Source organism: Rhodanobacter sp. FW104-R8 (genome assembly GCF_001617365.1).
Lineage (GTDB): Bacteria > Pseudomonadota > Gammaproteobacteria > Xanthomonadales > Rhodanobacteraceae > Rhodanobacter.
Window position 1 is genome coordinate 1 of the sequence record NZ_LVJR01000009.1, and the last position, 54673, is coordinate 54673.

The 54673-nt window shown below is 69.2% G+C and carries 53 protein-coding genes (1 of these 53 cut by a window edge); 29 read left to right on the forward strand and 24 right to left on the reverse strand.

Annotated features, from left to right (window positions below; genetic code table 11):
* Positions 1-19: 19 nt before the first annotated feature.
* Positions 20-511, reverse strand: a complete 492-nt coding sequence (locus tag RHOFW104R8_RS01800) for a GAF domain-containing protein (RefSeq protein ID WP_068092307.1) — start codon at positions 509-511, stop codon at positions 20-22.
* 113 nt (positions 512-624) lie between these two features.
* Between RHOFW104R8_RS01800 and bioD the strand changes: the two genes are divergently transcribed.
* The 5 genes from bioD (at position 625) to RHOFW104R8_RS01825 (ending at position 7199) form a co-directional block, all read left to right on the forward strand.
* Positions 625-1305: a dethiobiotin synthase gene (gene bioD / locus RHOFW104R8_RS01805; RefSeq protein WP_068092304.1), complete on the forward strand. Its 681-nt coding sequence runs from the start codon at positions 625-627 to the stop codon at positions 1303-1305.
* A gap of 52 nt (positions 1306-1357) precedes the next feature.
* Positions 1358-1705 carry a hypothetical protein gene (locus RHOFW104R8_RS01810; protein ID WP_068092301.1) on the forward strand — a complete coding sequence of 116 codons (348 nt, stop codon included), beginning with the start codon at positions 1358-1360 and terminating at the stop codon, positions 1703-1705.
* A gap of 103 nt (positions 1706-1808) precedes the next feature.
* Positions 1809-4004, forward strand: a complete 2196-nt coding sequence (dcp, locus tag RHOFW104R8_RS01815) for a peptidyl-dipeptidase Dcp (RefSeq protein ID WP_068092298.1) — start codon at positions 1809-1811, stop codon at positions 4002-4004.
* Between the two features lie 149 nt (positions 4005-4153).
* A complete protein-coding gene (locus tag RHOFW104R8_RS01820; RefSeq protein ID WP_068092294.1) occupies positions 4154-5986 on the forward strand; it encodes a monovalent cation:proton antiporter-2 (CPA2) family protein in 1833 nt (610 codons plus the stop codon).
* Positions 5987-6098: 112 nt separating this feature from the next.
* Positions 6099-7199 carry a glycosyltransferase family 9 protein gene (locus tag RHOFW104R8_RS01825; protein ID WP_235604234.1) on the forward strand — a complete coding sequence of 367 codons (1101 nt, stop codon included), beginning with the start codon at positions 6099-6101 and terminating at the stop codon, positions 7197-7199.
* Here the strand turns inward: RHOFW104R8_RS01825 and RHOFW104R8_RS01830 are convergent.
* A complete protein-coding gene (locus RHOFW104R8_RS01830) occupies positions 7175-10615 on the reverse strand; it encodes an ankyrin repeat domain-containing protein (RefSeq protein WP_068092291.1) in 3441 nt (1146 codons plus the stop codon). The genes RHOFW104R8_RS01825 and RHOFW104R8_RS01830 overlap by 25 nt on opposite strands.
* A gap of 97 nt (positions 10616-10712) precedes the next feature.
* Positions 10713-11006 carry a YcgL domain-containing protein gene (locus tag RHOFW104R8_RS01835; protein ID WP_068092289.1) on the reverse strand — a complete coding sequence of 98 codons (294 nt, stop codon included), beginning with the start codon at positions 11004-11006 and terminating at the stop codon, positions 10713-10715.
* A 257-nt stretch (positions 11007-11263) separates the two neighbouring features.
* Between RHOFW104R8_RS01835 and RHOFW104R8_RS01840 the strand changes: the two genes are divergently transcribed.
* Positions 11264-12763, forward strand: coding sequence for an OmpP1/FadL family transporter (locus RHOFW104R8_RS01840; RefSeq protein WP_068092340.1), 1500 nt, complete (start codon positions 11264-11266; stop codon positions 12761-12763).
* Positions 12764-12835: 72 nt separating this feature from the next.
* Here the strand turns inward: RHOFW104R8_RS01840 and RHOFW104R8_RS01845 are convergent, their stop codons facing one another.
* From RHOFW104R8_RS01845 to putA, 3 genes are all read right to left on the reverse strand, one after another.
* Positions 12836-14251 (reverse strand): coniferyl aldehyde dehydrogenase, encoded by a 1416-nt coding sequence (locus RHOFW104R8_RS01845; RefSeq protein ID WP_068092280.1) that lies wholly within the window; start codon positions 14249-14251, stop codon positions 12836-12838.
* A 10-nt stretch (positions 14252-14261) separates the two neighbouring features.
* On the reverse strand, positions 14262-15137 hold the full coding sequence (locus RHOFW104R8_RS01850; protein ID WP_068092277.1) for a restriction endonuclease: 876 nt from the start codon (positions 15135-15137) through the stop codon (positions 14262-14264).
* A gap of 136 nt (positions 15138-15273) precedes the next feature.
* A complete protein-coding gene (gene putA / locus RHOFW104R8_RS01855) occupies positions 15274-18462 on the reverse strand; it encodes a bifunctional proline dehydrogenase/L-glutamate gamma-semialdehyde dehydrogenase PutA (protein ID WP_068092338.1) in 3189 nt (1062 codons plus the stop codon).
* Positions 18463-18732: 270 nt separating this feature from the next.
* Here putA and RHOFW104R8_RS01860 point away from each other — a divergent pair, with 270 nt between their 5' ends.
* From RHOFW104R8_RS01860 to RHOFW104R8_RS01875, 5 genes are all read left to right on the forward strand, one after another.
* The gene (locus RHOFW104R8_RS01860) at positions 18733-19197 is read left to right on the forward strand and encodes a DUF2244 domain-containing protein (RefSeq protein WP_068092273.1); all 465 of its coding nucleotides are present in this window, start codon (positions 18733-18735) and stop codon (positions 19195-19197) included.
* Complete coding sequence (gene coxB / locus RHOFW104R8_RS01865) at positions 19194-20105, forward strand: cytochrome c oxidase subunit II (protein WP_068092266.1); 912 nt, start codon at positions 19194-19196, stop codon at positions 20103-20105. The genes RHOFW104R8_RS01860 and coxB overlap by 4 nt, the downstream gene beginning before the upstream one ends.
* Before the next feature lie 64 nt (positions 20106-20169).
* Positions 20170-21786, forward strand: a complete 1617-nt coding sequence (gene ctaD / locus RHOFW104R8_RS01870) for a cytochrome c oxidase subunit I (RefSeq protein ID WP_068092263.1) — start codon at positions 20170-20172, stop codon at positions 21784-21786.
* A 57-nt stretch (positions 21787-21843) separates the two neighbouring features.
* The gene (locus tag RHOFW104R8_RS17665; protein WP_162840139.1) at positions 21844-21987 is read left to right on the forward strand and encodes a hypothetical protein; all 144 of its coding nucleotides are present in this window, start codon (positions 21844-21846) and stop codon (positions 21985-21987) included.
* Between the two features lie 115 nt (positions 21988-22102).
* Positions 22103-22990, forward strand: a complete 888-nt coding sequence (locus RHOFW104R8_RS01875) for a cytochrome c oxidase subunit 3 (RefSeq protein WP_068092261.1) — start codon at positions 22103-22105, stop codon at positions 22988-22990.
* 58 nt (positions 22991-23048) lie between these two features.
* On the opposite strand, the gene RHOFW104R8_RS17550 is transcribed toward RHOFW104R8_RS01875, so the two are convergent.
* Both RHOFW104R8_RS17550 and RHOFW104R8_RS01880 read right to left on the reverse strand, forming a co-directional pair.
* Complete coding sequence (locus tag RHOFW104R8_RS17550; RefSeq protein WP_161487733.1) at positions 23049-23222, reverse strand: hypothetical protein; 174 nt, start codon at positions 23220-23222, stop codon at positions 23049-23051.
* Positions 23223-23273: 51 nt separating this feature from the next.
* Positions 23274-23489 (reverse strand): twin transmembrane helix small protein, encoded by a 216-nt coding sequence (locus RHOFW104R8_RS01880; protein WP_068092259.1) that lies wholly within the window; start codon positions 23487-23489, stop codon positions 23274-23276.
* Between the two features lie 59 nt (positions 23490-23548).
* Between RHOFW104R8_RS01880 and RHOFW104R8_RS01885 the strand changes: the two genes are divergently transcribed.
* The 6 genes from RHOFW104R8_RS01885 to mgtA all read left to right on the forward strand — a co-directional run bounded on the left by RHOFW104R8_RS01885 (position 23549) and on the right by mgtA (position 30329).
* Entirely contained in the window at positions 23549-24280 is a 732-nt protein-coding gene (locus tag RHOFW104R8_RS01885) for an SURF1 family protein (RefSeq protein WP_068092256.1), read from the forward strand.
* A gap of 23 nt (positions 24281-24303) precedes the next feature.
* The gene (locus RHOFW104R8_RS01890) at positions 24304-24876 is read left to right on the forward strand and encodes a hypothetical protein (RefSeq protein ID WP_068092253.1); all 573 of its coding nucleotides are present in this window, start codon (positions 24304-24306) and stop codon (positions 24874-24876) included.
* The gene (locus tag RHOFW104R8_RS01895) at positions 24876-26051 is read left to right on the forward strand and encodes a heme A synthase (protein ID WP_068092250.1); all 1176 of its coding nucleotides are present in this window, start codon (positions 24876-24878) and stop codon (positions 26049-26051) included. Before RHOFW104R8_RS01890 ends, RHOFW104R8_RS01895 begins: the two co-directional genes overlap by 1 nt.
* A gap of 2 nt (positions 26052-26053) precedes the next feature.
* Positions 26054-26956, forward strand: a complete 903-nt coding sequence (gene cyoE, locus RHOFW104R8_RS01900; RefSeq protein WP_068092247.1) for a heme o synthase — start codon at positions 26054-26056, stop codon at positions 26954-26956.
* Between the two features lie 319 nt (positions 26957-27275).
* A complete protein-coding gene (locus RHOFW104R8_RS01905) occupies positions 27276-27518 on the forward strand; it encodes a hypothetical protein (protein WP_068092243.1) in 243 nt (80 codons plus the stop codon).
* Positions 27519-27674: 156 nt separating this feature from the next.
* Complete coding sequence (gene mgtA, locus RHOFW104R8_RS01910; RefSeq protein WP_068092237.1) at positions 27675-30329, forward strand: magnesium-translocating P-type ATPase; 2655 nt, start codon at positions 27675-27677, stop codon at positions 30327-30329.
* Between the two features lie 64 nt (positions 30330-30393).
* Here the strand turns inward: mgtA and RHOFW104R8_RS01915 are convergent, their stop codons facing one another.
* From RHOFW104R8_RS01915 to RHOFW104R8_RS16835, 4 genes are all read right to left on the reverse strand, one after another.
* Positions 30394-31395, reverse strand: a complete 1002-nt coding sequence (locus tag RHOFW104R8_RS01915; RefSeq protein WP_068092234.1) for a bile acid:sodium symporter family protein — start codon at positions 31393-31395, stop codon at positions 30394-30396.
* Between the two features lie 9 nt (positions 31396-31404).
* The gene (locus RHOFW104R8_RS01920) at positions 31405-32025 is read right to left on the reverse strand and encodes a DedA family protein (protein WP_068092231.1); all 621 of its coding nucleotides are present in this window, start codon (positions 32023-32025) and stop codon (positions 31405-31407) included.
* 130 nt (positions 32026-32155) lie between these two features.
* Positions 32156-33943 (reverse strand): DNA primase, encoded by a 1788-nt coding sequence (gene dnaG, locus RHOFW104R8_RS01925; protein ID WP_068092228.1) that lies wholly within the window; start codon positions 33941-33943, stop codon positions 32156-32158.
* 193 nt (positions 33944-34136) lie between these two features.
* Positions 34137-34307, reverse strand: a complete 171-nt coding sequence (locus tag RHOFW104R8_RS16835; RefSeq protein ID WP_082823488.1) for a DUF1328 domain-containing protein — start codon at positions 34305-34307, stop codon at positions 34137-34139.
* 154 nt (positions 34308-34461) lie between these two features.
* On the opposite strand from RHOFW104R8_RS16835, the gene RHOFW104R8_RS01930 reads away from it, so the two are divergent.
* Positions 34462-34776 (forward strand): hypothetical protein, encoded by a 315-nt coding sequence (locus RHOFW104R8_RS01930; protein ID WP_068092225.1) that lies wholly within the window; start codon positions 34462-34464, stop codon positions 34774-34776.
* Here RHOFW104R8_RS01930 and RHOFW104R8_RS01935 read toward each other — a convergent pair.
* Together RHOFW104R8_RS01935 and rpsU are read right to left on the reverse strand one after the other, a co-directional pair.
* The gene (locus RHOFW104R8_RS01935; RefSeq protein ID WP_068092222.1) at positions 34754-35200 is read right to left on the reverse strand and encodes a GatB/YqeY domain-containing protein; all 447 of its coding nucleotides are present in this window, start codon (positions 35198-35200) and stop codon (positions 34754-34756) included. The two genes, RHOFW104R8_RS01930 and RHOFW104R8_RS01935, sit on opposite strands and share 23 nt — an antisense overlap.
* A 190-nt stretch (positions 35201-35390) precedes the next feature.
* Positions 35391-35606: a 30S ribosomal protein S21 gene (gene rpsU / locus RHOFW104R8_RS01940; protein WP_007081639.1), complete on the reverse strand. Its 216-nt coding sequence runs from the start codon at positions 35604-35606 to the stop codon at positions 35391-35393.
* A gap of 68 nt (positions 35607-35674) precedes the next feature.
* On the opposite strand from rpsU, the gene tsaD reads away from it, so the two are divergent.
* On the forward strand, positions 35675-36736 hold the full coding sequence (gene tsaD, locus RHOFW104R8_RS01945; RefSeq protein WP_235604236.1) for a tRNA (adenosine(37)-N6)-threonylcarbamoyltransferase complex transferase subunit TsaD: 1062 nt from the start codon (positions 35675-35677) through the stop codon (positions 36734-36736).
* 112 nt (positions 36737-36848) lie between these two features.
* Here the strand turns inward: tsaD and RHOFW104R8_RS01950 are convergent, their stop codons facing one another.
* The 3 genes from RHOFW104R8_RS01950 to RHOFW104R8_RS01960 form a co-directional block, all read right to left on the reverse strand.
* On the reverse strand, positions 36849-37568 hold the full coding sequence (locus RHOFW104R8_RS01950; RefSeq protein WP_068092219.1) for a pseudouridine synthase: 720 nt from the start codon (positions 37566-37568) through the stop codon (positions 36849-36851).
* A gap of 94 nt (positions 37569-37662) precedes the next feature.
* Complete coding sequence (locus RHOFW104R8_RS01955) at positions 37663-38442, reverse strand: ABC transporter permease (protein WP_068092217.1); 780 nt, start codon at positions 38440-38442, stop codon at positions 37663-37665.
* Entirely contained in the window at positions 38439-39404 is a 966-nt protein-coding gene (locus RHOFW104R8_RS01960; protein ID WP_068092216.1) for an ABC transporter ATP-binding protein, read from the reverse strand. The genes RHOFW104R8_RS01955 and RHOFW104R8_RS01960 overlap by 4 nt, the downstream gene beginning before the upstream one ends.
* Positions 39405-39496: 92 nt before the next feature.
* Between RHOFW104R8_RS01960 and RHOFW104R8_RS01965 the strand changes: the two genes are divergently transcribed.
* Positions 39497-40243 (forward strand): FAD-binding oxidoreductase, encoded by a 747-nt coding sequence (locus RHOFW104R8_RS01965; protein WP_068092215.1) that lies wholly within the window; start codon positions 39497-39499, stop codon positions 40241-40243.
* Between the two features lie 321 nt (positions 40244-40564).
* Positions 40565-40870 (forward strand): hypothetical protein, encoded by a 306-nt coding sequence (locus RHOFW104R8_RS17225; RefSeq protein ID WP_153021672.1) that lies wholly within the window; start codon positions 40565-40567, stop codon positions 40868-40870.
* 33 nt (positions 40871-40903) lie between these two features.
* Here the strand turns inward: RHOFW104R8_RS17225 and RHOFW104R8_RS01970 are convergent, their stop codons facing one another.
* The 4 genes from RHOFW104R8_RS01970 to RHOFW104R8_RS01985 all read right to left on the reverse strand — a co-directional run bounded on the left by RHOFW104R8_RS01970 (position 40904) and on the right by RHOFW104R8_RS01985 (position 46014).
* Positions 40904-41875, reverse strand: coding sequence for a fimbrial protein (locus RHOFW104R8_RS01970; protein WP_068205420.1), 972 nt, complete (start codon positions 41873-41875; stop codon positions 40904-40906).
* The gene (locus RHOFW104R8_RS01975) at positions 41872-44655 is read right to left on the reverse strand and encodes a fimbria/pilus outer membrane usher protein (protein WP_068092211.1); all 2784 of its coding nucleotides are present in this window, start codon (positions 44653-44655) and stop codon (positions 41872-41874) included. Before RHOFW104R8_RS01975 ends, RHOFW104R8_RS01970 begins: the two co-directional genes overlap by 4 nt.
* Positions 44652-45395 carry a molecular chaperone gene (locus RHOFW104R8_RS01980; protein WP_068092335.1) on the reverse strand — a complete coding sequence of 248 codons (744 nt, stop codon included), beginning with the start codon at positions 45393-45395 and terminating at the stop codon, positions 44652-44654. Before RHOFW104R8_RS01980 ends, RHOFW104R8_RS01975 begins: the two co-directional genes overlap by 4 nt.
* A 64-nt stretch (positions 45396-45459) precedes the next feature.
* Positions 45460-46014: a fimbrial protein gene (locus tag RHOFW104R8_RS01985; protein ID WP_068092208.1), complete on the reverse strand. Its 555-nt coding sequence runs from the start codon at positions 46012-46014 to the stop codon at positions 45460-45462.
* A 471-nt stretch (positions 46015-46485) separates the two neighbouring features.
* Between RHOFW104R8_RS01985 and RHOFW104R8_RS01990 the strand changes: the two genes are divergently transcribed.
* Genes RHOFW104R8_RS01990 through RHOFW104R8_RS02015 form a run of 7 tightly spaced genes read left to right on the forward strand, consistent with a single transcriptional unit; the run spans position 46486 to position 51389 of the window.
* Positions 46486-47109 carry a hypothetical protein gene (locus RHOFW104R8_RS01990; RefSeq protein ID WP_082823489.1) on the forward strand — a complete coding sequence of 208 codons (624 nt, stop codon included), beginning with the start codon at positions 46486-46488 and terminating at the stop codon, positions 47107-47109.
* Positions 47106-47513, forward strand: a complete 408-nt coding sequence (locus tag RHOFW104R8_RS01995; RefSeq protein ID WP_068092206.1) for a hypothetical protein — start codon at positions 47106-47108, stop codon at positions 47511-47513. Before RHOFW104R8_RS01990 ends, RHOFW104R8_RS01995 begins: the two co-directional genes overlap by 4 nt.
* On the forward strand, positions 47510-47707 hold the full coding sequence (locus tag RHOFW104R8_RS02000) for a helix-turn-helix transcriptional regulator (RefSeq protein WP_201028673.1): 198 nt from the start codon (positions 47510-47512) through the stop codon (positions 47705-47707). The genes RHOFW104R8_RS01995 and RHOFW104R8_RS02000 overlap by 4 nt, the downstream gene beginning before the upstream one ends.
* Positions 47708-47711: 4 nt before the next feature.
* Positions 47712-49289: an alpha/beta hydrolase gene (locus RHOFW104R8_RS02005; protein ID WP_068092202.1), complete on the forward strand. Its 1578-nt coding sequence runs from the start codon at positions 47712-47714 to the stop codon at positions 49287-49289.
* Complete coding sequence (locus tag RHOFW104R8_RS17555) at positions 49286-49459, forward strand: hypothetical protein (protein ID WP_161487734.1); 174 nt, start codon at positions 49286-49288, stop codon at positions 49457-49459. Before RHOFW104R8_RS02005 ends, RHOFW104R8_RS17555 begins: the two co-directional genes overlap by 4 nt.
* The gene (locus RHOFW104R8_RS02010; RefSeq protein ID WP_068092199.1) at positions 49456-50190 is read left to right on the forward strand and encodes an ATP-binding cassette domain-containing protein; all 735 of its coding nucleotides are present in this window, start codon (positions 49456-49458) and stop codon (positions 50188-50190) included. Before RHOFW104R8_RS17555 ends, RHOFW104R8_RS02010 begins: the two co-directional genes overlap by 4 nt.
* Positions 50187-51389, forward strand: a complete 1203-nt coding sequence (locus tag RHOFW104R8_RS02015) for an ABC transporter permease (RefSeq protein WP_068092196.1) — start codon at positions 50187-50189, stop codon at positions 51387-51389. Before RHOFW104R8_RS02010 ends, RHOFW104R8_RS02015 begins: the two co-directional genes overlap by 4 nt.
* A 182-nt stretch (positions 51390-51571) precedes the next feature.
* On the opposite strand, the gene RHOFW104R8_RS02020 is transcribed toward RHOFW104R8_RS02015, so the two are convergent.
* The 3 genes from RHOFW104R8_RS02020 to RHOFW104R8_RS02030 all read right to left on the reverse strand — a co-directional run bounded on the left by RHOFW104R8_RS02020 (position 51572) and on the right by RHOFW104R8_RS02030 (position 54025).
* Positions 51572-51904: an EF-hand domain-containing protein gene (locus RHOFW104R8_RS02020; protein ID WP_068092328.1), complete on the reverse strand. Its 333-nt coding sequence runs from the start codon at positions 51902-51904 to the stop codon at positions 51572-51574.
* Positions 51901-52503: a GTP cyclohydrolase I FolE gene (folE, locus tag RHOFW104R8_RS02025; RefSeq protein WP_068092193.1), complete on the reverse strand. Its 603-nt coding sequence runs from the start codon at positions 52501-52503 to the stop codon at positions 51901-51903. The genes RHOFW104R8_RS02020 and folE overlap by 4 nt, the downstream gene beginning before the upstream one ends.
* A 79-nt stretch (positions 52504-52582) precedes the next feature.
* Entirely contained in the window at positions 52583-54025 is a 1443-nt protein-coding gene (locus tag RHOFW104R8_RS02030; RefSeq protein WP_068092190.1) for a DNA recombination protein RmuC, read from the reverse strand.
* 123 nt (positions 54026-54148) lie between these two features.
* Here RHOFW104R8_RS02030 and RHOFW104R8_RS02035 point away from each other — a divergent pair, with 123 nt between their 5' ends.
* Positions 54149-54673 carry the beginning of an NAD(P)/FAD-dependent oxidoreductase gene (locus RHOFW104R8_RS02035; protein ID WP_068092187.1) on the forward strand. It continues 669 nt past the right edge of the window, so 525 of the gene's 1194 nt are visible here — the first part of the coding sequence; the start codon lies at positions 54149-54151; its stop codon lies beyond the right edge, outside the window.

Below are 54673 nucleotides of genomic sequence, written 5' to 3' on the forward strand. Positions count from 1 at the left end.
GCCCGCTCGCGAAGGGCGGTCAGCGGCATGTGGCCTCCATGAACACCGCGCACAGCGCTTCCATCCCGGCGCGGTCGTCCTCGTCGAAGCGGTCGGTGACCGGGCTGTCGACGTCCCATACGCCGAGCAGGCTGCCGTCGGGCTTCACCAGCGGCACCACGATCTCCGACTGCGAGGCGGCGTCGCAGGCGATATGCCCGGCGAACGCGTTGACGTCGCGCACCAGTTGGGTCTGCCGGGTCTGCGCGGCGGTGCCGCAGACGCCGCGGCCCAGCGCGATGCGGATGCACGCCGGCTTGCCCTGGAACGGGCCGACCACCAGCTCGTGGCCGTCGTACAGGTAGAAGCCGGCCCAGTTCACCTGCGGCAGGCTGTGGTAGACCAGCGCGCCGAAGTTCGCCGCGTTTGCGACCAGGTCGCGTTCGCCGGCGAGGATGCCGCGCGCCTGCCGCAGCAGGTCGTCGTAGTGCTCGCGCTTGCTGGCGTAGGCATGGGTTTTCAGTTCGAACATGCGATGGGTCCGGCGCCAAAGCCCGTATTATGCGCGCAGCCATCGACAGGGAGACGCCACGTGAACTTGACCGGAGCACGCCGGAGCGCCGTCGCCGTGCGGTGCGTGCAGGCATGAGCCGCGCGGTGTTCGTCGCCGGCACCGACACCGGCATCGGCAAGACCCACGCAGCGTGCACGCTGCTGCACGCGTTGCGCGCGGCGGGCCGCGGCGCCTGCGGCATGAAGCCGGTGGCCAGCGGCTGCATGGAAACACCGGAGGGCCTGCGTAGTGACGACGCGCTGGCGCTGCTGGCGGCCGGCGGCGACGCGAGCCTGCCGTACGCGCTGGTCAACCCGGTGGCGCTGCGCGAGCCGCTGTCGCCGCACCTGGCGGCGGCGCACGACGGCGTGGCGATTTCTCTCGCACCGCTGCGCGCGGCATTCGATCAATTGAGCGCCGGCCATCAATGCGTGGTGGTCGAGGGCGTCGGCGGCTGGCTGGTGCCGCTGGCGCCGGGGTTGCTGGCAGCGGACATCGCGAAGCAGTGGCGGTTGCCGGTGATCCTGGTGGTGGGCATGCGGCTGGGCTGTCTCAACCACGCCCTGCTCAGCGCGCGGGCGATCGTGGCCGACGGCTGCCGGCTGCTCGGCTGGATTGGCAACCGCGTCGACCCGGCGATGGACGCGCCGGAGGAAAACCTGGCCACCCTGCGCGAACTGCTGCCGGCGCCGTGCCTGGGCGTGCTGCCGCACGGCGTGGCGCCGGCGCAGGCGGCCGACCGGCTGCGTGCTGCCGTGGCGGCGTTGGACTGAACTTCACATCCGGCATGCTGGGATAACCGCCTGCCCGAACACCGGAGACGCCATGGCCCGCAACCACTACTACCTCTCGATCGCCGACCTGGCCCACGCGCGCGGCGGCGATCCGCGCTTTGCCTACGACGGCGCCGGCCCGAACGACTTCGCTGCGGCACTGCAGCAGGCCTTGCGCGACGATGCCCTGTTCCAGCGCTGGCGCGCGGCGCAGCCCGATCCGGATGCGGTGGACGGCAGCCTCGGCGCCACCGATCCGGCGGCACAGGCGAGTGCGCGGGTCGCCGACCTGCGCACCGACGTGGACCTGGTCACCGACCTGCCGATGAGCGTGGTGCGCCACCGGCTGTACCTGCTGATCGGCGCGGCGTGGCAGCTGCGCGACCTGCGCGCCGCCTGATACGCCGCGCCGCGCCCGGTTTGGAAAGTGCCCGCGCTGTCGGTACAGTCGACAGCCTCGACTACCCGCGCCCGGCGAAGGGCACGCCACCCAGGGATCTCCGATGTTCCGTTTGCGCACGATTGTGATCGCCACCACGATGGCTCTGGCCGCCTGCTCGCAGCAGCCGAACGGAGCCGCCAACTCGCCCGCGCCGGCCGCCTCGGCGGCCAGCGCCGGCACCACCGCCCCGGCCGCCCCCGCGATGACCAGCAACCCGTTCTACAGTGCCAGCACGCTGCCGTTCCAGGCGCCGCCGTTCGACCGGATCAAGGATGCCGACTACCAGCCCGCGATCGAGGAGGGCATGCGGCAGCACCTGGCCGAGATCGAGAAGATCGCCAACGACCCGGCGGCGCCCACGTTCGAGAACACCTTCGTGGCGATGGAGAAATCCGGCGCCATGCTGAATCGCGTGATGGCGGTGTTCGGCGCGGTCACCGGCGCCAATACCGACGACGCACTGCAGAAGGTGCAGGAAGACGAGGCGCCGAGGCTGGCCGCGCACCAGGATGCGATCCACCTCAACGGCAAGCTGTTCCAGCGCGTCGAGGCGATCTACAACCAGCGCGACACGCTCAGGCTCGATCCGGAATCCGCCCGGCTGGTCGAGGTGGTCTACAAGAACTTCGTGCATGCCGGCGCCAAGCTGTCCGATGCCGACAAGGCGAAGCTGAAGGACCTCAACAAGGAAGAGTCCACGCTGAGCACCGCGTTCACCAACAAGCTGCTGGCCGCCACCCGGGACGCCGCGCCGGTGGTCGCCGACAGGGCGAAGCTGGCCGGCCTGTCCGACGCCGAACTGGCTGCCGCCGCGCAGGCCGGCAAGGACCGCAAGCAGGACGGCAAGTACGTGCTGACCCTGCAGAACACCACCCAGCAGCCCGGGTTGCAGGACCTCACCGACCGCGACACCCGCCAGGCGCTGTTCGAGGCGTCGTGGAACCGCGCCGAAAAGGGCGACGCCAGCGACACCCGCAAGACGATCGAGCGGCTGGCGCAGATCCGCGCCGAGCAGGCGAAGCTGCTCGGCTATCCCGACTACGCCGCGTGGAAGCTGGACGACCAGATGGCGAAGACGCCGGAGACGGCGCTGAAGTTCATGCAGAACCTGGTGCCCGCGGTCACCGCCCGCGCGCAGGCCGAGGCGGGCGACATCCAGGCGCTGATCGACAAGCAGCACGGCGGCTTCAAGCTGGCGCCGTGGGACTGGAACTTCTACGCCGAGCAGGTGCGCAAGGCGAAGTACGACCTCGACGCCAGCCAGATCAAGCCGTACTTCGAGCTGGACAACGTGCTGCAGAACGGCGTGTTCTACGCCGCCAACCAGTTGTACGGGCTGACCTTCAAGGAACGCCACGACATCCCGGTGTACCAGCCGGACGTGCGCGTGTTCGAGGTGTTCGACAAGGACGGCAGCTCGCTGGCGCTGTTCTATTGCGACTACTTCAAGCGCGACAACAAGAACGGCGGCGCCTGGATGGACAACTTCGTGCAGCAGTCGAAGCTGCTCGGCACCAGGCCGGTGATCTTCAACGTGGCCAACTTCGCCAAGCCGGCCGCGGGCCAGCCGGCGCTGCTCTCGTTCGACGACGTGGTCACCATGTTCCACGAGTTCGGCCATGCGCTGCACGGCATCTTCGCCGACGAGCAGTACCCGACCCTGTCCGGCACCGCCACCGCGCGCGACTTCGTCGAGTTCCCGTCGCAGTTCAACGAGCACTGGGCTACCGACCCGAAGATATTCGCCAACTACGCCAAGCACTACCAGACCGGCGCGCCGATGCCGCAGGCGCTGGTCGACAAGGTGAAGAAGGCCGGCAAGTTCAACAAGGGCTACGACATGACCGAGCTGGTCGCCGCCGCCCTGCTCGACATGAACTGGCACATGCTCGGCGCCGACGCGCCGCTGCAGGACGCCGACCGGTTCGAGGCCGCCGCGCTGAAGAAGGACGGCATCGACCTCGGCTACGTGCCGCCGCGTTACCGCTCCAGCTACTTCCAGCACATCTGGGGCAACGGCTACGCGGCCGGCTACTACGCCTACCTGTGGACGCAGATGCTGGCCGACGACGCGTTCGTGGGCTTCAAGGAGCACGGCGGCCTGACCCGCGGGAACGGCGACCGCTTCCGCGCGATGGTGCTCTCGCGCGGCAACACCGAGGAGCTGGCGAAGATGTACCGCGACTGGCGCGGCCAGGATCCGCAGATCGAGCCGATGCTGGAAAACCGCGGGCTGAAGGACGCGCCGAAGCCGTAAGCGGCACGTTGCGCCTGCATGCAGATCGGGCCCGCCGCGCGCGGGCCCGATCTTTTTCGGCAACCCCGTCGTGGAAACGCGGCGTGGTTGCCGTGGGTGCGTCCGCGGCGTGGAATAATCGGCCATACCCCGACCGGAGCGGCCCGCGCGTGGACAGCCATCATTTCCTGCAGACCGCGGTGGTGTTCCTGCTCGCCACGGTGATCGCGGTGCCGCTGACCAAGCGTTTCCGGCTCGGCGCGGTGCTCGGCTACCTGATCGCCGGCGTGGCGATCGGCCCGCAGCTGCTGGGCCTGGTCAGCGATACCGCGGGGGTCGCCGCGATCTCCGAGTTCGGCGTGGTGCTGATGCTGTTCGTGATCGGCATGGAGCTGTCGCCGCAGCGCCTGTGGGTGATGCGCCGCGCGGTGTTCGGCATGGGTCTGCTGCAGGTGCTCAGCTGCAGCGTGGCGATCGGTGCGGCGGCGTATTTCCTGTTCGGCCTGCCCGGCAAGGGCGCGGCGGTGGTCGGCGGCAGCCTGGCGCTGTCGTCCACCGCGTTCGGCCTGCAGATCCTGGCCGAGCGCAAGGAGGCCGGTTCGGCCTACGGCCGCCAGGTGTTCGCGATCCTGCTGTTCCAGGACCTGGCGGCGATTCCGCTGATCGCCGCGGTGCCGCTGCTGGCGTCGGCGGCGGGGGCGCAGAGTTTCGACCTGGTCGCGCTGCTGCGCACCACCGGCGTGATCGTGGCGGTGGTGGTCGGCGGCCGCTACCTGTTGCGGCCGGTGTTCCGCTTCGTGGCGCGCGCGGATTCGGTGGAGGTGTTCACCGCCACCGCGCTGCTGGTGGTGATGGGCGTGGCCCTGCTGATGGAGATGGCCGGGGTTTCCGCCACGCTGGGCGCGTTCCTCGCCGGCGTGCTGCTGGCCGATTCGGAGTACCGGCACGAGATCGAATCCAACATCGAGCCGTTCAAGGGCCTGCTGCTGGGGCTGTTCTTCATCAGCGTCGGCATGTCGATGGACATCTCGCTGCTGTTGCACCGGCCGGGCCTGCTGCTGGGGCTGGTGGCGGCGCTGCTGCTGCTGAAGAGCGTGCTGCTGTGGCCGCTGGGACGGCTGCTGGGCGGGCTCAACCGTTCGGACACGCTGCGCCTGGTGGTGCTGCTGGCCTGCGGCGGCGAGTTCGCCTTCGTGGTGCTCAAGCAGGCGGCCGAACAGCGCCTGGTCGGCACGGCCCAGCACGATGTGCTGGTGCTGGCGCTCACCCTCACGATGGCGCTGACCCCGCTGCTGGTGGTGCTGGCGGCGAAGGCGCTGAACGTGAAGCCGAAGAAGCCGGTGCGCGAGTTCGACACGATCGAGGCCGACACACCGCGGGTGATCATCGCCGGCTTCGGCCGGGTCGGCCAGATCATCGCCCGGGTGCTGCGCGCGCAGGGCATCCCGTTCGTGGCGCTGGAGCATTCGGCCGAGCAGGTGGACCAGTCGCGCCGCTTCGGCAACATCAACCTGTTCTTCGGCGACCCGGCGCGGCCAGAGCTGCTGCGCGCAGCGCAGGCCGAGAGGGCCGAGGTGTTCGTGCTGGCCACCGACGATCCGGAGGCGAACCTGCGCACCGCCCGGCTGGTGCGGCGGCAGTACCCGCACCTGAAGATCATCGCCCGCGCGCGCAACCGCCAGCACGTGTTCCGGCTGATGGACATGGGCGTGGAGGAGCCGATCCGCGAGACCTTCCACTCCAGCCTCAAGATGACCCGCAAGACGCTGGAGGCGCTGGGCCTGCCGCACGAGCTGGCGGCCGACCGGGTCGAGCGCTTCCGCCGCTACGACGAGGACCTGCTGAAGAAGCAGGCGCTGGTCTACGACGACGAGACCAAGCTGATGCAGAGCACCCGCGAGGCGATGATCGACCTGCAGCGGCTGTTCGAGGCGGATGCCGAGCGCAGCGCGGAACGCGAGCGCCAGCGCGACGCCGGAGTGCCGCTGGCCGACGGCGACTGAGCGGGATCGTCCGCGTCGCGGAGGGCAAGGGCGCCGGGCGTGTGTCAACCGGTCGCCGGCTCCGGCGTTGCCCGGCAGCATGCTCCCCGATAACCGACCTGCTGCAGGCCCCGTGGTGATCCGCTTCGGCCGGCTTGGCGACACCGTCCTGCTGCAGCCGTTGCTGCACAAACTGCATTTGCGCTACGGCCGGCCGTGCCGGCTGCTGGCGCTGGGGGACTGGCCGCCCGTGCTGTATTCGGCGGCGCCCGAGGTGGCCGGGTGCATTCCCCTGGACTCGCAGTACGGGCCGCTGTGGATGCGCCCGCGGCGCTGGCGCGCGGCGCTGGCGCTGCGGCGCCTGCGCGGCGCGCCGCTGTACATCAGCGAACCGCTGGAGCGCACGCGGACCAAGGTGCGCCCGATGCTGGCGCTGGCCGGGGTGAGCGCCGGCCATTGCACGTTCATCGAGGACATGCCGGAGATCGCGGACGAGCACTGGGTCGACATGCTGCTGCGTTTCGGCGACACCACGCCGCCGGCGTTCCGCGCCTCCTGTGCGCCGCTGGCGACGCCGGTGCCGGCCGCGCCGCAGCTGCGGGCCAGCGCGGCCGAGCGCGCCGATGGCGATGCGTGGCTGCGGGCGCACGGCCTGGCGGGCCGCCCGCTGGTGCTGCTGCAGCCCGCCAACAAGCGCACGATGCGCTGGAACGGGGTGCGTGCCGCCGGGGATGACGACAAGTCGTGGCCGGCGTCGTGCTGGGCGGCGCTGGCGCGCGCCATCGGACGCCAGCTGCCTCACGCGCAGGTGCTGTTCTGCGGCTCGCCGGCCGAGGCGAGCTACCTCGATGCGCTGATGTCGACCGTGGGCCGGGGGCTGCCCCGGATCGCTGCCGCGGCGCTGCCGCTCGGCCGCCTCAAGGCCCTGCTCGAGGTCGCGCACAGCATGGTCTCGGTGGATACCGGGCCGGGACACCTGGCCGCGGCCATGGGCTGCCCGCTGGTGGTGCTGATGGGCTCCCGCTCGCCGCGGCTGTGGACGCCGCGCAGCGGCGCGGGCAGCGACGTGGTGGTGCTGGGCGGCCTGCCGGTGGTGCGGCGCGTGGACGAGATCGCCACGTCGCAGGTGCTGGATGCGTGGCGCTCGCTGCGCTGGCGCCACGCCGCGGCGACGGCTGCGGCGGCGGAGGATGACGCCGTGGCGGAAGCCTATTCGGCCGGCTGGGCCGGCTGACGCAGGGTCTGCCGCACGCTGGGGATCGCGTTGCTGCGCGTGGACAGCTCGTGCGCGATGTCGACGTAGCCCAGGTGCCGCGCCACTTCGGCGGCAGTGCGGCCGAACGCGTCCACCGCGCCGCGGTCGGCGCCGCGCGACAGCAGCACGCGCGCCGGCGGCAGCAGCGCGTGCATCGCGCAGGCGTGCAGCGCGGTGACGCCGCGCTGGTCGGCGTGGCCGACCTTGGCGCCGGCCTCCAGCAGCGGCGGCACCAGCGCGCCGATATGCGTGGCGTCGCAGGCGCTGCCGGGGCGCAGCTGCGCGCCCAGCAGCAGCAGCAGCGGGGTCTTGCCTTCGCTGTCGGCGTGGTTGATGTCGGCGCCGTGCTTGAGCAGGCTGTCGAACAGGCGGCGTGCGCGCAGGCTGTCGTTGTGCTCGAAGCCGAACTGCGCGGCGGCGTGCAGCGCGCTGCGGCCGGCGCCGTCGGCCGCATTGACGTCGGCGCCGGCGTCGAGCAACTGCTCGGCGATTTCCGGGTAGCCCATCGCGGCGGCCACCATCAGCGCGGTGGCTTCGTTCGGCAGGCGCTGGTCGACGGTTACCTGGTGTTGCAGCAGCAATGCCACCAGCGCTTCGCGCCGGGCGGCGACCGCGGCGGCCAGCGGCGTCACACCGCTGTGCGCGGCCAGCGAGGGATCGGCGCCGGCGTCGAGCAGGCAGGCGGCGACCTCGCGGTGCCCGGCACCGCAGGCGCGCAGCAGGGCCGAGGCGCCCTGCTCGTCGCGGGTGTCCACGGCGAAGCCCAGCTCCAGCAGGCGCTGCACCGAGGCGAGGGCGCCGGCCGAGGCCGCGGCCGGCAGGTCGGTGGCGCGCAGCGGGCGGTGCGGCCGCGGCCAGTCGCGCCAGTCCAGCCAGCGCTCCACCGCCGGCAGTTCCAGCGCCAGTCCCAGCGGCGTCTCGCCGTTCGCGTCGGCGGCTTCGGGGTTGGCGCCGTGGGCGATCAGCGCGCGCGCCAGCGGCAGCGCCTGCGCACCGTGTTCCAGCGCGGCGAACAGCGGCGTACGGCCGTCGCGGTCGCGCGTGTTCGGATCGCAGCCGCGCGCCAGCAGGGCCTGCAGCAATGCGGGCTGGGCGTGGGCCGCGGCGAGCTGCAGCGGGGTGCGCCCGCGCGGGTCCGGGCCGAACGGGTCGGCGCCGCGCTCGAGCAGTTGCAGCGGCAAGGCGGTGCCCTGCGCCGCGCCGCCCAACTGGGCCAGCGCCCGCGCCAGCAAGCCGGCGCCGGCCGGGCTGGCGCCGGCTTGCAGCAGATCCTCCAGCGCCTCGGTCGCATCCGGCAATGCCGGCAGCAGGGCGTCGAACAGGCGCTGGCCGAGCGGCGGCAGCGCCGGCGCGTCGGCGGTGTCGGGGTCGTCGGTGCGCGGCGTCTCCAGCCGTGCCTCGGCGTCGAGGCCGTGATCGAGCAGCCAGCGGCGGGCGGCGGCCAGGCCGGGTGCGGCCAGGTCCAGGTAAAGCTGTGCCAGTTGCGGCTGCGGCCATTCGCGCACGCGTTCGGCGAAGCCCGAGACGATCGCCCAGTGGCCGAAGCGCAGCGCGTCGAGCAGGTGGGCGGGCGTGTCGCTGCCCTCGGCCAGCACGTCCTGGCTGAGGCTGGCCGGCAGCGGCGTGTCGGGGTCGAGCAGGGCGACCAGGTCCCAGCGGCCCGCGGCGGCGGCGTGGTCGAGCGCGCTGCGGCCGTCGCCGCCGGCGGCCTTCGGATCGGCACCCAGCGCGAGCAGCGCGCGCACCGTCTCGACATGGGCGTGCGGCGACTGGCAGGCCAGGGTGAGCGCGTCGCGGCCGTGGCTGTCGCGTGCGCTGGCGTCGGCCTCCGCCTCGGCCAGCAGCTGCACGATGCCGCCGGCGCCGGCGCGTGCCGCTTCCATCAGCGCGGTGCTGCCGTGGCGGTCGGCCAGGTTGACGTCGGCGCCGGCGGCGCACAGCGCGCGGACGATCTGTTCGTGGCCCTCGGCGGCGGCGGCGAGCAGCGCGCTGCGCTTGCGCGCGTCCACCGCATTGACCGCGGCGCGCTGCTTGAGCAGCAGCCTGACCCCGTCGGCGTCGTCGTCGGCGATGCCGGCGGCGGCGACCAGTGCCGGCTCGCCGCCGGCGGCCGGCGCCGGCTTGGCGCCGCGCTCGAGCAGGAATTTCACCAGCGGCCAGTTGGCGGCGCGGCAGGCGGTGGCCAGCGGGCTGACGCCGGCCTTGTTCAGCGCATCGATCGGCGCGGCGGCGTCCAGCAGCATCGCCGTCACGCCGGCATCGGCGCTGAGCACGGCGCCGTGCAGCGGGGTGTTGCCTTCGGCGTCGGTGACCAGCGGGCTGGCGCCGTTGGCGAGCAGGGTCAGCACCGCCTCGGCGCGGCCGTGCCAGCTGTCGCGGGTGGCGGCCAGCAGCGGGGTGATGCCGCCGCTGGCACGGTTCACGTCGGCGCCCCTGGCGATCAGCGCGCGCAGCAGGCGGGTATCGGGCAGCAGCGCGGCCAGCATCAGCGCCGGGCGCTGGTCGCGGTCGTCGGCGAGCGGCGCGGTATCCGGGTCGGCGCCGGCCTCGACCAGCGCCAGCGCGCGCTCGACGTCGCCGCCGCGGATCGCGGCCAGCAGCGCGGCGGCCTGCTCGGGCGTGCCGGCGGCGCGTTCCTGCTCGCTCAGCACCGGGCGCGGCGCGGCGGCGCGCGGGTCATGGTCGCCGCGCCGGCGCGGCTGGTGCCGCTCGCACAGCAGGGCGCGCAGGGTGCGGTTGGCGATGACCAGGCAGCCCAGCGGCAGCAGCACCACGCCGTAGATCGCCAGCGCGGCGATGCGCGGCTCCGGCGGCAGCACGCCGTACAGCCCGGTCAGCGCGATCGCGCCGAAGGCCAGCACCAACAGCGCGAACGCGGCCGGCAGGAAGTGGCTGAAGAAGCGTTCCTCGCGCGACAGGTGGCGACCGAACGCGATGCTGCGCAGGGTGGCGGTGAAGATCCACGAGCCGTCGCGCTGGCTCGGATAGGCGTCGTCCCACACGAACACCAGTCCGAACGCCGGCCACAGCCGCCACAGCGCCACCAGCGCCAGCACCATCGCCGCGGCCAGCGCCAGCGCCGCGCTGAGGCTGGCCCCATGGGTCAGCTGCAGCATCGGCCACGCCACCAGCACGAAAACCAGCGCGGTGTAGCCGGTGAACATCACCAGGTGGGCGGCGCCGCGGCGCAGCACGGTGCGACCGAAGCTGGGCTCGGGATCGAAGCCGATCGCGTGGCAGATCGCCGCCATGGTCAGCGCATTGGCCAGCAGCAGCGGGATCAGGGTCAGCGGATGGCTGGCCAGCCCGGCGGCGGCGACCGCGATCAACCCCGGTACGAACCAGGCGAGGGCGTGCAGGAGGGGCGGGCGGCGGCGCGATTTGGGCTGGTTCATGGGGACAGTATAGAAATCGTTGGAGATGCAGGCGGTAACCAAGCGTTAACGCTCGACTTGGCCCCCCCTTGCCGCATGCGGCGGCATGGCGCGCGATTCAATCGTCCCGATCGTCCCGCGGGGAATGGGTATACGCGGGATGGTTGGCGCTGGCGAGGGTCTCCTGCGGCGGCAGTTGCAGGTGCCAGCCCTGCGTGCGCAGGTGCTCGAGCACCTGGAGGGCATCCTCGACCGGCAGCTTGCGCTGCTCGTCCAGCTGCACCTCCATCACGAAGCGCAATTCGCCCAGCAGCAGGGCCAGCGGTTCGGGCAGCGGGTCGAAGCCGTCGCGCTGCGCCAGCCACAGGTAGCTGTCGGCCTTGCGCACGCTGGCATAGACGAAACATTGCATGGTGCGACTCGCTGGGCAGTGGAGGGTGGCGGCGACCGCCGGCGGGGGAGGGTAGCAGTCCCCCTCGCCGCCGGGATCAGTCTGCCCATCCGCATGCAATAGCCGCGTTAGTATTTTGTTGCGACCGCACTTGCAACATCTTGTGCAAGAGGGCTAAGTTCCGCGCAGGTAGTTCAAACGCGTGTATGAATCAGTGCGTCCTACCTGCAGCCACCCGATAACCATCCAAGTCGCACAACAATATGCAGGAGCATGCGATGCACACGTCTCTCCGTTCCCTTTCGGGCGCAACCCGTCCATTGGCGCTCGCCGCGCTGAGCATCGCGGTCGTCGGTGCGCTGGTTGCCCCTGCAAGCGCCGACGCCAGCGCGTTCCAGCTCAAGGAAAACAGCACCAAGGGCATGGGTCGCGCTTACGCCGGTTCGGCGACCGCCGGCGGCGATGCCTCGGTGGTGGTAAACAATCCCGCGGCGATGACCGAACTGGACGGTACCTATTTCCAGGCCGATGTCACCGCCATCAATTTCAGCGCCAAGTTCAACGGCAGCGCGCACGACGTGCTGGGCCGTCCGATCTCCGGCGGCAATGGCGGCGACGCCGGGACCACCCTGCCGGTGCCGGCGCTGTTCCTGTCCAGCAAGGTCTCGGACAAGGTGCACCTGGGCTTCGGCTTCTCGGTCCCGTTCGGTTTCCAGACCGAGTACGACCGCGACTGGGTGGGCCGCTACAACGGCGTCAAGTCCAAGTTCCAGTCGCTCGATGCCACCCTCTCGGCGTCGTACGACGTGACCGACACTTTTGCCCTGGGCGTGAGCGCGATTGCGCAGCGCACCTCGGCCGAGCTGACCAGCGCGATCAACTTCAACGCCGTGGGCCTGGGCATCCAGCAGGGCATCGCGGCGAAGACTGCCGCCGGTGTCGCGCAGATCCAGGCTGCGGCTGCCGCCGGCAAGATTCCGCCGGCGACGGCTGCCGCCATGATCCAGCAGGCCGTGCAGCAGGGCCAGGCCGCCGCGGCCGGCGTGGCGGCGGTGACGCCACAGGGCGTGGATGGCTTCGCCCGCATCAAGGGCGACGATTGGGCCTACGGCTACCAGGTCGGCGCTTTCTGGAAGCTCACGCCGAACGACAAGCTGGCGCTGAACTACCGTTCCAAGATCAGCCATCGCCTCGAGGGCACCGGCAACTTCACCACCACGCCGGGCTACAACCTGCTGCTCGCCAATCCGGCGCTGGCCAGTTCGATCCCGCCGTTCGCCCACACCACCGGCACCGCCGGCTTCACCACGCCGGCCGTGTTCAGCGCGAGCTACTGGCACCAGGCGGAGAAGTTCGGCCTGGGCATCGACTTTGCCTACACCAAGTGGGACGTGTTCAAGGAACTGCGCGTCAAGTACGGCAACCCGGCGCAGCCCGACACATTCGAGACGTTCAACTGGCGCAACACGGTCTACGCTTCGATCGGCGGCGACTACTACCTCAACGACAAGGTCACGCTGCGCGCGGGCATCGCGGTCGACACCACGCCGACCTACAACGCGGTGCGCGACGTGCGCGTGCCGGATTCCACCCGCAAGCTGGCGACGGTGGGCATCGGCTACAAGGCGAGCGACCGTTTCGAGATCAACGCCTCGTATGCGCACATCTTCGTGAACCAGGCGCACATCAACAGCACCAGCTCCACGGGCGACGTGGTCACCGGCAACTTCGACGACTACGGCAACCTGCTCGGCCTGTCGGCGACGTACAAGTTCTGACGCCCGGCGTGTCGTAATCGTGCAAGTGAAACCTCCCCGCTTCGGCGGGGAGGTTTTTTTGTGCAAGGGATTTCAACCGCGGCGCAGCAGCAGGTCGAGCATGCGCCGGAAGCGTGCGCCGTAGGGCGGGTTGAGCAGGCCGGCACCGTTCCAGCGCGCCTGGCGGAACACCGGCTTCAGATGCGAGAAGGTGCGGAAGCCGGCCTCGCCGTGGTAGCCGCCCATGCCGGAGGCGCCGACGCCGCCGATCGGCAGGTTGTGCTGGGCAAAATGGAGCAGCGTGTCGTTGACGGTGACGCCGCCGGCCACGGTGCGCGTCAGCACGTGGTCGACCAGGGCGCTGTCCTGTTCGAACAGATACAGGCCCAGCGGATGCGGGCGGGCCGTCACGTAGGCGATCGCCTCGTCCAGCGAGTCGTACGGCACCAGCGGCAGCAGCGGGCCGAAGATTTCGTCCTGCATCACCGCCATGTGGTCGCCGACCTCGCTCAGCAGCAGCGGCGAAAGCCGGCGGTTCGCCGGGTCGTCGCCGAGCGTGTCCAGCACATGCGCGCGTGCGCCGGCGGCCACGGCGTCGTCGCGCAGCACGACCAGGCGCCGGTACTGGCGGTCGGAAGCGATGCTGGCGTAGGGCGTGCCCGGTGCGGATGGCGGATACATCCGCGCCGCCACGTGCCTGGCTGCATCGATGAACTCGGTCATGCGCGCGCGCGGCAGCAGCACATAGTCCGGCGCGACGCAGGTCTGCCCGGCGTTGACCAGCTTGCCGAGCACGATGCGTTCCACCGCGTGCTCGAAACGTGCGCCGGGGCCGATGATCGCCGGCGACTTGCCGCCCAGTTCCAGCGTCACCGGGGTGAGGTTGGCCGCGGCCGCGCGCATCACGTGGCGGCCCACCGTGGTGGAGCCGGTGAACAGCAGGTGGTCGAACGGCAGGGCGGCGAAGGCCTGGCCCACGGCGGCGTCGCCGTTCACCACCAGTACTTCGTCGGCCGGGAAATGCCACGCCACCAGTTCCGCGAACAGCGCGGAGAAGCGCGGCGTGTACTCGCTCATCTTCAGCATCGCGCGGTTACCGGCGACCAGCGCGTCGACCAGCGGACCGGCCGCCAGGAACAGTGGGTAGTTCCAGGGCACGATGATGCCGACCACGCCGCGTGGTTGCGGTCGCAGTTCGGTGCGCGCGGGCAGGAACGGCCAGTCGGCCAGCCGCCGCCTCGGCTTCATCCAGCGCCGGCCGTGGCGCAGCGCGTGGCGCACCGCCGACAGGCTGGGGAAGATCTCCAGCAGCTCGGTCTCCTCGCGCGGGCGGTTGCCGAAATCGTCGTGGATCGCCGCGGCGATCTCCGCGCGATGGTCGGCGATCAGCGCCCGCAGCGCATGCAGGCGCCGGGCGCGGGTGCGCCAGTCGGGCAGCGGGTCACGCGCCTGGGCTTCGCGCAGGCGTCGCAAGGTGCTGGCGAGGTCGACATTTGGCGCGTCGGTCATGGTGTTTTGCTCAGGATTCGCGACGGAATTCGTCGAAGAAGGGGTGGTCGATCTCGTAGACCGTCTTCGGCTTCACGCCGATCAGCTTGTCCTGGAACAGTTCGACCAGTTGCTCGCCGTCGATCAGCTCGATCGGCACCACGCCATCGCGCGTCGCTTCGACCTCGGCGTCCTGGGTGAAGCGGCCGGTGGTGATGAACACGCCTTTCTCGGCGCGGCCGAGCAGGGCATTGCGGAACTCGCCCACTGCGCTGCGCGTGACGGTGTCCCTGTAGCGCTTGGCCTGGAACGCCACGCGCAGACTCACGAACGGGCTCAGGCGCAGCAGGCCGTAGCCATCGATGCCGCCGTCGCGCGAACGCTGGGTGACCTCGACTTCCTCGAACCCGTGCTCGCGCAGCAGGCGGCCGCAGATCAGCTCGAAGCCGTAAGGCGGCAAGGACTTGAGGATGTCGAGCAAACCGAGATCTTGCGACTCCTCGGGTGGCTCAGTGTCGGTCAGCTCAGGTTCGGCGTGAGGTTCCGTTGTCGCGTGCTTGCGCTCGGCTTGGTAGGTCTTTACCCGGTCGAGGAAGATGGTTCGTGCGGCGTTTTCGTCGAGGCGGGTCTTCCAACCCAGCGGGCTCAACGTCCAGGTGCCGCGTCTACCGTCGTCCAGCAGGCCCTGCCACACCAGATACTGGCGCGCCCACTGCACCTGGTTGTGGAAGCGATTGGCGCCCGACTTGATGGTGGGCTCTGTGATCTCGGGCGGAAGGTGCAGTTCGCGTGCAATCCAGCGGGACACTTCCTGCGGCTTGGCCGAACCGCCGAGCGCGCGCAGGCAATCGAGCAATGGTCCCATCCAGCGGGTGAACTCGGTTTGCCCTTTTCTCTGCTTTGCCATGCCAACGCTCCGTGCAATGGCTCGAAACGTACTCGCTGCGTCGGCGGCATGGCAATGCCGAAGAGCTTTCCCCTCACCCCGGCCTCTCCCCAAGCACAGCTTGGGGAGAGGGAGGCATGCTCTCCCGGATCCGGCCTTACTCCCCGATGGTGAGCAGCGACGCGTTGCCGCCGGCCGCCGTGGTGTTGACGGTGAGCGTGCGTTCGCCGGCGAAGCGCAGCAGGTAGTGCGGGCCGCCGGCCTTGGGGCCGGTGCCGGAGAGGTTCTCGCCGCCGAACGGCTGCACGCCGACCACCGCGCCGATCTGGTTGCGGTTGACGTAGCAGTTGCCCACGCGCGCGTGGCTGGCGATGTAGTCGACGGTGTCGTTGATGCGGCTGTGCACGCCCAGGGTGAGGCCGTAGCCGGTGGCATTGATCTGCTCGACCACCTGGGCCAGCTCGCTGCCCTTCCAGCGGACGACGTGCAGTACCGGGCCGAACACCTCGCGGGTCAGCGTGGCCAGCGAACCGATCTCGTAGGCGCGCGGGGCGAAGAAGGTGCCGTGGCCGGTGGCCGCCGGATCGAGCGCGACCTCGCCGATCTTCTTCGCCTCCTTGTCCATGCGCGCGGCGTGGTCGACCAGGATCTTCTTCGCGTCCTCGTCGATCACCGGGCCCACGTCGGTGGAGAGCTGGCCCGGGTCGCCCACCTTCAGCTCGCCCATCGCGCCGGCCAGCATCGCGGTGACCTTGTCGGCGATGTCCTCCTGCACGAACAGCACCCGCGCGGCCGAGCAGCGCTGGCCGGCGGACTGGAATGCGGAGGCGATCACGTCCTTGACGATCTGCTCGGGCAGCGCGGAGGAGTCGGCGATCATCGCGTTCTGGCCGCCGGTCTCGGCGATCAGCGCGGCGATCGGCGCGTTGCGCGCGGCCAGCGCGCGGTTGATCGCCCAGGCGGTCTCGGTGGAGCCGGTGAACGCGACGCCGGCCACGCGCGGGTCGCGGGTCAGCGCGGCGCCCACGGTGGCGCCGTCGCCGGGCAGGTACTGCAGCACGTCGAGCGGCACGCCGGCCTCGTGCAGCAGCTTCACCGCGGCATGGCCGATCAGCGAAGTCTGCTCGGCCGGCTTGGCGATCACGCTGTTGCCGGCGGCCAGCGCGGCGCTGACCTGGCCGAGGAAGATCGCCAGCGGGAAGTTCCACGGGCTGATACAGACGAACACGCCGCGGCCGTTGAGGAACAGCTGGTTGCTCTCGCCGGTGGGGCCGGGCAGCTGCTCGGGCTGGCCGAACAGGCGGCGTGCCATCGCGGCGTAGTAGCGCAGGAAGTCGGCGGCCTCGCGGATCTCGGCGATCGCGTCGGGCAGGCTCTTGCCGGCCTCGCGCACGCACAGCGCGATGAACTCGCCGCGGCGTGCCTCGAGCTGCTCGGCGGCGTGTTCGAGGATCGCGGCGCGGCTGGCCGCGGGCAGGCGATCCCAGCCGGGCTGGGCGGCGACCGCGTTGGCCAGCGCCTTGTCGACGGTGGCGCCGTCGGCGCTGACGTAGCGGCCGACGGCCTGGCGGCGGTCGGCCGGGTTGGTCACCTGCACGGTCGGGCCGCTGGCGGCGGCGCCCGGCACCAGCGGGCCGGCGGTCCACGGGCCGGCGTTCGCGTTGACCGCGTCGGCCATCGCCTTCAGTTCGTTGTCGTTGGAGAAGTTGACGCCCATGGAATTCTTCCTGGAAACAAAATTCGGATGCTGCGCCAGCGCGGCATTCTCACCGTAGAGATTGACCGGCAGCGGGATGCGCGGGTGGGGAATGGAGGCGAAGCGGCGCACCGTCTCGCACGGGTCGGCGACCAGCTCGCGCACCGGCAGCGTCTCGTCCACCACGCGGTTGACGAAGCTGGTGTTGGCGCCGTTCTCGAGCAGGCGGCGCACCAGGTACGGCAGCAGGTCCTCGTGCGTGCCCACCGGCGCGTACACGCGGCACGGCACGTTGAGGTTGTCCTTGCCGATCACCTCGGCGTACAGATCGGTGCCCATGCCGTGCAGGCGCTGGAACTCGAACGGCCGGCCGTGTGCGATGTGGTGCACGGCGGCGATGGTGTGCGCGTTGTGGGTGGCGAACTGCGGGTAGATGAATTCGCTGCCGGCATCGAACAGCTTGCGCGCGCAGGCGAGGTAGGACACGTCGGTGTTCGGCTTGCGCGTGTATACCGGGTAGCCGGCCAGGCCCTGCTCCTGCGCGCGCTTGATCTCGGCGTCCCAGTAGGCGCCCTTGACCAGGCGCGCGTACCAGCGGCGGCCGCTGCTGCGCGCGGTCTCGATCAACCAGTCGATCACGAACGGGGTGCGCTTGGAGTACGCCTGCACCACGATGCCCAGGCCGTTCCAGCCCGCCAGCGAGGGGTGCATGAAGACGTCGCCGATGATGTCCAGCGACAGTTCGAGGCGGTCGGCCTCCTCGGCGTCGACCGACAGCGCGATGCCGTGCTTCATGGCGAGCTGCGACAGTTCCAGCAGCTTTTCGGTGAGCTGGCGCCGGGCCAGCTCGCGCTTGGCCACCTCGTAGCGCGGGTGCAGCGCGGACAGCTTCACCGAGATCGAGGGGGCATCGGTATGGTTGGCGAACGGGCCGCGCGCGCCGAGCGCGGCGATCGCGCGGCGGTAGTCCTCCTGGTAGCGCTCGGCGGTCTCGGCAGTGAGCGCGGACTCGCCCAGCATGTCGTAGGAGTAGCGGTACACCGCGTATTCCTTCTTCGCGCAGCGGTCCAGCGCCTCGTCGATGGTCTGCCCCATCACGAACTGGTGGCCCATGATGCGCATCGCCTGGCGCACCGCCAGCCGGATCGCCGGTTCGCCGGCGCGGCCGACCAGCCGCTTCAGCGCGCCGGTGAAGTCGTGGCGGGTCTCCTCGGCCAGGTTCACCAGGCGGCCGGTGAGCATCAGGCCCCAGGTGGAGGCGTTGACGAACAGCGACTCGCTCTGGCCCAGGTGCTTCTTCCAGTCGGCCTCGCCCAGCTTGTCGCGGATCAGCTTGTCGGCGGTGGCCTTGTCGGGGATGCGCAGCAGCGCCTCGGCTACGCACATCAGCAGCACGCCTTCCTCGGAGGACAGGTCGTACTGGCGCATGAAGGATTCGACCGCGCTCTGGTCCTTCGCGCGCACGCGCACGCGGGCGACCAGGCCGGCGGCGAGGTCGATCACCTGCTCGCGTTCGGCGGGCGGCAGGGTGGCCTGGGCGAGCAGGTCGTTGACGGCTTCGGTTTCGTCGCGCAGCCAGGCGGCGGTGATGCGTGCGCGTGCGGGGATGTTGTCGACGGGGAGTTCGGGGCTGAGGATGGGCTGGGTCACGGGCAGGTCGCGAGGATCCGCGGTGGCGGAGGGGAAGCGCGGATTGTACGCCGGGCCGTCGCGGAAGCGAGCGGATCGCGGCGCCGCCTGGGGGCCGGCGAGGGTGTCGCCGGGCCGGCACTCGAGGCGGCGCACGGGGCTGATCCAGATCATCGGGGTGCGACATTCTTGCCCACCGCCTCGCCGCGGCCTATCATTCCAGCGTTCCAGGCACGCCGGGTCCCCATGATCGTGCTTCGACCAGCTACCGCCGGCTTGCCCTGCGTGACGATGTGGCTCAAGCCCAATCGCACGCTCAGCCGGCGCGGTCTGCGTCGCTTGATCGTGGTTCTGGTGGCGCTGGTGCTGGCAACGGCCGGCCTGGGTGCGTGGCAGGGGAATGTGTTCGCTCCGCTGTTCGCCCTGGTCGAATCCGCCGCCGTGGCTGTCGCCTTGAGCGTGGCCTGGCGGGCCGGCGACCGCAGTGAGCGCATCACCCTCGACGCAGCGTCGCTGGAGGTGCAATCCCTGCCGGGCCGGCGCCGCACGCGTTTCCAGTCGTACTGGGTGCGCGTGCTGCTGGAGCCGGGTGACGGGCGTCGGCGCCTGCTGTTGTCGTCGCACGGGCGCGAGCTGGAGATCGGCGCTTTCCTGGCGGACCAGGAACGCATCGAGCTGTCGAAGAAACTCATGGTGTTGCTGGCCGATTTCAACGGACAGCCACGCAAGCAGGTTCAACAAAGGTGCAAGACATGACATCTGGCGGCATCAGGCGATCATTCACGGCAGCGGCGGCCCTCGCCCTTGCATCGTTCGGCAGCGTGGCCCTGGCCGCCCCCGGTCCGTGGCAGCTGAACATGGAGCGCGGCGCGAGCACCTGGTCGCCGGTGGCCTACCACCTCAACAACATCGCGCTCGGCGTGTGCACCGTGATCGGCGTGCTGGTGTTCGGCGCGATGTTCGTGGCGATGTTCCGCTTCCGCAAGTCGCGCGGCGCGGTCGCCGAGAAGTGGTCGCACAACACCACGGTGGAAGTGGTCTGGACGACCATCCCGGTGCTGATCCTGATCACCCTGGCCTACCTGGCCACCGGCGGCCTCGCCAGCTGGGCCGACACCACCGGCTCGCAGATGACCGTCAAGGTCACCGGCTACCAGTGGAAGTGGCGCTACGACTACGTCGATTACCTGGGCAAGTCGATCGACAAGGTCGGCTTCATGTCCAAGCTCGACTCGCAGAGCGACCAGACCCGCCAGCTCGGTTCCGGCCTGGACCCGTTCGCGGTGAAGGTCGGCGACGAAAGCACTTACCTGCTGAACGTCGACAAGCCGCTGGTAGTGCCGGTCGACACCAAGATCCGCTTCGTGATCACCAGCGGCGACGTGATCCACTCCTGGTGGGTGCCGGCGGCCGGCTGGAAGCTCGACGCGATCCCCGGGATCATCAACGCGGCCTGGGCGAACTTCACCACGCCGGGCACCTACCGCGGCCAGTGCGCCGAGTTGTGCGGCCAGGACCACGGCTTCATGCCGATCGTGGTGGAGGTCAAGACCAAGGCGGATTTCGCCAAGTGGCTGGCCGAGCAGGAGGCGCACTCCGCCGCGCCGGCTCCGGCGCCGCAAACCGCGCAGGTCGCCGCCCCGGCCGCGGCCAAGCAGGGCTGAGCCCCGCCCGGCACCCGTTTCTCTCGCAGTCGCATTCAATATTCCAGGTTAGAGGTGCAAGGCCATGTCCTACGCAGCCACCCATGATCAGCACGACGATCACCACGGCGCGCCGAAAAGTTTCTTCCAGCGCTGGTTCATGTCGACCAACCACAAGGACATCGGCACGCTGTACCTGATCTTCTCGCTGACGATGTTCTTCATCGGCGGCAGCTTTGCGATGTTGATCCGCGCCGAGTTGTTCAAGCCCGGCATGCAGCTGATGCAGCCGTACTTCTTCAACGAGCTGACCACCATGCACGCGCTGATCATGATCTTCGGCGCGATCATGCCGGCCTTCGTCGGCCTCGGCAACTGGATGATCCCGCTGATGGTCGGCGCGCCGGACATGGCGCTGCCGCGCATGAACAACCTGTCGTTCTGGATCCTGCCGTTCGCTTTCCTGCTGATGCTGTCCACGCTGTTCCTGCCCGGCGGCGGCCCGGCCGGCGGCTGGACCATGTACCCGCCGCTGGCGCTGCAGACCGATTCGCTGGCCTACGTAGTGTTCGCCATCCACCTGATGGGCATCAGCTCGATCATGGGCGCGATCAACATCATCGCCACCATCCTCAACATGCGCGCGCCCGGCATGGACCTGCTGAAGATGCCGGTGTTCGTGTGGAGCTGGCTGATCACCGCCTTCCTGCTGATCGCGGTGATGCCGGTGCTGGCCGGCGCGGTGACCATGCTGCTCACCGACAAGTACTTCGGCACCAACTTCTTCAACCCGGGCGGCGGCGGCGACCCGGTGCTGTACCAGCACATCTTCTGGTTCTTCGGCCACCCCGAGGTGTACATCATGATCCTGCCGGCGTTCGGGATCATCTCGGAGATCGTGCCGACCTTCGCGCGCAAGCCGATCTTCGGCTACAAGGCGATGGTGTTCGCGATCGCCTGCATCGCGTTCCTGTCGTTCATCGTGTGGGCGCACCACATGTTCGCGGTGGGCCTGCCGCTGGGCGCCGAGATCTTCTTCATGTACGCCACCATGCTGATCTCGGTGCCGACCGGCGTGAAGGTATTCAACTGGGTCGCCACCATGTGGGGCGGCTCGATGACGTTCGAGACGCCGATGCTGTTCGCGCTCGCCTTCATCATCCTGTTCACCATCGGCGGTTTCTCCGGCCTGATGCTGGCGCTGGTGCCGGCCGACTTCCAGTACCACGACACCTACTTCGTGGTGGCGCACTTCCACTACGTGCTGGTGACCGGCGCGCTGTTCGCGATCATCGGCTCGGCGTACTACTGGATGCCGAAGTGGACCGGCCACATGTACAACGAGTTCTGGGGCAAGGTGCACTTCTGGAACAGCGTGATCTGGGTCAACGTGCTGTTCTTCCCGCAGCACTTCCTGGGCCTGGCCGGCATGCCGCGCCGCATTCCCGACTACAACGTGGCATTCGCCAACTTCAACATGATCAGCTCGATCGGCGGCTTCCTGTTCGGCGCCACCCAGCTGATCTTCGTCGGCGTGGTGATCCACTGCGTGTTCTTCTCGAAGAAGAAGGCCACCGACCGCGTCTGGGAAGGTGCCAAGGGCCTGGAGTGGACGGTGCCGTCGCCGGCGCCGCACCATACCTTCGAGGTGCCGCCGGTGATCAACGACGACGAACTGGCGCACGGCCACGTGAACGACTGAACCTGACCGCGGGGCCCCGGCCACACCGGCCGGGACGTCGCAACGGAACGAACCGGAATGACCCAGCACACCGCCAACCATCCAGCTGCCGACGACGGCGAAGGCCGCCGCAAGGGCGTGCGGCGCACCGTGACGGTGCTGGTGGCGATCGTGCTGGCGTTCTTCCTGCTGTCGTTCCTGCAGATCATGCTGATGAAATAGCGGTATCGCGGGCGCCACACGTTTTTCCGACCGGTCCGGCTCGACGACCGGCCTGCAGTTCCCCGGGCGGCACGACGGGGCAAAAGTCATCAAGAGAAATCCACGGGGTCTCACCATGGGTCAGCAGCACGACGCTTACTTCGTTCCAGCCAAGAGCACCTGGCCTTTCGTGGCCGCGGTGGTCATGTTCATCACCGTGTTCGGTGCCGCGCACTGGCTGAACGCCGAGCCCGGCGACGCCGGCTTCGGCAAGACCGTGCTGAGCGTCGGCGTGATCGGCGTGCTGGGCATGTTCTTCGGCTGGTTCCGCTCGGTGATCAACGAGTCGCTGGCCGGCAGCTACAACCACCAGGTGGACACCTCGTTCCGCATGGGCATGATGTGGTTCATCTTCTCCGAGGTGATGTTCTTCGGCGCGTTCTTCGGCGCGCTGTTCTACATCCGCATGTTCTCGGTGCCGTGGCTCGGCGGCCACGGCCACGGCGTGCTGACCCATCAGTTCCTGTGGAGCGACTACGCCGCCGCTTGGGGCGCCAATGGCGGCAACGGCCCGGAGCAGGCCGGCGGCGCGTTCCGCACCGTGCCGGCGTGGGGGCTGCCGCTGCTGAACACGCTGATCCTGCTCACCTCCAGCGTCACCGTGACGATCGCGCACCATGCGCTGCGCGCCGGCCACCGCGGCAGGATCCTGCTGTTCCTGGGCCTGACCGTATTGCTCGGCGCCACCTTCCTGTACTTCCAGGCGCACGAGTACATCGAGGCGTACAAGGAACTGAACCTCACCCTGCACAGCGGCGTCTACGGCTCGACCTTCTTCCTGCTCACCGGCTTCCACGGCCTGCACGTGACGCTGGGCACGATCATGCTGGCGGTGATCTGGCTGCGCGTGCTGAAGGGCCACTTCAACAAGGAGCACCACTTCGGCTTCGAGGCGGTGGCCTGGTACTGGCACTTCGTCGACGTGGTCTGGCTCGGCCTGTTCATGTTCGTCTATATACTTTGACGCGACATCCTGTCGCGGAAGGCGAAGGTCAAGAACCGGCCATCCGTGGCCGGACTCTTCAAAAAGGCAGGACTTCACGCGACTTCCCGTCGCGGAGAGCGAAGGTCAAAAACCGGCCATCGGGCAACGGCTCCTGCGTTGCCTCAACTCGGGCATCCATGCCCTCGCCATGGCCGGACTCTTCAAAGAAGCCGCGCCCGGGATCGAGTTTGAGTACAAGAAAGCCCGCCATTCGGCGGGCTTTTCGTCTTGCGGAGGAACAGTCGCCGCCGTGCGGTTACAATCACTGGCCGACGTCGTGGGGATGCAGCCAGCCCATCCAGATGCCGAACGCGACCATGGCGATGAACAGCAGCGACAGGCCGATGCGGCGGGTCAGGGCCCACACCGTGCGGCGGTCGTCGTCCTTGTCGGTCATCATGAAGTACAGCGCCTGGCCGAGGCTGAAGATCACCACCAGCAGCACCACCACCAGCGCGATTTTATAGATGGTTTCCACGTGATTGACCCGATCCAGTTCGACAAGGCGAGTATAGCGGTCGCCGGCAGGCGCCCGGCGTGAACGGGTTTCGCCGTCCTTCCTGGTGGGCGTTGCTGCTGACCGCGGCCGGAGCCTTGCTGTTCGTGCGTTTGGGCGTGTGGCAGCTGCATCGCGCCGACTTCAAGGAAGCGCTTCTGCGGCGGTATGCCGCATCGGCGGAGGCGCCGCTGCAGGACTTCGCCAGGGTCGCCGAAACGCCGCCGGCGGACGGCTTCCCGCGGGTGCGCGTGAGCGGCCGCTACCTGGCCGACCGGCTGTACCTGCTGGACAACCCGAAGCACGACAGTTTCGGCGGCGTGGAGGTATTCGCGCCGCTGGCGGTGGACGGCCGGGCGCCGCTGCTGCTGGTCGACCTGGGCTTCCTGCCCGGCAACGGCAACGGCAAGACGCCGCAGCTGCCGCCGCTGCCCGACGGCGAGGTGAGCCTGCAAGGCGTGTACGTGCCGCCGCCGCCGCCCGGCTTCGAGATGGGCGGCAATGCGCTGGCGCGGCAGGCGCAGTGGCCGAAGAGCAGCATCTTCCTGGACCCGGCGGAGATCGCCCGCGACCTCGGCCGACCGCTGTTTCCGCGGCTGCTGGCGCTGGATCCCGATCCGGCCTCGATCTACGTACGCGTGCATACCCTCGATTTCTCCGCGATGCCGCCGGCGCGGCATCGCGCCTACGCGTTCCAGTGGTTCACCTTCGCGCTTGCCGCGGTGGTGATCCTGCTGGTCGTGCATCGCAAGCGCCCACCGCGCAAGCCCTGATTCCCCGAAGGTCGTCAAGTCCGATGAAAGCCGCTGACCCCGCCACCGTGCGCAAAAGCCGAAGGTTCCTGCTGCTGGTCGCACTGGTGTTTGCCGCGCCGATGATCATCGCCGGCCTGCTCAACTGGAGCGGCTGGCAGCCGGGCGTGAAGGGCAACGGCCAGCCGATCCTGCCGCAGCGCAACTTCGTCGCCGAGCAGTTGCAGGTGCGGCTGTACGACGGCACATCATGGCCATGGCGCGACAGCGAACCGCGATTCACCCTGATTGCACTGGCCGGCCCGGACTGCGCCGCGCAATGCTTCGAGACGCTGACCGGGATCGCCAAGGCGCGCGTCATGCTCAACCGCAACCAGTCGCGCCTGCGCCTGCTCTACGTCGGCGTGCCGCCGGCGGATCCGGGCCGGCGCACCGCGATGCAGACCTTCTGGACGCTCGGTAGCGACGTCGATGGCAAGCTGGCCGCGTACGCGCCGGCCGCGCCGGACAGCGTCAGTGCCGTATTGGTGGAATCCAACGGCACTGCACTGTCGCTGTACCCGGCGGGCTTCGAGGTTCCCGGCCTGTTGCGGGACATGGTGAAGGTGATCAAGTGATGTCGGCACGCTCCCTGAAAACCCTGCGCTGGCTGGCGCTGTTCGCAGCGGTGTTCGCGTTCGGGCTGGTGATGTTCGGCGCCTTCGTGCGGCTGTCGAACGCCGGCCTGTCCTGCCCGGACTGGCCGACCTGCTACGGCCAGGTCACCTGGCCGCAGCACGCGCAGGCGGTGGCGCACGCCGACGCGGCCTTCCCGGACCGCCCGTACGAGGCGCACAAGGCCTGGCGCGAACAGGTGCACCGCTTCCTCGCCGGCACGCTCGGGGTGCTGGTGCTGCTGCTGGCGGTGCTCGCCAGCTGGCGCCGGCGCAGCGCGCTGCTGGCGGTGCTCGCCGGCGCCGTGTTCGCGGCACTCGGGGTGGGCCTGTACATGCGCGGCGAACACCTGTGGTCGTCGTTGCTGGCGGCCTGTGCGATCGCGCTGCCGCTGCTCGCCGCAATCCGCCTGCCGCGGCCCGGTGCCTGGAAGATCTGCGTGCTGGCGCTGGCGGTGATCATCTTCCAGGCGATGCTCGGCATGTGGACGGTGACCTTGCTGCTCAAGCCGATCGTGGTGATGGGCCATCTGCTCGGCGGCATGGCCACGTTCGCGCTGCTGGCGTACGCCGCGCTGCGCTTCGCCGGCGTGGCGGCAGCGGACGATCACTTCGCCGATTTGCGCCGGCTGGTGGCGATCGGCATCGTGCTGCTGCTGTGCCAGATCGCGCTGGGCGGCTGGACCTCGGCGAACTACGCGGCGCTGGCCTGCGGCTACGGCCCCGGTTCGTTCCCGCAGTGCCTTGGCCAGTGGGCGCCGCCCACGGATTTCCGCGAGGGCTTCGTGCTGTGGCGCGGGATCGGCGTGAACTACGAGGGTGGCGTGCTCGACATGGCTGCGCGCAGCGCAATCCAGATTGCACACCGGCTCGGTGCGCTGGTGGTGTTCTGCTACCTCGGCTGGCTGGCGACCAGGGCCGCCCGGCGCGGCATGGTCGGCTGCGGCCTGGCGATCGCGCTGGCGCTGGCGGGCCAGGTGCTGCTGGGCATCAGCAACGTGTACTTCGGCCTGCCGCTGGCGGTGGCGACCGCGCACAATGGCGTGGCCGCGCTGCTGCTGTTCACCCTGCTGGCCACGCTGGCGCGCACGCAGCGGCGGCGCGACGAATCGATCTTCCTGCCGCCGGGACGACACTGACGATGAGCGCCTTCCACGAGTACATGCAACTGACCAAGCCGCGCATCGTCGCCCTGCTGGTGTTCTGCGCGGTGATCGGCATGTTCCTCGCCGTGCCCGGGTTGCCGCACTGGCAGGCGCTGGTGTTCGGCACGCTGGGGATCTGGCTGGCATCGTCCTCGGCCGCCGCGTTCAACCAGCTGATCGACCAGCGCATCGACAAGGTGATGGTGCGCACCGCGCACCGCCCGCTCGCCACCGGGCACCTCAACCCGCGCCAGGTGTTCGTGTTCGCGCTGGCGCTGGGCGTCGCCTCGATGCTGGTGCTGGTGCTGCTGGTCAACACGCTGACCGCGGTGCTGACCTTCGCCGGGCTGATCGGCTACGCGGTGATCTACACCGCCTTCCTGAAGCGCGCCTCGCCGCAGAACATCGTGATCGGCGGCCTCGCCGGCGCGATCCCGCCGGTGCTGGGCTGGACCGCGGTGACCGGCGCGCTGCACCCGTACGCGCTGCAGCTGTGCCTGATCATCTTCGTGTGGACGCCGCCGCATTTCTGGGCGCTGGCGATCTTCCGCCGCGACGACTACTCGCGCGCCCAGGTGCCGATGCTGCCGGTGACCCATGGCGTGGTGTTCACCCGCTGGCACATCCTGTTCTACACCGTGCTGCTGGTGCTGGTGACCCTGCTGCCGGCGCTGACCGGGATGAGCGGGCTGGTCTACCTGGGCGGTGCGGCGGTGCTGGGCGGGGCGTTCCTGTATTACGCGGTGCGCCTGCTGAACCCGCCGGACGAGCTGTACGCGATGAAGGTGTTCAACTACTCCATCGTCTACCTGATGGCGTTGTTCGCGTTCCTGCTGGCCGACCACTGGCTGGTGTCGCCGTTGCTGCAGCCGGCGGTCTCGTCGGCAGCGGTGGGCTGAGCGGAACATTCCGGCCGCGTGCGCAACAACTTTCGTTCGAGCAGGGCGCTTGCCGGGATTGACACTGCGGCAACGCAGCACGACAATGCCCGCGCCCCCCGGCGCGTCCAGCGTCGGCGGGCTCCCTGTCCTGACTAACCAAGGCATATGGACGTTTACCCTAGTCGCAACGTCGACATCCGCGAGCATCGGATGCCGGCATTGCATAACAAGCTGATGATCTGCGGCGACCGCCTGCGGTCGGCCGGCGCTTTCCTCGACTAGGGAAGACCGGCCCACCTCCTCCGGCGCTGCGGGCGCCGTAACGAGGAGATGGGCCATGAAGCTCCTTCGCGATTCCGTTTTGCTGCGCATGCTGCGCCGGCTGCTGGCTGGCCGCCGCGAGGCCGTGCGCGCCACCTACACCATCACCGTGCCCGCCCCGCTGGAGCGGTCGGCCGGCAGCAACGTGGTCGAACTGCACCGCCGCGCCGACGCCGGCGGCCGCACGTCGGCGGCAACGAGGGCCCGCGGCGACGCGCTGCCATCCTCCGGCCATCTCGCACTGGTATCCAGTCGCTGATGGTCGCCATGACGTCATGCACGGGATGGCCTCCGCCAGTGGCGGAACCGTTCCGGCCGCATGCGCGGCCAGGCACACCGGCGCCGGCGAAGTTGGCGGATTGATTCCGCGGACTCGCACCGGCGGCAGGTATCGGCGAATTCACGGAAGCGGCTCATGATCAAGCAATCCATCCAGGGCGCCCTGCCGAGGGCGGCCGACAGGGGTGCGTCGGCACCCTTGCATGTGGCGGTGGCGCAGGAGGCGTTCCGCGACAACGAGGCGCTGCTGGCCGGGCTGGACAGCACGCCGGCCGGTCTCGACGAGGGGCAGATCGCCGAGCGGCTGGCCCGCGACGGCATCAACGAGGTCTCGCACGAGAAGCCGCCGCACTGGTCGCGGCAGCTGCTGCGCGCGTTCAAGAACCCGTTCATCATCGTGTTGCTGGTGCTGGCCGGGGTGCAGCTGTTCACCGACTCCAGCGATCTCACCGGGCCGGCCATCATCGCGGTGATGGTGGGCATCAGCGTGCTGCTGAGCTTCACCCAGGAGTACCGCTCCTCGAAGGCGGCGGAGAAGCTGAAGGCGATGGTGCGCAACACCGCCACGGTGACGCGGCGCGCCTCCGACGGCCACAGCGAGCGCATCGAGGTGCCGGTGGGCGAGCTGGTCGCCGGCGACATCGTGCACCTGGCCGCGGGCGACATGGTGCCCGCCGACCTGCGCCTGCTGCACGCGAAGGACCTGTTCATCAGCCAGGCGATCCTCACCGGCGAGTCGCTGCCGGTGGAGAAGGCCGCGCCGGGAGCGCACGGCGCGGCCGAGGCGGACCACACCAATCCGCTGGACCTGCCGACGATCTGCTACATGGGCACCAACGTGGTCAGCGGCACCGCCACCGCGGTGGCGGTGGCGACCGGCCCGCGCAGCTATCTCGGCTCGCTGGCGCACAGCATCGTGGGCCAGCGCGTGCAGACCAGCTTCGACCGCGGCGTGAACAGCGTCAGCTGGCTGCTGATCCGCTTCATGGCGGTGATGGTGCCGGTGGTGTTCCTGATCAACGGCTTCGACAAGCACGACTGGCTGCAGGCGTTCATGTTCGCGCTGTCGGTGGCGGTCGGCCTCACCCCGGAGATGCTGCCGCTGATCGTCACCGCGAACCTGGCCAAGGGCGCGCTGGCGATGTCCCGGCGCAAGGTGGTGGTGAAGCGGCTCAACGCGATCCAGAACTTCGGCGCGATGGACGTGCTGTGCACCGACAAGACCGGCACGCTCACGCTGGACAAGATCGTGCTCGAGCGGCATCTCGACCTGCACGGCGAGGAGTCCGACGAGGCGCTGGAGTACGGCTACCTCAACAGCCGCTTCCAGACCGGCCTGAAGAACCTGATGGACAAGGCGGTGCTGGCGCATCGCGACCTGGAGCCGACCGCGGCGCACTACCGCATCGTCGACGAGATCCCGTTCGACTTCCAGCGCCGGCGCATGTCCGTCGTGCTCGGCAACGGCGACGGTCACGACCTGATCGTGTGCAAGGGTGCGGTGGAGGAGATGCTGTCGACCTGCGCCTGGGCGAAGACCGGCGACGAGATCGTGCCGATGACCGACGCGCAGCGCGACGAGATCAAGGAGATGACGCGCGGGCTCAACGAAGACGGCCTGCGCGTGCTGGTGGTGGCGGTGAAGCAGCAGCCGCCGGCCGGGCGTCCGTACGGCGTCGCCGACGAGAGCGGGCTGACCGCGGTGGGTTGCCTGGCCTTCCTCGATCCGCCGAAGGATTCGGCAGCCACCGCGATCGCCGCGCTGCATCATCATGGCGTGCAGGTGAAGGTCATCACCGGCGACAACGAGGCGGTGACGCGCAAGATCTGCCGCGAGGTGGGGCTGGACGTGGAGCATTCGGCGCAGGGCCGGCACATCGAGCCGCTGGACGATGCGGCGCTCGACGAGCTGGTCAAGCGCACCACGGTATTCGCCAAGATGTCGCCGCTGCAGAAGGCGCGCGTGGTGAAGTCGCTGCAGCGCCAGGGCCACACGGTGGGCTTCCTCGGCGACGGCATCAACGACGCGCCGGCGCTGCGCGAGGCGGATGTGGGCATCTCGGTGGATACCGCCACCGACATCGCGAAGGAATCGGCCGACATCATCCTGCTCGAAAAGAACCTGATGGTGCTGGAGGAGGGCGTGATCGAGGGCCGCATCACGTTCGGCAACATCATCAAGTACATCAAGATGACCGCCAGCTCGAACTTCGGCAACATGTTCTCGGTGCTGGTGGCGAGCGCGTTCCTGCCGTTCCTGCCGATGCTGCCGCTGCAGATCCTGGTGCTGAACCTGCTGTACGACATCTCGCAGCTGTCGATCCCGTTCGACCGCATGGACGACGAGTACCTACGCAAGCCGCGCAAGTGGGACGCCAGCGACATCGGCCGCTTCATGGTGTGGATCGGCCCGGTCAGCTCGATCTTCGACATCACCACGTTCCTGCTGCTGTGGTACGTGTTCGGCGCGAATTCGACGGCGCACCAGCCGTTCTTCCAGTCCGGCTGGTTCATCGAGAGCCTGCTGACGCAGACGCTGATCGTGCACATGATCCGCACGCGCCGGATCCCGTTCCTGCAGAGCATCGCCTCGGCGCCGGTGCTGGCGCTGACCACCGCGGTCATCCTGGTCGGCCTGTTCATACCGTTCACTGGAATCGGCGCCAAGATCGGCATGGTGCCACTGCCGACGGTGTTCTTCGGCTGGGTCGCGCTGACCGTGCTGACCTACTGCGTGCTGACCCAGCTGATGAAGCTGATCTACATCCGTCGTTACGGACGCTGGCTGTAGCGGCGGCACATGCCGGTGCCTTGCACCTGCGGGAGCGTCGTGGGCGGCGCTTCCGCGGGTCGCCTCAGTCGGCCTCGCGGCTGTCTTCGGCGGTGATGCGGTCGCCCCGCACGGCGTAGCGCCGCGCCACCACCGCGCACACCATCAGCTGCAGCTGGTGGAAGATCATCAGCGGCAGCACCAGCGCGCCGAGGCCGCCGAGCTGGCCGGCGAACAGGATCTTGGCCATCGGGATGCCGCTGGCCATGCTCTTCTTGGAGCCGCAGAACACGATGGCGATCTCGTCCCCGCGCGGGAAGCCGAGCCGGCGCGCGGTCCAGGCCAGCGTCGGCATCACCAGGGCCAGCAGCAGCGCGCACATCGCCAGGGTGGCGAGCAGGGCGGAGAGCGGCGTGTCGCGCCACAGGCCGCCGACCACCGCGGCGCTGAACGCGGTGTACACCACCAGCAGGATCGTGCCCTGGTCGGTATAGCCGAGCAGCGGCCGGTGGCGGTCGACGAAGCCGCCGATCCAGCGCCGGGCCGCGTGGCCCAGCACGAACGGCAGCAGCAGCTGCAGCACGATGTCCAGCGCGCCCCGCCAGGAGGCGCCGCCGCCGTGGCCGGCCAGCAGCAGGCCGACCAGCAGCGGGGTCAGCACGATGCCGAGCAGGTTCGACATCGACGCGCTGACCACCGCGGCGGAGACGTTGCCGCCGGCGATCGAGGTGAACGCGATCGACGACTGCACCGTGGACGGCAACGTGCACACGAACAGCACGCCGAGGTACAGCCCGGGCGTCAGCAGCGCGTGGCCGACCGGCTGCAGCGCCAGCCCCAGCAGCGGGAACAGCACGAAGGTGCTGGCGAGCACGGTCAGGTGCAGCCGCCAGTGGGTGAGGCCCTGCATGATCGCCGCGCGCGGCAGCTTGGCGCCGTGCAGGAAGAACAGCAGCGCGATCGCGCCGTCGGTGATCGCGTCGAACGCCCGCGCCGCCCCGCCCCGGCACGGCAGCAGCGAGGCCAGCGCCACGGTGGCGAGCAGGGCGAGCGTGAAGTTGTCGGGACCGGCGCGGCGCGACGACATGCCGGCGGCTCAGTCCAGCCCACAGCGCGTGCGGCGCCGGCGCCGCCACCACAGCATCAGCGCGGTGAACACGAGGATGCCCAGCAGCACCCACAGGCTGCTCTGGCCGCGGTGTATCCACTTCGCCAGCCACTCGTGGTTGTCGGCGCCGAAATAGCCCAGGTAGACCCAGATCGGCACGCTGATCAGCGCGGCCAGCGTGTCGATCAGCAGGAAGCGCAGGAACGACACCCGGTGGGTGGTGCCGGCGGTGAGGTAGACGGTGGTGCGCATGCCGGGCAGGAAGCGCGCGAAGAACAGCATGCGGTTGCCGTACTGGTCGAACTTCTCCTGCACCTTGACGTAGCGCTCCGGCGTCAGCACGCGCGCCACGAAGCGCCATTGCAGGATGCGTGCGCCGTAGTGGTGGCCGAGCAGGAAGATGGCGCAGTCGCCCAGCAGCACGCCGGACATCGCCAGCGCGAACATCGCGTGCACGTTGGCGTAGCCCAGGCCCGCGATCACGCCGCCGGCGACCAGGGTGACGTCCTCCGGCAGCGGCAGGCCGGCGCCGCAGATCATCAGCGCGATGAACACCGCGACATAGCCGTTTTCGGCGAAGATCGTCACCAGTTGCTGCAGCAGGTCCATCAGTGTCCTTGCGCTTCAGACGGGGGCCGCCGGGCCGCAGCCGGGCATGTTCCCACAGTCGGGCGCCGGCCGATGGCCGATGGGGCGGCATGACGCAGGGCGCACGCGGGCAGACGGCGGCTCGTCATGCTCAGGCCGAGGCCACCGGCGGCCGTGCGCGGGCGGCCAGCAGTTCGCGCAATTCGGCTTTCTCGGCGGAGTCCAGCCGGCCTTCGCGGCTCTTCGCGGTCAAGGCGTCGCGGCGCTGGGTGCAGGCCTGGTCCTCCATCCGCGCCAGCGCGTCGAAGAATTCGGTGCGCTGGCTTTCCGGTTCGCCCACCGACATCGCCGCCATCAGTTTCTGCAGCGAGGGGTATTCCGGCCGCTCGGCGAAGTGCTCCACCAGCATCGCGGAATTGATGCCGGGGCGGGCGCGGGCCAGGTCGAGCAGTTCGGCCAGCAGCTCCACGCCTGGCTTGTCCAGGCGCAGGAAGCGGTAAGGCCTTTCCACTTGGTCGGCCATGCCTGGCTGCGCCAGCAGCAGCGAGATCGCGCTGCGCACCAGGCTGCGCTGCACCGCCACCGGCCGCTGCACAGCGCGGTGCACGGCCGGATCGGCCTGCAGCAAGGCGCGCGCGCCGCTGCGCTTCTCCAGCTCCTGCCCCATCAGGTCGCGGAACGCGCCATCGGGCAGTTTCGCGATCAGCGGGCGGGCGCGCTCGGCCAGCCGGGCGCGGCCATCGAGGCTGGCCATGTCGACATCGTGCGACAGCTCGTTGAAGAAGTAGTCCGACAGCGGCATCGCTTCCCGGATGCGCTTTTCGAAACCCTCCTTGCCTTCCTTGCGCACCAGCGTGTCCGGGTCCTCGCCGTCGGGCAGGAACAGGAAGTACGCCTGGCGGCCGTCGCGCAGGCGCGGCAGCGCGGATTCCAGCGCCTTCCACGCCGCGGCGCGGCCGGCGCGGTCGCCGTCGAAACAGAACACCACGTCCGGCGCGGCGCGGAACAGCACCTCGGTGTGCTCGGGCGTGGTCGCCGTGCCCAGCGTGGCCACCGCGATCGGCAGCCCGGCCTGGTGCAGCGCGATCACGTCCATGTAGCCCTCGACCACCACGATCCGCTGCAGGTTCGCGTTCGCCTGCTTCACCTGCCACAGCGCGAACAGCTCGCGGCCCTTGTGGAACAGCGGGGTCTCCGGCGAGTTGAGATACTTGGGGCCTTCACTCTTGCGCGCGTCCTGCGCGCGAGGATCAAGAACCGGCGATCCCTCGCTGGACTTTTGGATAACCCTCCCGCCGAACGCGATCACCCGCCCGCGGCGGTCGAGGATGGGGAACATCAGCCGCTCGCGGAAGCGGTCGTACTTGCTGCCGCGTTCGCTGGAGGCGACCATGCCGGCCTCGTTCAGCAGCTCCATCCGCCGCGGGCTGTTGCCCAGCGCCTTGATCACCCCGTCGTAGCCGGCCGGCGCCCAGCCGAGGCGGAAGCGCTTGATCGTTTCCGCGTCCAGCCCGCGCTTGCCGCAGTACGCCTGGGCGTCGGCGCTGCGCGGCAGCTCGCCTTCGTACCAGCTGGCGGCGGCGTCGAGCAGGGCATACAGGTCGGTCTTGTCCTCGCGCGGGCGCTCGTCGCGGCCGCCCTCGCGCGGCACGGTGAGGCCCACCGTCTGCGCCAGCTCCTCCACCGCGTCCGGAAACTCCAGCCGCTCGTAGTCCATCAGGAACTTCACCGCGCTGCCGTGCGCGCCGCAGCCGAAGCAGTGGAAGAACTGCTTGGCCGGGCTGACGTAGAACGAGGGCGTGCGCTCGTTGTGGAACGGGCAGCAGGCGGTCCACTCGCGTCCGGCCTTCTTCAGCGGCACGCGCCGCTCGATCACGTCGACGATGTCGACGCGGGCAAGCAGTTCATCGATGAAGCTGTCGGGAATCAGGCCGCGCATAGACCGTCTAGTCTAGTCGGTCGCCGCCAGGGAGGCTCGGGCGGATTGCGCCGACCTGAGGCGAAATGCCGCGGTGAAGAGCCGCGCACCGTCGGGAGGCGCGCTTTCGCCCCGCCCGCCGCGATGGCCGTCGTGCGGTCAATCCGCCGCTCCGGTCAGGACGCCGGCCTGAATCGCCGCTGGAACAGCTTGGCTAGAACAGACTGATCACGCCGATCAGCGCCAGTACGGCCAGCAGGAACAGGATCGCGAAGCACACGAACAGCACCTTGGCGATGGTGGCAGTGGCGCCGGAGACACTGCCGAAACCGAGCCAGCCGGTGACCAGCGAGATGATGGCGAATATGAGGGCCCACTTCAGCATGTGCTTCTCCTGCGGCGACGATCGCCCGCGCGGCAAGGTGTGCGGCGGGACACGGCGTTTGTAGCGGGGCGGCCGTGAACGCGATGCATCGCGCCGCTTGCCAGTGGCGGTGTGGGGCGGCAAGCTTCCGAGGGTATTCCGGGAGCGGCAAGCCATGGTGATCAGCGCGGTGATGATGATCAAGCAGCGCGCGATCGTGCGCGCATTCGAGCGGGCTGCCGCGACCGCGGCGGCGACCGCCTGCACGGCGGAGCAACTGGGCCTGAAACCGGGCATGGCCTGGTACCAGCTGGTAAGCCATGCGGTGCTGCGCTGCCCGGGCGAGGGGCGCTATTTCCTCGACGTGGCGAACTGGCAGCGGCTGCGCCGGCGCCGCCATCGCATCGCGCTGGCCGTGGTCGCCGGCATGCTGGTGCTGCTGGGGCTGCTGTTCGTGGCCGGCACGCTCAGCCGGCCAGGCGCGCCTTGATCCGGGCCGAAACCACGCCCATGTCGGCGCGGCCGGCGGCCTTTTCCTTCACCGCGGCCACCACCTTGCCCATGTCGCGCGGCGAGCTGGCGCCGGTGTCGGCGATCGCGGCGCTGATCAGGGCGTCGATCTCGGCGTCGCCGAGCTTGGCCGGCAGGTAGCCCTCGATCACCGTCATCTCGGCGCGCTCCACGTCGGCCAGGTCCTCGCGGCCGGCCGCGGCGTACTGGCTGACCGAGTCCTTGCGCTGCTTCAGCATCTTCTCCAGCACGCTGAGCACCTGCATGTCGTCCAGCTCGATCCGCTCGTCCACCTCGCGCTGCTTGACCGCCGCCAGCATCAGCCGGATCACGCCCAGCCGGTGCTTGTCGCCGCCGCGCATGGCGGTCTTCATGTCTTCGGTGATCTGCTGCTTGAGGGTCATGGCGAAGGCCTCGGGGTCGGGTGGCTGATTCTACGGAAACGACAAAGCCGGCGTTGCCCTGGGGGACAACGCCGGCCCATGTCGAATCCGGAGTGCTTGCGGCGGCTGCGAGAACCCGCGCCGACCGTGTTTCCTGCATGCGCAGCGTGAAGACGCTGGCGGGCCCGCCGACGGGCGGCGAGCGGGAAACTCAGTACAGGCGGACCTTGCGCGAAACGTCGCGCGACAGGCGGCGCAGGTGGCGCTTCACCGCGGCGGCGCGCTTGCGCTTGCGTTCCTGGGTCGGCTTTTCGTAGAACTCGCGCTTGCGCGTTTCAGCCAGGACGCCGGCCTTTTCGCAGGTACGCTTGAAACGACGCAGTGCGATCTCGAACGGCTCGTTCTCGCGAACTTTTACGTTGGGCATGGAAACTCCGAGTGGTAATCTGCCCGCTGGTACGGGACTGTCAAATAGGGCGAGCCGCGAATTATACCGTGGATACCACAGAATTTTCAAAGCCGGCGAACAAGCCCGTGCTGGGCATCGAAACCTCCTGCGACGAGACCGGCGTGGCCCTGCTGCGCTGGGAGCCGGATGCGCCGGGCCGCGGCCTGTTGGCGCACACCCTGTACAGCCAGATCAAGCTGCACGCCGACTACGGCGGCGTGGTGCCGGAACTGGCCAGCCGCGACCACGTGCGCAAGCTGCTGCCGCTGATCCGCGAGGCGCTGGCCGAGGCCGGGCTGACCGTGCACGACCTCGGCGGGGTGGCCTACACCGCCGGGCCCGGCCTGGTCGGCGCCCTGCTGGTCGGGGCTTCCGCCGGACGTGCGCTGGCCTGGGCGCTGGGCGTGCCGGCGATCGGGGTGCACCACATGGAGGGCCACCTGCTGGCGCCGCTGCTGGAAGAGGATCCGCCGGAGCCGCCGTTCGTGGCTCTGCTGGTCTCCGGCGGCCATTCGATGCTGGTCGAGGTGCAGGCGATCGGCCGCTACACGATCCTGGGCGACACCCTGGACGACGCCGCCGGCGAGGCGTTCGACAAGACCGCCAAGCTGATGGGCCTGCCGTACCCCGGCGGCCCGGCGCTGGCGAAGCTGGCCGGGCAGGGCACCGCCGGCGCGTTCCGCTTCTCGCGCCCGATGACCGACCGGCCGGGGCTGGATTTCAGCTTCTCCGGCCTGAAGACCCAGGTGCTGCTGGCGTGGCAGCAATCCGACCAGGGCGAGCAGACCCGCGCCGACATCGCCCGCGCGTTCGAGGAGGCGATCGTCGACACGCTGGTCATCAAGTGCCGCCGCGCGCTCGAGGCCACGGGCACGCAGCGGCTGGTGATCGCCGGCGGCGTGGGCGCGAACCGCCACCTGCGCAGCGAGCTGGCCAGGGCCGGCGAGAAGGACGGTTTCCGGGTGTATTTCCCGCGGCTGGACTTCTGCACCGACAACGGCGCGATGATCGCGCTGGCCGGCGCGATCCGCCTGGCCGGCGGCCAGCATCAGGACGCAACCGTGCAGGTGCGTCCGCGCTGGGATTTGCAGAGCCTGCCGGCTGCCTGAGGCTTGCCGGTGCCACTCCCCCCTGCTTGCAGGGGAGGGTTGGGGTTGGGTGCTTTACGGCAAGAGCCTCACCCCCTCCCAGCCTCCCCCTGCAAGCAGGGGGAGGAGAGAATCACCACTGCGTGCGGCCGGGCAACAGGCCCTTCAGCTCGGCCTCGGTGAGGTTGCGCCACTGGCCGACCTTGAGGTGGCCGAGCTTCACGTTGACGATGCGCACGCGGCGCAATTGGGTGACGCGGTAGCCGAACGCTGCGGCCATCAGGCGGATCTGCCGGTTCAGGCCCTGGGTCAGCACGATGGCGAAGCCGAACTTGGCGATGCGGCGGGTGCGGCAGGGTTTCGTCATCTGGCCGTGGATGCGCACGCCCTTGGCCATGCCGGCCAGGAACTCGTTGGTGACCGGCTTGTTCACCGCCACCAGGTATTCCTTCTCGTGGTGGTTCTCGGCGCGCAGGATCTCGTTGACGATGTCGCCGTTGCTGGTCAGCAGGATCAGCCCCTCGGAATCCTTGTCCAGCCGGCCGATCGGGAAGATCCGCTGCGGGTGGTCGATGAAATCCACGATGTTGCCGTCCACGCCGCGCTCGGTGGTGCAGGTGATGCCGACCGGCTTGTTCAGCGCGATATAGACCGCCTTTTTCGCGGCCGGCGTGGCGGCGAGGATGCGCGCCTTGACGACCTCGCCGTCCACGCGCACCTCGTCGCCTTCCAGCGCCTTGGCGCCGGTGCTGACCACCTCGCCGTTGATGCTGACGCGCCCGGCGAGCAGCAGCTCGTCCGCCTCGCGGCGTGAGCACAGGCCGGCTTCGCTGATGTATTTGTTGACGCGCATTTCGACCCTCGATGTAGGAGCGCACCCTGTGCGCGATAGCTCTTTGCCATGTCACGCAAGAGCATCGCGCACAGGGTGCGCTCCTACAGTGTTGTCAGGATCGCAGCCCGACGCCGCGCTTGAGCAGCTGCAGCGCCACGACCGACAGCGCGGCCACGAAGCCGAGCATCACCACGAAGGCCCAGCCCACGTGCACGTCGCTGATGCCGAGCACGCCGTAGCGGAACGCGTTGACCATGTACAGGATCGGGTTGGCGCGCGAGATCGCCTGCCACGGCTCGCCCACCATGTTGATCGAGTAGAACACGCCACCCAGGTAGGTCAGCGGGGTGAGGATGAAGGTGGGCACCAGCGCGATGTCGTCGAACTTCTTCGCGTACACCGCGTTGACGAAGCCGGCCAGCGAGAAGATGGTGGCGCCCAGCAGCACCGAGGCGAACGTGATCAGCGGGTGCATCACGTGCAGGTCGGTGAAGAACAGTGCGATGACCAGCACCAGCAGGCCGACCACCAGGCCGCGCACCACCGCGCCGGCGACGTAGCCGGCAAGGATCACCCAGTTCGGCATCGGCGACACCAGCATCTCCTCCACCGCGCGGCTGAACTTGGCGCCGAAGAACGAGCTGGAGATGTTGCCGTAGCTGTTGGTGATGATGCTCATCATCACCAGGCCCGGCACGATGTACTGCATGTAGGTGAAGCCGCCCTGGATGCTGCCGATGCGGCTGCCGATCAGCTTGCCGAAGATCACGAAGTACAGCGTCATGGTGATTGCCGGCGGGATCAGCGTCTGCGTCCAGATGCGCATGATGCGCACGATCTCGCGGCGCACGATGGTGTTGAGGGCGACCAGGTTGGCGGCGGCGTTGCTCATGCGGCCTGCTCCTGATGGTTGCCGTTGCGCCCGCCTTCCACCAGCCGCACGAACAGCTCTTCCAGCCGGTTGGTCTTGTTGCGCATCGAGGTCACCGCGATGCCGTGCGCGGACAGCGTCGCGAACAGCGAGTTGAGGTCGTGCGAGCGGGCCATCTCGGCCTCCAGCGTGTGTTCGTCGCGGCGGCGCAGGGTGACGTTGGGGATGCTGGGCAGCCCGGCCGGGATGGCGGCCACGTCGAGCACGAAGGTCTCCACGTCCAGCGTCGCCAGCAGGCGCTTCATGCTGGTGTTCTCGACGATGGTGCCGTGGTCGATGATCGCGATGTTGCGGCACAGCGACTCGGCTTCTTCCAGATAGTGCGTGGTGAGGATCACCGTGGTGCCGGCCGCGTTGATGGCGCTGACGAACTGCCACATCGAGCGGCGGATCTCGATGTCGACGCCGGCGGTGGGCTCGTCGAGGATCAGCAGCCGCGGCTCGTTCATCATCGCGCGGGCGATCATCAGCCGCCGCTTCATGCCGCCGGACAGCGTGCGCGCCTGCATCTGCGCCTTGTCCCACAGGCGCAGTTCCTTCAGGTACTTCTCCGCGCGCTCGGCGGCGGTCTTCCGCGGGATGCCGTAGAAGCCCGCCTCGTTCACGCAGATGTCGAACGGCTTCTCGAACTGGTTGAAGTTGATCTCCTGCGGCACCAGGCCGATCAGCCTCATCGCCTCGCTGCGCTGCCGGTTCACCGAGATGCCGAACACCCGCGCGTCGCCGGAGGTGGAATTCACCAGCGAGGACAGGATGCCGATCAGGGTGGACTTGCCGGCCCCGTTCGGGCCGAGCAGGGCGAAGAAGTCGCCGGGCTGCACGGTGAGGCTGATGCCCTTCAGGGCCTCGACGCCGTTGCCGTAGGTTTTGCGCAGGTTGTCGACGACAAGCGCCGGGGCCGTATCTTGGGACTGCGGGGACATGGGCTGCACCGAGGGGGTTAGCCCTTATTATAGCGGGCTACCCCCGCCGTCCGGCCCTGCCGGACGGCACACACCGTTTCCGGAAACCCTCCATGGCCGACCACTTCCAGCTCCGTCTCGTCGACAGCCGCATGCTCGCGCCCGCGGTGCGCCACCTGGTGTTCGAGCGCGTCGACGGCCAGCCGCTGGCGTTCCAGCCCGGCCAGTTCCTGCAGGTGCATTTCCATTACGACGATGGCACGGCGACCAAGCGCAGCTACTCGGTGGCGACCATCGGCGACGGCCACTCGCCGGTGCGGCGCATCGAGATCGCGGTGAGCTACGTCGAGGGCGGCGCCGCCACCAAACTGCTCGGTGAACTGCCGCCGGGCGGCGTGATCGACGCCAGCGGTCCGTACGGCCGCTTCTGCCTGCAGGAAACCGACAGCCACCCGCGCTACCTGCTGCTGGCCACCGGCACCGGCGTCACCCCGTACCGCGCGATGCTGCCGCAGATCGAGAAGTTGCTGGCGAAGGGCGGCCGCGAGGTGGTGCTGCTGTACGGCGCCCGCAGCGAGGCCGAGCTGCTCTACGGCGAGGAGTTCGAGGCATTCGCGCAGGCCCACCCTGGCTTCGCCTTCCACGGCTGCCTCAGCCGCGAGGCCCGCGCCGTGCCGCGCCCCGGCGACCGCCTTGGCCACGTGCAGCACGCGCTGGCCGAACTCGGCCCCCGCGCCGACCGTGACATCGCCTACCTGTGCGGCAACCCCAACATGGTCGATGCCGCGTTCAACGCGCTGAAGGAATTCGGCCTGCCGGTGCCGCAGATCCGGCGCGAGAAGTACATTTCGTCGCGCTGAGTGGGGCCGGTGCGTCGTGGCCGGCGATGCCGGCCATCCGCCGTGATGCATGGCGGGGCCGCCGTTCACCGATATGTCACGGCCAATTCACCTGCCGAAGGCTAAAAGGCCGAGGCGGGTAACGAGCGGCGGGCTTTCAATCCCGACTCTCCCCGTCAATGTGATGGACGTCACATTTACGGCAACGGCTTCGCCGGAATCGATCAAGGTCGAATGGATCGGGCCGATGACCCGCTAGGAGGCTCCGCATAGGCGGGGTCGTACCTCGATGAGGTGAGCGGTATGAGCGGTCCGCTTGGTATTGCGTTGGCAGGTCTGGCCATGCTCGTGGGGGTCTCGAGCGCGTACGCGGCGGGCGGTCGGGTCGTGTTCTCGGGCGCGGTGGTCGAGCCGACCTGTCCCGCGGCGGGTCCGGATGAGGTTGGAGCTTATTCCCGTGCCGGCGCCGCCCCGCAACGCATGAGCTGCGGCAACACCGCCACCGACCCTGGCCGCCCCTATTCGCGCGTGGTGGTCGACTTGGCCACGGCGAATCGGAACCACGACCGGTTGCTCGACTATTTCGCCGGCTACGCCACGACTAGTGGCGAGGCCGCGGCGAAGGTCGTCATCCACACCTACGACTGACGCCGGCCGTCGCAGGCGCCGTCTGACTGCCGCTTATTGATAGAAAATGTCGAAGGTCACGGTGGCCTTGACCGGGCCGCTGGTGACCGCCGCCGCGGTCTGGAAATACTGCGCGTAGTAGGGGATCGACGTGGTGGCCGCCGGAGTCACTACGGCCTGCGTCTCGAACGTCACCGCGTTCGAGTTGCCGTCGAGAATCTGCACGCCGACGCCGGCCGCATAGCCGGCACCGGCCGGCGCCACCACGCCGGTGTGGCTGTCGGGGAACGCGGCGTGCATGGTGATCGCGGACACCGCGGTTCCCGGCGGGCAGGACAGCTGGATCTGGAAGGGCGTCTTGCCCGAGGTCGCGCCGACCCCGGTGAAGGCGCTGCCGAGCGCCTTGGGCAGGACGACGTTGATCGGGTTGGCGACGATCGTGCAGCTCGGCGTGGTGAAGGTGATGGAGTTGCCGAGCCAGAACGTTTCCGGGAACAGGTTGTTTCCTCCCGCGTCGGTCCATTGCCAATCACCCAGCTTGCCCGCCGCCAGCGTGCCGCCGGAGGTGATCGGGCCGGTCTTGACCAGTTCCAGGCCGGAGCTCACTTTGAACGTCGCCTGGCTGACGGATTGGCTGTTGAGCGGATACGCCGTCAGGTAGGCGCGCGGGTGCGTGATGCGGTAGCCGATGCCCGGGATGCCGCTGTCATAGGTGTAGTTGTCCGCCAGGTATCCGCCGCGGGCATTGGCGACGCCGTAGGTCATCGTCTCGGCCTGGACCTTCCAGTTGCTGCTGTTGCCGTTGTAGTAGCCGCAGGTGATGGTGGGTGGATTGGCGGGTGAGGCCTGTGCCGAGGTGGCAAGCACCGTGCCGTTGGGCGTGTTCGCCGCGATCGAGATGGTGGTAGGCAGCGCGAAGCTGACCGTGGTATTGCCGCCGGACAGGTAGCGGCATACGGCATGGGCGCCCGGCGCCGCCAGGAGCAGCAGCAACAGCGTGGTCCACCGGATCGCAGTGCGCGTCATGTTCCGCTCCCGGCGACCTGCGCCGCGTGGTGGGGCTGTTCGCAGGCCGCGTCGATCTGCTCGATGGCACCGGCGCCCTGCCGCTCCCCGGCGCGGGCCTTCAACCGGTACGGGAACGAGCAGGTGCGGGTGGCGTCCCGATCCTGCCATTGCACGCTCAGGCGTCCGGCTTCGCGGGCGGTACGCACCATGATGCGCCCGGCCTGGCCGACCACGCCGATCGACCGGCCTCGCTCATCGGTGACTTCCGCGCCGAACGGCAGCGTCGCGCCGCCCGGCAGGCGTGTCTGGATCAGCACGAAGTGCCCGCTCTCGCTCTTGAACTTCACCAGCACCACGGCACCGGCGCGCGGCGCCACCTGGGTGCTGGTGTTGTCGAGCTGCACGTCCAGCGGCAATCCGGTGGGGTCGATGCTGATCGTGTTGAGGATGTAGGGCGTGATGTACGGCACCAGCGCGTAGCCGGCGCGGTCGATGCGCACGCCGGCCGCGTTGCCGACGCGCGCGCCCGCGGCGTCAGGTGCCTGCACGATGGCCACGGTGTCGCCCATCGGCTGGCCGAAGGTGATCCCGCCCGGATGCGCGACGATGCTGCCGGTCACGCCCAGCGAGGACTGCGAATAGCCGCTGCCCGCGCCGAAGCCGGCGCTGAATTGCGCATGGCTGCCGCGGTAGCCCGCGTTGATGCTGCCGGTACTGCCCGTGTTGCCGTAGCTGGCGTTGCCGCCGCTGTCGCGGGTAGCGGTCACGCCGTAATTGAAGCGGTCGTCGACGCCGGCGGTGCCGCCCAGGGTGGCCTGTTCCTGCATGGCGCCGTGGCTGTCGCGGGTCAGCGTGCCGGTGAGGGTCGCGGCGTGCTGGCCGCTGCCCAGCGGGATGGTGACGTTGACCATGTAGCGGTTGTCGCTGCGCCCGAACGGGTCGCGCTCGCGGCTGGCCGAGAGGTTGTAGTTCATCCGATGGAACGAGTTGTTGTAGCCGACCTGGAACTGCGTGTCGCTGCCGCTGCGGTTCCAGTAGTCGCGGGCTGAGCCGTTGATGTAGAGCGAGCCGCCGCGCGCGCCCAGCCGCTGGCTGAGGGTGAGGCTGAAGTTGTCGCGCTGGCGGTCCACGCCGGCCGGCACCAGGTAGTTGCGGTAGTCGCCGCCGGCCAGCGCCGCCTGCTGTGCCGGCGTGAGCAGGTCCGACACCGGCACGCCGTTGATCGTCAGCGGCCGGGCCGGTCGGCCCGTGGCGAACACGGGCAGGCCGCGGCGCGCATAGTCGCGCGCCCGCGCGGCGTCGCCCAGGGCGAGGTAGCCGCTGGTCGAATAGCGGTACGCGGCCACGGTCAGCGAAGTGCCGGTCTGCGCCAGCATCTTGCTGTAGCTCAGGCGCACGCTCTGGCCGGACAGCGTGTCCATGCCGGGGATGTGCGTGCGCGCGGCGGTGATGTCCATGGCGAACGCGCCATGGCTCGTGTTCAGCGCGCCGCCCAGCAGCACCGCGCCGTAGCCCGACGAGCCGAGTACGCCGGCGTAGCCGGTGAGCAGGTTGGAGAAGCCTCGCTGCACGGTGGCCTGGGCCACGTCCGGCTTGTGCACGATCGTCTCGTCGCGCAGCTGGCCGGCGGCCATGCTGAAGCGCACGGCGCCCGGCCGCAGCAGCTGCGGCACCGAGGCGTAGGGCACCGAGAACGTGTGCACGCGGCCGTTGGCCTCGGTCACGCCGACCTCGAGGTCGCCGCCGTAGCCGGTGGCGTAGAGATCGTCGATGGCGAACGGGCCGGGGGCCACCGTGGTCTGGTAGATCACCATGCCGTTCTGGCGCACGGTCACTTTGGCGTTGCTGTCGGCGATGCCGCGCACGGTCGGCGCGTAGCCGCGCAGCGACTGCGGCAGCATGCGGTCGTCGGTGGCGAGTTGCACGCCGCGCAGGCCGAAGCTGTCGAAGATCTCGCCGCTGGTCCAGGAATCGCCCAGGGTCAGCTGGGCGTGCAGCTGTGGCAGGTCGTGCTGCACGTAGCTGGCGATGTTCTGCCAGTGGCGGCTGGAACGCACGCCGCCGACCCCGGATTGCCAGTTCAGCGAGGAAACGTGCCGCAAGTGCCACGACCCCAGGTTCAGTCCGGCGGTCAGTCCGAGATACGACGAGGTCTGCGCCACGCCACCGCTGCGGGTGCGATAGCTGTTGAGGTTGTAGTTGAGCAGGCCGGCGTTCACCCCGGCGTCCCAGTACTTCGGATCGACGTAGCCGCGCGCCAGCTGCCCCAGGTAGGCCTGCGGCACGCTGGTGTCCAGGCGCAGGTCGGACATCGCGAAGCTCATGCTGGCGCCGGGAATCACGCTGGCGATGTCGACGCAAGCGTGGTCGTCGGTCAGCTCCGCCATGGTGCGGGCCGACAGCTTGTCCGGGTGCAGCTCCAGCCGCTCGAGCAGGGCCGGGGTCACGCAGGGGGTGGCGCTGGCGTCGGCCGATGCGGCGGCGAAGCGCACGTCGGTGCGGCCGGCGGATCCGCCGTTCAGGAAGAGGTCGACGCTGTAGGTACCCGCCGGGATGAAGTCGCCGCGCTCGAAACGGGACAGGTCGGTGGTGTTCTGGCCGGCGCCGGAAAGCAGGCTGCGGTCGAAGCTGGCATCCACGGCGTCAGCCGCCGGAGCGTTCGCATCCGCGCCCGCGGTGGCCGCGGCGGCGTGGCCGCCCCCGCCGCACAGCGCCAGGCCGACCAGGGCCGACAGCAGCCGGCGGCGGGCGACGGGCCCGCTGGCGGCAAGCGTGGCGCTGGCGCTGGCCGGATTCACCGTGCGATCGTGCCCTGGTAGGACGCCGGGGCGCCGAAATCATTGAGGACGGTGTAGTCGATCACGGTACCCGCCGCCGGCGCGCGGCGGAGGTTCTTGATCGGCAGGCGCAGCGTCGACAGCGGCGCGACCATGCCGTTGCCGGGCGCGTATGCCACGTGGTCGACGCTCAGCGACAGCTGGCTGAACGTGATGTGGTACGGCGTGGGGTTGTGCGCCACCAGCGCATAGCCCGCGCCGTCGGCGGCCACCGTCCAGGTGACCTGCCGGGCGGCGCCGAGCGGGTCGCCGGCCAGATGGGGCGGGCGGAAGAAAAGCTTCAGCCGCGAGCGCACGGCGAACTGCAGCGTGTTCTGCTCCTCGCCGGGTTTCGCCGCGGGCCTGGGCGGGATCTCCAGCACGTTCAGCCAGAACAGCGATTCGCGGTCCTTCGGCAACGACTGGTTGGTGTAGACGATGCGCAGGCTCTGGCCCTTGCCCGCATCCATGCGGAACAACGGCGGCGTGATGAGGAACGGCACTTTCGCCGTGTCGGGCGTGGACGCGGGGTTGCCGTCGTCGATCCATGCTTCGACCAGGGCCGGCTGGCTGCCGTCGTTGTTCAGGCGCACGGTGGTCTCGCCGGCCGCGGCGGAAAACACCACGCGGGTGCCGGCGATCACGACGCTGGCGTGGGCGTTGCTCAGGACCAGGCAAAAGGCCAGCAGCCCCGTGCCGAGAGCACAGGCGAGTCTGTTCATTGGGATGGCGGGTTCCGGGTGGAAGGCGGCCGCGTCGGCGATGCCGGCCACGGCCGCAAACGGCTTACAGGTAGTTCATCGTGAATTCGACGCTGGTGTTCGCCGCGCCTGCGCCCGCCGCGCCGCCGACAGCGATGTACTGCGCCGAGTAGTTCATGGTGGCGGCGCCGCCCGAGAGCGCGACCACCTGGGAGTTCTGCGCCGTCGCGGTGCCGCCGTTCAGGGGCATCACCTGGTTGCTGGCATTCAGCAGCTGGATTTCCACGTTGGTGGCGGTGCCGGTGCCGGTGAGCTTCAGGTTGCCGGTGACCGAGTCGATGTTGGCGCCCGAGAACTGGGTCTGCACGGTGCTCAGGGCCGGGTCGCAGCCGGTGATGCTGAGGCTGAACGGGGTCTTGTTGGCCGTGTTGCCGGCGGCGTTCAGCACCGGCGCCAGCACCAGCGGCAGGGCCACGTTCTTGGTGGCCTGGGTACCGAAGGCGGTGCCTTCGACCTTGCAGGTCTGGCCCACGACCTGGCCGGTGATGTTGATGGTGCCGTCAACCGCCTGGGCGGTCGGGGCGAAGCCGATGGCGGCCATGGCGGCGAGCAGTGCGGTGGGCAGCAGGAGCTTGTGCATTATGGTTTTCCTCGTGGTGTCGACTGGTATGGACTTGCGTGACTGATACAGGGGGGCGACGACCGGGAAGCGGCAGGTGATGCTGCGGCCCGGCGCGTAGGGTCGTGCACTTGCAGGCGTCCCCCCGGACGGATGGCTGGCGCGGGTTCCGCCAAGGCTGGTACGCAATAGGCAAAAAGCGTGCCATATCTTCCGTGTAAACGGTTACTCCGAGTGCTGGTGCCGATCACGGAACGGTGGAATTCGAGGCAGGGCAACGGTTCGTTGACGATTTATCGGACTTACCTGACAAATTATGGCACGAAAAAACTGCGAACCACGTCACTTAAAACGTATGGAAGGTACCGTGTGAACGGAGGAGTTGGCGAGGGTCATGGACATGCTTGTAAAGTTCGCTTGACATGGGACAAGCTGATTCCCTACGCTGCTCATGTCAAGTTGACTTGACATGAGCGGATCAAGGGAGTCGTCATGCGTGTGCCACGAACCACCGAAAAGCAATATCGCCAGCGGCTGTCGCTGGCCATGACGGTCTATGTGGGCGTGATGTTGCTGGCATGGCCGCTGGTCCGCACCGCGGACGACACGCTGTTGAAGGTCGCGCTGGCGCTGACGCCGGTGCTGCCGGTGCTGTACGTGGTCTGGCTGATGGTCCGGCGCGTGCTGCAGGGTGACGAACTGGAGCAGCGCACGCACCTGATCGGCCTGGGCGTATCCACCGTGGTGGTCGGCGTGCTCAGTCTGGTCGGCGGCTTTCTTGCCGCGGCGCGCGTGCTGACGCTGCAGGGATCGGTGCTGATCTGGGTGTTTCCGGTGTTGCTGATCGGCTACGACGCGACGCGCTGGTGGGTGGCGCGCCGTTACGGCACGGGCACCCTGTGTGGCGGCGACGGCCGCATGCCGGTGTGGCGGGCCTGCCTGCTGGGCGCGTCCGTGATGGGGCTGCTTGCGCTGGCGATGCTGCTGCGCCAGCAGCTTGATGGCGCGCGCGCCTTGGCGCTGCTGGCGCTGGCGCTGGCGCTGGCTGCGATGGTGGCCGGAGCCCTGCGCTGGCGGCGCGTGCGGAGCGGCACATCGGCGGAGGATGCGCCATGACGCTGCGCGCCGTACACCGCCGCTACCTGCGCGAGTTCCTCCCGGCGATGCTGGCCTACGTGGTGCTGATCGTGTTGTACGGCGTGCTGGTGCCGAGGATCGGAAGCCTGCCGTGGCGGATCGTGCTGGCGTTGCTGCCGTTGCTGCCCATCGTGCTGGTGATCCGTGCGATCGTGCGGGTGATCCGCGACCAGGACGAACTGGAGCGGCGCATCGACCTGGAGGCGATCGCGATCGCGGCGATGTCGGCCGGCTTCGGCTACTTCAGCTTCGGCCTGCTGCTCAGCGCGGGCGTCGGCTGGGCGGTGGACCCGGCGGCCGTGGCGATCTGGGTGATGCCGTGCCTGTTCGCCGGTTTCGGCGTGGCCAAGCTGCTGGTTGCCAGGCGCTACCGCGGGCGATGAACAACCACGTGCGCGAACTGCGTGGCGAGCACGGCTGGTCGCAGGCCGACCTGGCCGCGCGGCTGGACGTGTCGCGGCAGACCGTCAACGCGATCGAAACCGGCAAGTACGACCCCAGCCTGCCGCTGGCGTTCCGGATCGCGAGGCTGTTCGGCCGTCCGATCGAATCGATCTTCGTACCGGGTGAGGAGTGAGGGAATGGCAATGAAGGGACGTACCGCGATCCGCATCGGTGCCGTGGTCGTGGGCCTGGGTTTCCTGGCCTGGAACCAGTGGCGCGCGCGGGAGCCGGCCGCGGTGGCCGCCGCGCCGGCCGGGGCTTCGAGCGCCGCGGCAAAACCGTTGCCGCCGGCGCCGGCGGCGACCTGGCAACTGGGTTCGCTGACGCTGACCGCATGCGAACTGGCCCAGCCGAACAGCGGGCTGAGCACCGCGGCGTGGTGCGCCGAGTTCCCGGTGCCGGAAAACCGCGACGACCCGCACGGCCGCACGATCAGGCTGAAGCTGGCGGTACTGCGTTCGCGCGCGCAGGTGGCCAGCCCCGACATGCTGGCGTTCCTCGCCGGCGGTCCCGGCCAGGCGGCAACCGACTCGGCCGGCACGGTGGCGTCGGTGCTGCAGCCGCTGCTGGCGCATCGCCACGTGCTGCTGCTGGACCAGCGCGGCACCGGCGGCTCGAATGCCCTCGGCTGCAAGCACGTCGACGAGCGCGCCGCGCCCGGCGACGACGGCACGCTGGACGCGGGCAAGCTGCGCGCGGCGGCCGCCGAGTGCCTGCGCCAGCTGGCCGGCCACGCCGACCCGCGCTACTACACCACCACGATCGCGGCGCAGGACCTGGAAGACGTGCGCAAGGCACTCGGTTCGCCGCCGTTCGACCTGCTCGGTGTGTCGTACGGCACGCGGATGGCGCAGCAGTACCTGAGGCGCTTCCCGGACGCGGTGCGCAGCGTGGTGCTGGACAGCGCGGTGCCGAATGCGCTGGCGCTGGGCGAGGATTTCGCGCGTAACCTGGACGATGCGCTGAAGGCGCAGTTCGCCCGCTGCACCGCCGAGCCGGCCTGCAAGGCGAAGTTCGGCGACCCGGACCAGACCCTGTACCAGCTGCGCGACGCGCTGCGCGCGAACCCGCACGAGGTGAGCTTCCGCGACCCGCAGAGCTACCAGACGGTGAAGCGGATGCTGGACGAAGACTCGCTGGCCAGCGTGGTGCGCATGTTCGCGTATACGCCGGCCACCGCCGCGCTGCTGCCGCTGTCGATCGATGCCGCCGCGCACGGCGACGTCGGCCCGCTGCTGGGCCAGGCCAAGCTGCTGTCCGGCGAGCTGTCCGACCTGATGGGCAGCGGCATGCAGTATTCGGTGATCTGCAGCGAGGACGCCGACCTGCTCACGGCGCGCCCGCAGGATGCGCAGACCATCCTCGGCACGCGCATGGTCGACGCGCTGAAGGCGGTCTGCTCGGCATGGCCGAAAGGCGCGCGTCCGGCCGATTTCCACCAGCCGCTGAAGACCGCCAAGCCGGTGCTGCTGCTGGCCGGCCAGTACGACCCGGTGACTCCGCCGCGCTACGCGGAGGAAGTGGCGAAGGGCCTGCCGAACGCGCGCGTGCTGGTGCTCGAGGGGCAGGCGCACAGCGTGATGGCGGCCGGCTGCACGCCGCAGCTGATCCAGCACTTCGTCGAGAAGCCCGACCCGAAGGCGCTGGACGCGAGCTGCCTGGACCGGCTGCGGCCCACGCCGATCTTCATCGACTTCAACGGAGCCACGCCATGAAAAAACCGTACGCGACGGCAAACGCCGTGCTGTGGGCTGCGGCCGTCATCGCCGCCGCCGTGCTTGATGCGCCGCCTGTCATCGGGCAGATCCTGTTGCCGTGGCTGGCCGTGATTTCCGTGTTGAGCACCGGGCCGGATGCCTGCTTCATGCGGAGTAATCGGTCGTGATTGAAGTCAGGGATCTGCACAAGGCGTTCGGCGCGGTGAAGGCCGTCGACGGCGTCGGTTTCAGCGCCCGCGACGGCGAGATCACCGGCCTGCTCGGCCCCAACGGCGCCGGCAAGACCACCACGCTGCGCATGCTGTACACGCTGATGGCGCCGGACCGCGGCCAGGTGCTGGTGGACGGCATCGACGCGGCGGTCGATCCGCTCGGCGTGCGCCGCCGGCTCGGCGTGCTGCCGGATGCGCGCGGCCTGTACAAGCGGCTGACCGCGCGCGAGAACGTCGATTACTTCGGCCGCCTGCACGGCCTGCCCGAGGAGCTGCTGGCGAGCCGGCGCGAGGCGCTGGTCAAGGCGCTGGAGATGGATGACATCGCCGACCGCCGCACCGAGGGCTTCTCGCAGGGCCAGCGGGTGAAGACCGCGATCGCCCGCGCGCTGGTGCACGACCCGCGCAACGTGATCCTCGACGAGCCGACCAACGGCCTCGACGTGATGGCCACCCGCGCGCTGCGCCGGTTCATGCGGCAGTTGAAGGAAGAGGGCCGCTGCGTGCTGTTCTCCAGCCACATCATGCAGGAGGTCGCCGCGCTGTGCGATCGCATCGTGGTGATCGCGCACGGGCGCGTGGTGGCCGACGAATCGCCCGATGCGCTCAGGGCACAGACCGGCGAATCCAACCTGGAAGACGCCTTCGTGAAGATCATCGGCACCGACGAGGGACTGGCGGCATGACCACGACTCCACCGAAAACCCGGCGCGGCGCCTTCCTCACCGTGTTGTTGAAGGAGGTGAAGGAGAACCTGCGCGACCGCCGCACCCTCGTCAGCGCCTTCCTCACCGGTCCGCTGCTGGGGCCGCTGCTGTTCGTGATGCTGATCAACCTCACCCTCAACCGCGAACTGGACAAGGCCGAGAAGTCGCTGCCGGTGCCGGTGATCGGCGCCGAGCACGCGCCGAACCTGGTCGCCGCGCTGAAGGCCGGCGGCGTGGTGCCGGGTGCGTCGGTGGCCGACCCGGCCCAGGCGGTGCGCAAGCAGGACGCCGACGTGGTGTTGCGCATCGCGCCCGGTTACGGCAAGGCCTGGCGCGAAGGCGAGCCGGTGCAGGTGGAGCTGTTCTACGACTCCTCGCAGCGCGACGCGAACACCTCGGTGGAGCGGGTCACCCAGCTGGTGGAAAGCTATGCGCGCCAGCAGGGCGCGATGCGGCTGGTGGCGCGCGGCCTGTCGCCGGGCACGGCCTGGCCGCTGCAGGTGGCCAAGCGCGACCAGGCCACGCCGCAGTCGCGCGCGGTGCTGATGTTCGCGATGCTGCCGTACTTCTTCGTCATCACCATCTTCATGGGCGGCATGTACCTGGCGATCGACCTCACCGCCGGCGAGCGCGAGCGGCAATCGCTGGAACCGCTGTTCGCCAACCCGGTGCCGCGCTGGAAGATCCTGTGCGGCAAGCTGGCGGCGATCTGTGCGTTCTCCCTCGCCAGCCTGCTGGTCACCCTGCTGGCGTTCGCCGTGGTGGGGCAATTCATCCCCGCCGGGAAGATCGGCATGGAACTGGACCTCGGCCTGCACTTCGCCATCCATGTGCTGCTGCTGATGCTGCCGCTGGTGCTGCTGCTGGCCGCGCTGCAGTCGATGGTGGCCGCGTTCGCCAAGAGCTACCGCGAGGCGCAGACCTACATCTCGCTGCTGATGCTGGTGCCGATCATCCCCAGCCTGCTGCTGTCGTTCATGCCGATCAAGGCGCAGGCATGGATGTACGCGGTGCCGCTGCTGGGCCAGAACCTCGGCATCATGCAGCTGCTGCGCGGCGACGGCGTCAGCGCCGGGCAACTCGGCCTGTGCCTGGCCGGCAGCGCGGCGGCGGCGCTGCTTGCGGTACTGGCGACGGTGCAGCTGTACCGCTCCGAGAAGCTGGCGATTTCGGCCTGACGCACGGGTTATCCCCCCTCCCGGCTGCGGTTTTGTAGGGCGGGCACTGCCCGCCGCTTTGCGCCACCTCGCCAAAAGCCGAAGGCCTGTGTAGGAGCGCACCCTGTGCGCGATGTTCTTCGTTCCGATGACACATCAGAGCATCGCGCACAGGGTGCGCCCCTACACCTTCCCCAGGGGTATCAACGCGGCGGCGCGGTCAGTTCCTGCGCGTCGAGGTAGCCGCGATGGTGGCGGTCGAGCTTGTGGAACTGGCGGCGCAGGTTGTCCTGGTATTCCCGCAGCGTGATCGGGCGGCCGCGGCCGCCGGGCAGTTCGTCGGTTTCGAGGATGCCGTCGCCGTTGCGGTCCATCGCCTGGAAACCGCGGCTCATGTACGCGACGTACTCGGCCTCGCTGACGCGGCCGTCGCCGTCGCTGTCGAACATCTGCAGGTAGGCCGACCGCGTGTCCTGGGCCAGCGTGGCCGATGCCGCCAGCAGCAACGCCAGCGCGGTGGCCAGGCGTGCGTTCAGCGGTGGCCGCCGTGGATGCCGATGAACTGCAGGAACTCGGCGCGCGTGCGTGCGTCGTCGCGGAAGGTGCCCAGCATCTGGCTGGTCACCATCGACACGCCACGCTTGTGCACGCCGCGGGTGGTCATGCACTCGTGGCTGGCGTCGACCACCACGGCCACGCCGGCCGGCTTCAGGGTTTCCTGGATGCACTGCGCGATTTGCGCGGTGAGCTTCTCCTGCACCTGGAAGCGGCGCGCGAAGCCGTCCACCACGCGGGCCAGCTTGCTGATGCCGACCACCCGGTTGGTCGGCAGGTAGCCGACGTGGGCGCGGCCGATGATCGGCGCCATGTGGTGCTCGCAGTGGCTCTCGAACTCGATGTCGCGCAGCACCACCATCTCGTCGTAGCCGTTCACTTCCTTGAAGGTGCGGCGCAGGTAGTCGCCCGGGTCGGATTCGTAGCCGGAAAACCAGTCGCGATAGGCCTTCACCACCCGCTTGGGCGTGTCCAGCAGGCCTTCGCGCGAAGGATCCTCGCCGGCCCAGCGCAGCAGCGTGCGCACGGCTTCTTCGGCCTGTTCCTGGCTGACGTCGTTCGGATGGGGCTGGTCGCTCATGCGGATGCCTTTGGGGTTGCGGGTCGGGTCAGTTTAACGGCAGCGTCCACCCAGCGCAGGCGCGGGCATGGCGGGGCGCTCAGGCTTCCGGGTCGTCGCCCTCGTCCGGCGCGGGCACGTCGTCACCCAGCAACTGCTGGGTGACTTCGCCCGGTGCGGTTTCCACGCTGCGCAGTTTGCGTTCGATCGCGCGGGTGCGCGCGCCGGTCGCGTCGATCTGGTTGCTGGCCTGGTCGAGATTCTTCTTGACCTTGTCCAGCACCACGCCGAACTTGCCGAATTCCGTCTTGACCGCGCCCAGCAGCTGCCATACCTCGCTGCTGCGTTTCTCGATCGCCAGCGTGCGGAAGCCGGCCTTGAGGCTGGTCAGGATCGCCGCCAGCGTGGTCGGTCCGGCGACCGTGATGTGGTGGTCGCGCTGCAGCGACTCGAACAGGCCCGGCCGCCGCAGCACTTCGGCGAACAGGCCCTCGGTGGGCAGGAACAGGATGGCGAAATCCACCGTGTGCGGGGGCACCACGTATTTGCTGCGGATGCGCTTGGCCTCGTCGCGCACACGCCGCTCCAGCGCGTTGGCGGCGTCCGCCGCGGCGTTGGCGTTGGCGTTTTCCTGGGCTTCCTGCAGTCGCTGGTAGTCCTCGAGCGGAAACTTGGCGTCGATCGGCAGCCACAGCGCGGCACCATCGACGCCGTTGGGCATGTGGATGGCGTATTCCACCCGCGCGTCGGAGTTGGGCACCACGGCCACGTTGACGGCGTATTGGTCGGGCGTCAGCAGCTGTTCGAGCAGCGCGCCGAGCTGGGTTTCGCCCAGTACGCCACGCGTCTTCACGTTGCCGAGCACGCGCTTGAGGTCGCCCACGCCGGTGGCCAGGCTCTGCATCTCGCCCAGGCCGCGCTGCACCGCTTCCAGGCGTTCGGAGACCAGCTTGAAAGACTCGCCCAGGCGGGTTTCGAGGGTGGCGTGCAGTTTCTCGTCGACGGTGGCGCGCATCTGCTCGAGCTTGGCCGCGTTGTCCTGCTGGATCGCGCCGAGCTTGGCCTCCAGCGTGGCGCGTACTTCGCCCATGCGCTTCTCGTGCTCGGCGCTGAGCGCGCTGAAGCGCTGTTGCTGCTGCTCGCCGAAATGGTTGAGCGCGAGCGTGGTTTCCTCGCGGCTCTTGCGTGCGTCGTCGGCGAGGCGTTGCGCCAGCGCCTGCAGGCCGGCGTCGGTTCGCTCGGTGAGCAGGTGCAGGCGCTGCCCGAAGCCGTCGATGCGCTCGGCCTGCTGCTGCGACGTGCCGCTGAGCTGTTCGCCGAGATGGCTGCGGAAACGGTCGAAGCCCTGCTGCAGTTCCTCGCGCCCGGCGCGCTGCTCCTCGCGCAGCGTGCGCTCGACGCGGGCGCTGTCGTCCTTCAGCGCGTCCAGCTTCGCGCCCAGGCCGGGGTCGCCGCGCCCGCGCAGCAGCGCGGCGATCTGCAATAGCAGCACCAGCGCGGCGAGGATGACGAGGACGGTCAGCAGGGTCTCGGTGAGCGGCATGGAACGTTTTCCCGGGTCGATGCATCCAGTGTACGTCCAGCCGTCTCATCGGCTGCGCCTATTTCACGTCGCCGTTGCTGCAGCGGTGCATCATGGGCCGATCCGTCGGCCCGGGAGACAGACATGGAGCACATTCACGATTACCTGATCATCGGCGGCGGCATGGCTGCCGATGCTGCCGCCAAGGCGATCCGCGAGGTCGATGCCGCGGCGAACGTGGGCGTCGTCGGCGCCGAGGCGCAACCACCGTACAAACGACCGCCGCTGTCGAAAGCGCTGTGGAAGGGCGACAAACCGGTGGCCGACATCGACCTGGCCACCGCGGCCAGCGGCGCCGTGCTGCATCAGGGCCGGCGCATCGAGGCGCTGGACCGCGTGGCCCATGTGGCGCGCGACGACCGCGGCGACAGCTACCGTTACCGCCGCCTGCTGCTGGCTACCGGCGCCACCCCGCGGCAGCTGCCGTTCGAGGGCGGCGAGCGGATCATCCATTTCCGCACGCTGGACGATTACCAGGCTTTGCGGCGTTACGCCAAGCCCGGCGCCTTCATCGCGGTGATCGGCGGCGGCTTCATCGGCTGCGAGCTGGCGGCGTCGCTGTGCAGCCTCGGCTGCAAGGTGACCTTGCTGTTTCCCGGCGCGACGATC

What these genes read in the sequence shown, in the direction of transcription:
- RHOFW104R8_RS01860 (WP_068092273.1), top strand. Translation starts at nt 18,733, where the DNA reads ATGTGGCTCAAGCCCAATCGCACGCTCAGCCGGCGCGGTCTGCGTCGC.
- RHOFW104R8_RS16835 (WP_082823488.1), bottom strand. Translation starts at nt 34,307, where the DNA reads ATGCTGAAGTGGGCCCTCATATTCGCCATCATCTCGCTGGTCACCGGC.
- RHOFW104R8_RS01905 (WP_068092243.1), top strand. Translation starts at nt 27,276, where the DNA reads ATGAAGCTCCTTCGCGATTCCGTTTTGCTGCGCATGCTGCGCCGGCTG.
- RHOFW104R8_RS01920 (WP_068092231.1), bottom strand. Translation starts at nt 32,025, where the DNA reads ATGGACCTGCTGCAGCAACTGGTGACGATCTTCGCCGAAAACGGCTAT.
- RHOFW104R8_RS17555 (WP_161487734.1), top strand. Translation starts at nt 49,286, where the DNA reads ATGAAAAAACCGTACGCGACGGCAAACGCCGTGCTGTGGGCTGCGGCC.
- folE (WP_068092193.1), bottom strand. Translation starts at nt 52,503, where the DNA reads ATGAGCGACCAGCCCCATCCGAACGACGTCAGCCAGGAACAGGCCGAA.
- RHOFW104R8_RS17225 (WP_153021672.1), top strand. Translation starts at nt 40,565, where the DNA reads ATGCTCGTGGGGGTCTCGAGCGCGTACGCGGCGGGCGGTCGGGTCGTG.
- RHOFW104R8_RS01830 (WP_068092291.1), bottom strand. Translation starts at nt 10,615, where the DNA reads ATGAACCAGCCCAAATCGCGCCGCCGCCCGCCCCTCCTGCACGCCCTC.
- RHOFW104R8_RS02015 (WP_068092196.1), top strand. Translation starts at nt 50,187, where the DNA reads ATGACCACGACTCCACCGAAAACCCGGCGCGGCGCCTTCCTCACCGTG.
- rpsU (WP_007081639.1), bottom strand. Translation starts at nt 35,606, where the DNA reads ATGCCCAACGTAAAAGTTCGCGAGAACGAGCCGTTCGAGATCGCACTG.
- RHOFW104R8_RS01850 (WP_068092277.1), bottom strand. Translation starts at nt 15,137, where the DNA reads ATGGCAAAGCAGAGAAAAGGGCAAACCGAGTTCACCCGCTGGATGGGA.
- mgtA (WP_068092237.1), top strand. Translation starts at nt 27,675, where the DNA reads ATGATCAAGCAATCCATCCAGGGCGCCCTGCCGAGGGCGGCCGACAGG.
- ctaD (WP_068092263.1), top strand. Translation starts at nt 20,170, where the DNA reads ATGTCCTACGCAGCCACCCATGATCAGCACGACGATCACCACGGCGCG.
- RHOFW104R8_RS01995 (WP_068092206.1), top strand. Translation starts at nt 47,106, where the DNA reads ATGACGCTGCGCGCCGTACACCGCCGCTACCTGCGCGAGTTCCTCCCG.
- RHOFW104R8_RS17550 (WP_161487733.1), bottom strand. Translation starts at nt 23,222, where the DNA reads ATGGCGGGCTTTCTTGTACTCAAACTCGATCCCGGGCGCGGCTTCTTT.
- RHOFW104R8_RS01800 (WP_068092307.1), bottom strand. Translation starts at nt 511, where the DNA reads ATGTTCGAACTGAAAACCCATGCCTACGCCAGCAAGCGCGAGCACTAC.
- RHOFW104R8_RS01985 (WP_068092208.1), bottom strand. Translation starts at nt 46,014, where the DNA reads ATGCACAAGCTCCTGCTGCCCACCGCACTGCTCGCCGCCATGGCCGCC.
- RHOFW104R8_RS02030 (WP_068092190.1), bottom strand. Translation starts at nt 54,025, where the DNA reads ATGCCGCTCACCGAGACCCTGCTGACCGTCCTCGTCATCCTCGCCGCG.
- RHOFW104R8_RS01950 (WP_068092219.1), bottom strand. Translation starts at nt 37,568, where the DNA reads ATGCGCGTCAACAAATACATCAGCGAAGCCGGCCTGTGCTCACGCCGC.
- RHOFW104R8_RS01835 (WP_068092289.1), bottom strand. Translation starts at nt 11,006, where the DNA reads ATGCAATGTTTCGTCTATGCCAGCGTGCGCAAGGCCGACAGCTACCTG.
- RHOFW104R8_RS02005 (WP_068092202.1), top strand. Translation starts at nt 47,712, where the DNA reads ATGGCAATGAAGGGACGTACCGCGATCCGCATCGGTGCCGTGGTCGTG.
- RHOFW104R8_RS01845 (WP_068092280.1), bottom strand. Translation starts at nt 14,251, where the DNA reads ATGACCGACGCGCCAAATGTCGACCTCGCCAGCACCTTGCGACGCCTG.
- dcp (WP_068092298.1), top strand. Translation starts at nt 1,809, where the DNA reads ATGTTCCGTTTGCGCACGATTGTGATCGCCACCACGATGGCTCTGGCC.
- RHOFW104R8_RS01960 (WP_068092216.1), bottom strand. Translation starts at nt 39,404, where the DNA reads ATGTCCCCGCAGTCCCAAGATACGGCCCCGGCGCTTGTCGTCGACAAC.
- RHOFW104R8_RS01970 (WP_068205420.1), bottom strand. Translation starts at nt 41,875, where the DNA reads ATGACGCGCACTGCGATCCGGTGGACCACGCTGTTGCTGCTGCTCCTG.
- RHOFW104R8_RS01980 (WP_068092335.1), bottom strand. Translation starts at nt 45,395, where the DNA reads ATGAACAGACTCGCCTGTGCTCTCGGCACGGGGCTGCTGGCCTTTTGC.
- coxB (WP_068092266.1), top strand. Translation starts at nt 19,194, where the DNA reads ATGACATCTGGCGGCATCAGGCGATCATTCACGGCAGCGGCGGCCCTC.
- RHOFW104R8_RS01840 (WP_068092340.1), top strand. Translation starts at nt 11,264, where the DNA reads ATGCACACGTCTCTCCGTTCCCTTTCGGGCGCAACCCGTCCATTGGCG.
- bioD (WP_068092304.1), top strand. Translation starts at nt 625, where the DNA reads ATGAGCCGCGCGGTGTTCGTCGCCGGCACCGACACCGGCATCGGCAAG.
- dnaG (WP_068092228.1), bottom strand. Translation starts at nt 33,943, where the DNA reads ATGCGCGGCCTGATTCCCGACAGCTTCATCGATGAACTGCTTGCCCGC.
- RHOFW104R8_RS01895 (WP_068092250.1), top strand. Translation starts at nt 24,876, where the DNA reads ATGTCGGCACGCTCCCTGAAAACCCTGCGCTGGCTGGCGCTGTTCGCA.
- RHOFW104R8_RS02000 (WP_201028673.1), top strand. Translation starts at nt 47,510, where the DNA reads ATGAACAACCACGTGCGCGAACTGCGTGGCGAGCACGGCTGGTCGCAG.
- RHOFW104R8_RS01965 (WP_068092215.1), top strand. Translation starts at nt 39,497, where the DNA reads ATGGCCGACCACTTCCAGCTCCGTCTCGTCGACAGCCGCATGCTCGCG.
- RHOFW104R8_RS01915 (WP_068092234.1), bottom strand. Translation starts at nt 31,395, where the DNA reads ATGTCGTCGCGCCGCGCCGGTCCCGACAACTTCACGCTCGCCCTGCTC.
- cyoE (WP_068092247.1), top strand. Translation starts at nt 26,054, where the DNA reads ATGAGCGCCTTCCACGAGTACATGCAACTGACCAAGCCGCGCATCGTC.
- RHOFW104R8_RS01875 (WP_068092261.1), top strand. Translation starts at nt 22,103, where the DNA reads ATGGGTCAGCAGCACGACGCTTACTTCGTTCCAGCCAAGAGCACCTGG.
- RHOFW104R8_RS01890 (WP_068092253.1), top strand. Translation starts at nt 24,304, where the DNA reads ATGAAAGCCGCTGACCCCGCCACCGTGCGCAAAAGCCGAAGGTTCCTG.
- RHOFW104R8_RS01955 (WP_068092217.1), bottom strand. Translation starts at nt 38,442, where the DNA reads ATGAGCAACGCCGCCGCCAACCTGGTCGCCCTCAACACCATCGTGCGC.
- RHOFW104R8_RS01990 (WP_082823489.1), top strand. Translation starts at nt 46,486, where the DNA reads ATGCGTGTGCCACGAACCACCGAAAAGCAATATCGCCAGCGGCTGTCG.
- RHOFW104R8_RS17665 (WP_162840139.1), top strand. Translation starts at nt 21,844, where the DNA reads ATGACCCAGCACACCGCCAACCATCCAGCTGCCGACGACGGCGAAGGC.
- RHOFW104R8_RS01810 (WP_068092301.1), top strand. Translation starts at nt 1,358, where the DNA reads ATGGCCCGCAACCACTACTACCTCTCGATCGCCGACCTGGCCCACGCG.
- RHOFW104R8_RS01935 (WP_068092222.1), bottom strand. Translation starts at nt 35,200, where the DNA reads ATGACCCTCAAGCAGCAGATCACCGAAGACATGAAGACCGCCATGCGC.
- RHOFW104R8_RS01930 (WP_068092225.1), top strand. Translation starts at nt 34,462, where the DNA reads ATGGTGATCAGCGCGGTGATGATGATCAAGCAGCGCGCGATCGTGCGC.